Here is a 55,316-nt window from a genome sequence, read left to right on the forward strand (position 1 = left end):
CGCTCGGATGGGCGCACATCCTCCTCACCGGCGAATACCTCTGGCCGAAAGACGCCGACGCTTAGGGTGTCATTTCGCCCTCAGCCGGAACCGACCCCACTCAGTCGGTGAATCGAACGCTGTCAGGATTTGGCACGGCCCTGCCGATCCCGAGCCGCACTCGCTGGCAAGCCGACGCAGCGAAGCACGCGCCTGTTCAAGCTCGGCGATCTTCGCATCCAGCGCCGCCATCTGCTCATGGGCGAGCTGGCGCGCACGCGCGCGATCGTCGGTCGCATCCAGCGCCAGAAGCTCACCGATCTGCTCGAGCGTGAAACCGGCTGCCTGCGCCGAGCGGATGAAGCGAAGGCGGCGGGCGTCATCGGTGCCGTAGCGCCGGATGCCGCCTCCGGCGCCAGCCCCGGTCGGCCGGTCTGGCTCGTCCAGCAAACCGCGACGCTGATAGTAGCGCACCGTTTCGACGCCGACGCCGCCCTCGCGCGCGAGCGCCGCGATCGTCATGCCGGTCATGCCTTGACTCCGTACTATGGTACGGACCCTATATAGGCGGGGCGAGGATATTGGAGAAGCGGCATGGCGAGCGCCCCCGCCAAACAGGCGACGATCTACCGGATGGTGATGCCGGAACATACCTGCCCTTTCGGGCTGAAGGCGAAGGATCTTCTGCGCCGGGAAGGCTATGCGGTCGATGACCATTGGCTGATGACGCGGGAAGAAACCGACGCTTTCAAGGCGAAGCACGGCGTCAAGACGACCCCGCAGATCTTTATCGCCGGGGAGCGGGTCGGCGGCTATGACGATCTGCGCCGCTTCTTCGGCAAGATGGTCCGCGACCCCAAGGCCGTCACCTATCGCCCGGTGATTGCCGTGTTCGCGATGACGGCGCTGATGGCGCTCGCCGCCAGCTATGCGGTACTCGGCACGCCCTTCACGGTGCGGGCGGGTGAATGGTTCATCGCGTTCTCGATGTGCGCTCTGGCGATGCTCAAGCTCCAGAACGTCGAGAGCTTCTCGAGCATGTTCCTCAACTACGATCTGCTCGCGAAGCGCTGGGTGCCCTATTCCTATGTCTATCCCTACGCGGAAGGAGCGGCGGGCGTCCTGATGGCAGCCGGCGCGTTGACCTGGCTGTCGGTGCCCGTCGCGCTCGTTATCGGTACGATCGGCGCGGTGTCGGTGTTCAAGGCCGTCTACATCGACAAGCGTGAGCTGAAATGCGCGTGCGTGGGCGGGGACAGCAACGTGCCGCTCGGCTTCATCTCGCTCACCGAAAACCTGATGATGGTCGCGATGGCGCTGTGGATGATCGCTGCGCCGCCCGTGCTGGCGATGGCGCACTGACGCGAAGGTCGGCACGCGTCGTCAATGCGGGCTGATCGCCGTAACTTCTGCCGTCATACCCTTCGCCTTGGCGGTGAATGCGACCCGCTGCCCCGACCGCAGTCCCTTGAGCAGGGTCGGGGGGGATGCCCGGAAGGTCATCGTCATTGCGGGCCAGCCGATCGTCGGGATCGGGCCGTGCTTGATGGTTACGGTTCCACCTTTCGCGTCGACGGCAGTGATCGTCCCCGATCCGCTGCCGGATTTTACAGCCGATGCAGCCGGCCTGCTGCCTTGAGCAAGAGCGCTCGCTGCGATCGGCGTGACTAGTAGCATGAATGCGGCGCGCATGGAGAAAGTGGCTTTCATCAGATCTTCCTTTCGGGGCGGGTTGAAGCTCGCCGCCGCAAGAGCAAGTAGGCGGCTGGCAGGATGAACATGGAGAGGAAAGGGGCGGTCAGCATTCCACCGATCATCGGCGCGGCGATCCGGCTCATCACCTCCGATCCGGCGCCATGCCCGATCAGCACGGGGAACAGCCCGGCGACGATGACAGCGACGGTCATCGCCTTGGGACGTACCCGCAACAGCGCGCCCTCCCTGATCGCTTCCGATACTTGCTCGCCCGACGGTGACGGCCCGCGCTCGGCCAATGCGTGTTTCAGGTAGATCAGCATGACGACGCCGAACTCCGCCGACACGCCGGCGAGCGCGATGAACCCGACACCTGTGGCGACCGATTGCGCATAGCCGAGCAGCCATAATGTCCAGATGCCGCCGGTCAGCGCGAAGGGCAGTGTGCCCATGATAAGCGCCGCCTCGTCGAGGCGACCGAAGGTAAGGTAGAGGAGAAGGAAGATGATCGCGAGTGTCGCCGGCACGACGAGCATCAACCGAGCCTCGGCACGCTGCAGATACTCGAATTGTCCGGAATAGGCGATCGAGACGCCGGGGCTGAGCCGAACATCTTTGCCAACAGCACGGCGCAGATCGGCGACCGTGGAGGCCAGGTCGCGCCCGCGCACGTCGACATAGACCCATGTCGAGAGTCGACCATTTTCCGTCTTGAGCATCGGTGGACCTTCCGCGATCGACACGGATGCGACGGTGCCGAGTGTGATCTGCTGACCCGATGCGGTGACGATTGGGAGAGTTCGCAGTCCCTCCAGACTGTCACGCAGCTCGCGGGGGTAGCGGACGCTGATCGGGTAGCGGGCAAGGCCCTCCACCGTCTGGCCGATCGTCTCGCCGCCGATCGCGCCGGACACAATCTCCTGCACATCGGCGATGTTGAGACCGTAGCGCCCCGCGGTCACCCGATCGATATCGACATCGACATAGCGGCCTCCGGTCAACCGTTCTGCCAATGCCGAGCTGACGCCCGGCACGGTCCTGGCTACACGTTCGATGCTGCCGGCGATGCGGTCCAGCTCGGAGAGGTTGGACCCCGACACTTTCACCCCGATGGGACTCTTGATGCCGGTCGCGAGCATATCGATCCGATTGCGGATCGGAGGCACCCATACGTTCGTGAGGCCGGGCACGCGCACTGTGCGGTCCAGCTCCTCCACCAGCTTTGCCGGCGTCATCCCCGCGCGCCATTGATCGCGCGGCTTGAATTGGATGGTCGTCTCGAACATCTCGAGCGGTGCCGGGTCGGTCGCGGTCTCGGCGCGTCCGGCTTTGCCGAACACGGTTTTGACCTCGGGAACGGTTTTTATCAGCCGGTCTGTGCGCTGGAGCAGGGCCGAGGCGCTCGCGGCCGAAAGGCCGGGAAGCGCGGACGGCATGTAGAGCAGATCGCCCTCATCCATCGTCGGGATGAACTCGCCACCCAATCGGGTCAGCGGCCATGCCGTCGTCGCCAGTACCAGGGCGGCGATGCCGATCGCCGCCCAAGGCCGCGCCAACACGCGGTCGAGCGCCGGGCGATAGGCACGGGTGAGCACGCGGTTGATAATGTTGTCGTTCTCGGCCGGAATGCGTCCCCGGATCAGCCATCCCATCAGGACCGGCACGAGCGTTACCGACAGGATCGCCGCTGCCGCCATCGCATAGCTCTTGGTGAAGGCGAGCGGGGCGAACAGCCGTCCCTCCTGCGCTTCGAGCGTGAACACCGGCACGAACGACAGCGTGATGATGACGAGGCTGAAGAACAGCGCCGGCCCGACCTCGGCCGCGGCCTCGGTGATGACGCGCCAGCGTTCCTCGCCCGCCAGCGCCACGCCCGGATGGTCGTGTTCCCATCGCTCGATCCGCTTGTGCGCGTTCTCGATCATCACGATCGCGGCATCGACCATCGCGCCGATCGCGATGGCGATACCGCCCAAAGACATGATGTTGGCGTTCACCCCCTGCACACGCATGACGAGCAAGGCCGCGAGCACCCCCAGAGGCAAGGTGACGATCGCGACCAGCGCAGACCGGACATGCCACAGAAACAACCCGCAGATGATCGCGACGACGACGAACTCCTCGATCAGCTTGCCCGTCAAATTCTCCACCGCGCGGTCGATCAATTGCGAGCGGTCATAGGTGGTGACGATCTCGACGCCGGGGGGAAGGCTCGCTTTCAGTTCCGCGAGCTTGGCCTTGACGGCTTCGATCGTCTGCCGTGCATTCTTGCCCTGACGCAGGATGACGACTCCGCCCGCGACCTCGCCTTCGCCGTTCAGCTCGGCGATGCCGCGGCGCATCTCGGGGCCGATCTGGATCGACGCGACGTCGCCCAAGGTAACGGGGACGCCGGCACCGGCGACCTTGAGCGGGATCGCGCGGAAATCGTCGACGGTGCGCAAGTAACCTGACGCGCGCACCATATATTCGGCTTCGCCCAGCTCGAGGACGGACCCGCCGGCCTCCTGATTGGCGCGGCGAATGGCATCGACGGCCTGAGTGTGCGTGACACCGAATGCGGCGAGCCGCGTCGGGTCGAGCAGCACCTGATATTGCTTCACCATTCCGCCGATGCTCGCCACCTCCGCAACGCCGGGCAGCGTTTTCAGTTCATAACGTAGGAACCAGTCCTGCAAGGATCGGAGCTGCGACAGGTCACGGCGGCCGGTGCGGTCCAACAGCGTGTATTCATAGACCCAGCCGACCCCCGTCGCATCAGGACCCAGCGCGGCCTGCGCGCCTTGGGGAAGCCGTCCCTGCACCTGGCTCAGATACTCCAGCACGCGTGAGCGCGCCCAATAGAGGTCGGTCCCATCCTCGAAGAGGACATAGACGTAGCTGTCGCCGAAGAACGAATAGCCGCGCACGGTTTTCGCGCCAGGCACGGACAGCATCGTCGTGGTGAGCGGATACGTCACCTGGTTCTCGACGATCTGCGGGGCTTGGCCCGGCCAGCTCGTGCGGATGATGACCTGCGTGTCGGACAGGTCGGGGAGCGCATCGACGGGGGTGGCACGCATTGCGAACACCCCGGCCATGGCGAGCGCGATGGCCGCCAGGACGACGAGGAAGCGGTTCGCGACCGACCAGCGGATGATCGCGGCAATCATCGCCCAGCCTCGCGCGTCATGCGGCGCAGCGTTGGACCATCGGCGGGTTGATCAAAGCCGAACCGCACCCGCTCACCCTTGCGATACCCACGCACCAACGCGGGATCGGCGACGCGGAACGTCATTGTCATGGCCGGCCAGCCGATCGCCGGAACGGGCTGATGGGACAGGGTGACGGAACTGCGATCGATCGCCTCGATGCTGCCGACCGTCTCATAGATCGACGCGGTGGGTTTCACGGCCGGCTTTGTTGCGGGTGACGCTTCGACACCAATCGGACGCGCATCGAGGCCAGCGAGGCGCGCTTCGGAGTCGATCAGGAACTGGCCCGACGCGACAACCTTCTCACCCTCGGTCAGGCCGGCGACTATCTCGGTTTTGCCGCCGCCTTCTGCGCCAGTGCGAACCTCGGCGGGTCGAAAGCGTCCACCCGGCCCTGCCAACATGACGAGTGTGCGCCGGCCGGTCCGGATCACGGCCTCACTCGGAACAAGGAGTGCATCGCGGCTCCCCTGGTCGAGCGCCACGCTGGCGAACATACCGGGGCGCAACCGGCCGGCACGGTTGGGGAGCTCGACGCGGATTGTGAGCGTGCGGCTCGCTGCCTCGGCCTGGGGCAGGATCGCAGCGATGCGGCCCCTGAAGCTTTCGCCCGGGAAAGCCGCCAGCGTGGCGATGACGGGCGTGCCGATCCGCAGGTTTCCTGCGAGGGCCTCAGGGACAGCCGCGTTCAGCCACACGGTGGCGAGGCCGTTCACCTCCGCCAGTGTCTGTCCTTGCGCGACCGTCATCCCCTGTCGGACGCCGAGCGTCTTGATGACGCCCCCCACGGGCGTGCTGATCGTCGTCACACCTTGCGGTCGGCCGCGCCACTCCGCCGATGCAATCGATCCGGCGGGCATCCCGAGAAGCAACAGGCGCTCTCGTGCCGCCCGCGTGAGCCCGGCATCCCCGGTGCGGCGCACGGCGAGATACTCCGCCTGCGCGCCCGCCCATTCGGGCACAAGGATATCGGCGAGCGGGGCGCCTGCCGGCACGACATCGCCTGGCGCGCGCGCATAGACGCGCTGAACGAAGCCGCCGCTGCGTGCCTGCACGACCGCAACGTTGCGGTCATTGAACTCGATGCTGCCGGTTGCCGAGGCCGAGTTTGACAACGATCCGCGTTCGACCGTGACGATCCGCGCGCCGAGCCGCTGGAGGCTGGCCGGATCGATCGCTACGCCCGGTGCGGCGCTACCGCCTGCGCCCTCGTCGGCATAGCGGGGGATCAGTTTCATCCTCATCGACGAGAGACCCGGGCCGTCGTGCCGCTCCCCCGGGATCATCGGATCATACCAGTAGAGGATCTTCTTCTGCGGGGCTGGGGATGCCGTTTGATCGGCAGCCGAGGACGTGCCAAGTTTCGCGAGCCCGAAGCCCACGCCCCCTGCGACCAGCACCAGCGCGCTTACCGCGGTGACAAGGCGGGCGCGGGTAATGGTAGTGTCGCTCATCGATCGGCGCTCCCGAAGGTAATGGTGAGGCGGACAGAGTCTGCGGCGACGAGCGCCTCACGGTCGAGCACGGTCAGCTCGGCGTCGGCGAGCGCGGTCTTGGCTTCGATGGCATCCGCAAGACTCGCGCGACCGGCAGAGTAGCTCGCTATCTCCAGATCGGCTCGCTTCCGAGCGAGCGGAAGGAGCACGTCGCGCGCGCGCTGCCATTGGCTGTGATGCATTTGGTGGTCCGCCAGCGCGGCCTCCAGATCGGCTGCCAATGTGCGCCGGGTTTCTTCGCGCGCGGCCTCGGCCTGCGCCTGTGCGGATTTGCGGGCTTCGATGCGCGGGTTCTGACGCGATCGAGCGAACAGCGGCAGGCTCATCGAAACTCCCGCCGACACCATGTCGCCATACCGGGGGTCACGGCGTTGATAAGCTACCTCTACCCCCCAATCGGGTCGCTTCTCCGCTCGCGCCGCATCCACGTCGGCCTGGGCGCGCTGAATACCGGCCTCGGCGAGAACCATGTCGGAGTGAAGGCTGAGCGCGTCCCGCAGCCGCGCCGGAGCCAGATCGATCGCGGGCATATCGCCGGCAATCTCGGGCGCCGATACGCCGGTCCAGCGAGCCAGCATCGCGCGGGCGCGCGCAACGGCGGCCATCAACTCGTCGCGGCGGTCGTCGAGTGCCGCGATCTCCTGATCGGTCGTCAGTGTCTGACCAGGGCGGACCGAACCGGTCGTCACGGCGGCCCGCGCAGCGGAAGGGAGAGATCGAAGGAATAGCAGAACGGTGTCGAGGGCAGCTAGTCGACGCTCGGCATAAGCAAGGTCGATCCATGCCTGCCCCGCTCCCAATCGCACCTCCCGGAGCTTGGTCGCTTGCGATGCTTCTGCCGTTGCGATCACGGCGCGTGCCTGCGCTTGCGCGGCATGACGCTTGGCAAGGTTGGGTAGGTCCTGTTGGAAACCGACACGCCCCATCGTCATGTCGTCTCTGGATAGGGAGAAGGCGGGTGGCCCAGAGACAGGATAATTCTCGATTCCGATCGACACACGGGGGTCCGGAAGGCTTCCCGCCGCACGTGCATCGGCTTGGGCGGCGCTGACCCCCGCGCGACCGGCAACCGCTCCCGGGGCGTTGGCAACCGCATCGCGCAGCGCTTGGTCATAGGTAAGTGTCTGCGCGTGCGCGGCGCTCGTCGTGAGCGCGGCGACCGCGAGCATCATGGATGCGCGCATCCCTCTAGTCCCTTCATGTCATAATGATGGCCGGGCTCCAAATGGTTGATCGGAGCCCGGCACCTGTTCAGGCTCGCCAGCTTAAGTTGACTGGCCGCCCTTCATTGACATGCAGGCGTCGCGACCGCGTTCCATCATCGGGCACACGCAGGCGCTCGACTGGGGAACGTCCGTAACCCATACGCGACGTGGGGCTTGAAGCGGCGCCCGCGGGCCCGGCTGGTAATTGGAACGCCACTCCCAATGACCATTGCTTTTATTTTCAGATGTGGCCGCCGTCGCTGCCGACGCGGCGAGGCTAGCGGCAAATACCGCCAAGATGAACGTTTTCATGTCACTTTCCAATTTGATCGAGATTTAAAATCGGCAGAGCCGCAACCGGCGAACGGCTGCAGCCTGACACGGCTTGACTCGATCAAACGGTAGGCGGTTCGGGCTCGGGAGCGACGTTGAGGCCGGCAAGTGCCCGGCTGGCAGGCCAGATAACGATTTGAGATGCGATCGAGCGCTTCAGCACTCTTGCCGGCTCCTCAAACGTCATGGGAACAACGCATCCCATTTGGGCGATACACGCCAGCGTCAGTCCTTTGCATGGGTGTTCCGATGACGGATCCGGGGTCGCCATACCCGCGCAATCCATGCGGGATGGGGTGACATGGCTCATCGCCATCTTGGGTGAGAGCGATGGGCCGGCCGCATACGCAATTCCTTGGCCCAAAAGGCCAAGCAACGCTCCAACAAGAAGCAAGAGAGAAAGACGAGCTTTCAACACCCGGATACTATCCCAATTGTCAACGCCGAGGTCAATACGGGTGGTTTGCCGGGTGCCGTAGTGCCGGCATGAAGCGCCGGGGAAGATTTGCCGCTCACAAGACAACCTGTCGTTTAGGCGCCGTGGCTAGCAAAGACACGCCGGCCAGCGGCACCGAACGCAATGACGTCATAGGGCTGGGTTCTCATGCCGGGCACCTCCATGCCCGGTGAGCCCATCGGCATTCCGGCCACGGCCAAGCCGCGCACGCCTTTAGGATGCTGGGCCAGCGCGCGCTTCATGTCCGCGATCGGGACATGTCCCTCAAACGCCATGCCGTCGATGATCGCGGTATGGCAGGACGCGAGGTCAGCGGGCAGGCCGATCTTACGCTGCAGCACCTCACGGCGATCATCGTCGATGATCTGGACCTTGCGGCCGAACTGCTGACGCACCTGCGCCGCCCATTTCTCGCAACAGCCGCAACCCGGATCGCGGTGCATGGCGATGTCGGCCGCGGCCGATGCGACCGCTGGGATGGTCATTAGCAAGGCGGCGACGGCGCCACGAACACCATTCTTCATCATCAGCTCCTAAAAGGAAATCCCCGCCCTGCCGGGGGGTAGGGGGATCGACAGGGCGGGGCAGCGCTCCCTTATTGCGGGCGCTTGCCGTGCTTGCTGAGCCACGCCTGCAGCTCGGCAATATCCTTTTCCTGTTTCGTGATCGTCATCTGCGCCATGCGCTTGGTCTCGGCGTCGCGCGCGTCACGCACCGCAACGCGCGACATGGCGATGGCGCCTCGGTGATGCTCGATCATCTTGCGCGTCCACATTTCGGCCGCGTCGCCCTGCTTGGCCGCCATCATCTTCTGATGCATGTCCATCTCGGCCTGGCCGTAGGGATTGCCGGCCATCATGCCCGCCATGTCGTCGTGGTTCATGCCGGCCATCTGACCGTGGTTCATGCCCTGCATTCCGCCGCTCTGCTGCGCGAGGGCGGGCGTGGCGAGCAGCGCCAAAGCTGCGAATGTTGGTGCGAAGCGCATTATTGATCTCCCTGGGTTCTAAGACTTCTACGCGTGCGAGGCGGCTATCCCTCACCCGGGGTGCTAGAACGCGCGAGAAATTGTCAGGAAACAGGACTTTATTTCCGAGGGCTACGCTCCTGAGCCGCGTATATTATGCCTCGATCACGATGTTGCGACGCCGCGTTTTGGGCCATCGCATGTAGAGAAGCACTGCCCCCCCTAACCAAAGCGCAAGCCCACCGATCGCGAAGGCGAGCAGCCAGGGCGTGTTGAAGTTCTCGTGATTCGTCCAATCCATGATGTGAAGGCCCCAGAAGAAGTCGTAGAGCCGCCAAGTGCCGGTTCGGACAGCCGAGATCCGACCGGTGTCGGCCGCGACAAAGACGCGGGTGGAATCGAGGTCGGCGAACGCGACGCGCCAGGCGGGGAGCGTGCCGCGATATTCGGGGCTGGCGCGCTCGATCCGCTCTACCTTCGCCGCTGGTCGAGCACCGCCACGCCATGCCAAACGCGCGATCTCCTCGGCCTCACGAGCCGTTGGTGCTGGCAGCGCTTGGCCCGTCGCGGCGTCGAACAGGCGCGTTCCCTTGGCTGTCGCGACCTCGGCGACCGGGCGGCCAAGCCACATGCGATAGGTGATGGCCTCGATGGGCGCATCTGCTGCGCCTACGATCGCCGATGGTGGGGCGAACGTGCTGCCGCGGGGAAGGGGCGCCGCGGCTTTGCGGTCAACGAGGTGATCGCCATGCACCCGATCGATCGGCAGGAAGCTCATCAGGGCGCCGCTTGCGAACCATAGCAGGAGCTGCGCGCCGATGATGATCGCGAGCCATTTGTGCGTGCGGCTCGCGAGTAGATGCAGCCTCAGTTTCGCGCTTTTCAGAACCACTCCTCCCTCAACCTCGTCGCCGGGGTCACTTCATACCCGGCATGTCCTTCATCATCTCGTCGTGATCGGCCGGGGCGCTCGCGACCAGTGCCTTATACTGTTCGGGCGTCATGCCGGGGAGCTTGCGGACGAACGCGACCATATTCCAAATTAGGGGGTCGGGATGCGTCTTGCCCCATGCCGGCATGGCGCTGAGCTTCACCCCGTGCTTGATGATCCAGAATTGCTGGGCGGGGGTGAGATCTTGAGCGCGCGCGAGTTCCGGCGCCTGTGGATAGAGGCCCTGGCTCATCTCGGATTTCTCGACGCCGGGGCCGAGATGGCAACCGGAACACATTTCTCCGTAAAGGCCCGCGCCGACTGACACGCGCTGCGCCGATGCCAGATCGGCCGGGGGTGTTATGCCGCGCGCGCGTGCCTCAATCGACCGATCGCGCAGGCGTTCGAGCATTGAATAGACCGCCGGCGTGTGCGGTTCGTCGGCCGCGATGTTATACACGCCAAGGTAGATAAACGCGGCTGCGCCCAGCGCCAGGACGATCGCCAGGGCGCCTACGAACGGCAGGCTCGGGAAGTGCTGCCTTATCGAGCGCCTGCCGTCTTGAGCCATCTGTTCCTCCATCGATCAGAACCAGACACGAACGCCGGCGACGATGCTCTTGGACGTTGCGCGATCCCCATCGGCGCGCGCGTAGCGGGCGGTGTCGCCGAAGCGGCGATCCCATGACACGCCGACATAGGGGGCGAACTCGCGCCGGATCTCATAACGCAGCCGCAATCCAAGCTCGGCGTTGGATAGGCCCGATCCGATCCGGTTTTCCGGCACGTCCTGCGCAGCGAAATTGAGCTCGGCGCGCGGTTGCAGGATCAGCCGCTGGGTGATGCGCTGGTCGTAATAGCCCTCAAGCCGCCCTAGCAGGTCGCCCTTGTTGGACAGGAATACCGCGCCCTCTAGCTCGAAGAAGCCCGGTGCCAGCCCCTCCAGCCCGACGGTCGCATAGGTGCGTTTCGGGGACGGCCCCAAATCCTGGCGGACACCCGCTTGTAGATTGAAATAAGGGCCAATGGTCCGGCTATAGAGCGCCTGCACCTCGGCGCTCTCGATGCCCTCGCGGAAGGCTCCCTCGCCCTCAGACTTGATGAAGAGGCGGTTGATGTCACCCCCGAACCACGCCTCGCCATCCCAGCGATAGCCGTCACGACCGTTGCGGAATTGATACTCAGCGAGGTTCAATAGCACCTGGCTGAAGTTTTGACCGCCGTGATGCTGCTGAAGGTGATGGCGACCCATCGCCATCGCGTCCGCGCCGTAAACGCTGTCGGCCGCATGGTCGGTCGGCAGGGGCGGGGCGGGGGCGTTTCCTGCGGGAAGCGCGGTGCCAGTCTGCTGCACCCCATCGGCCGCCATGCCTGGCATTCCGGCCATTCCCGACATGCCCTGCATGTCGTGGCCGCTGTGCTGGTCGGCTGGCATGGTCATCCCCGGCATCGCCGAATGGTCCATGCCCTGCATCGGCTGCTGGGAGCCCTGAGGGACCGTTTGGCCGTTTCCGGGCATCTGCATCCCCGGCATGGCTTCCATGCCCTGCTGTGAGCCCTGCGGAGCCGCATGGTCCATGCCGGGCATAGACGAGTGATCCATGCCCGGCATGGTCCCGTGATCCATACCATTCATGCCGGCCGTTGGCGCGGCGCGGCGTTTCGTCGTCGAAGCTGATGGTCGCCTCGCAGGAGCTGACCTAGTCTTGGCCGGCTTGCCTTTGGCCGTGGGCTTCACCACCGGCTTCTTTTTCGCAGGCATCGGCATGGTCATGCCCGGCATTGCCGAATGATCCATGCCCTGCATCGACTGAGCGGCGACAGGACCGGCGATGCCGAGCATGGTGGCGGCGGCGAGCGCCGCGGTCAGCCGGTTCATGCCGCCTCTCCCGCGAACGGGCGAACGGTGACGACGCGCATCATGCCTGCGGTCATGTGGTAGAGATTGTGACAGTGGAACGCCCAATCGCCGGGTGCATCGGCGGTCAGATCAAAGGTCATCTTGCCTCCAGGCGGCACGTTGACGGTGTGCTTGCGCGGCGCATGATTGCCGTGCCCCGTCACCAGCTCGAAGAAATGGCCGTGGAGATGGATGGGGTGCGGCATCATCGTATCGTTGACCAACGTCACCCGCGCCCGCTCGCCTTTGCGGAACGGGATGGGGTCGGCGGGATCGCTCAGCTTCTGCCCGTCGAAGCCCCACATGTAGCGCTCCATGTTACCGGTCAGATGGATCTCGAACTGACGCGACGGCGCGCGCACGTCGGGGTTGGGCGCGAGCGAAACGAGGTCGCGATAGGTGAGGACGCGGTGATCCAGGCCCTCCAGACCCTGGGGCGGTTCACCGCTACGGTCCTTCGGCATCGGGGAGATGGTCTGCACGCCCGGCCCCATCTTCACGCCCGGCGCATTCTTCGGGTCGCGCATGTTCATGTTCATGCCGCCACCCGACCCGTGGTCCATCCCGGCCATGCCGCCAGCCTGGCCCGATCCGCCCGACATGGCACTATGGTCCATGCCGGCCATGCCAGCACCGCCCGCTGCCATTTGGCTATGGTCCATCCCGGGCATTACAGCGCCGCCCATCTGGCTGTGGTCCATGCCCGACATGCCGGACATGCCCGCCATCGCTGCGCCTGCCGCGACCGTCCCGTGATCGGTCGGCCCCTTCCAGCCCGTCAGCTTCCAAAGATTGCGCGAGGCGTTCTGCATCAAGGTGGGGTCCGGCCCGCGCGTGGCGACCGGGCTCTCGTCCTTCATGCCGGACATGCCCTGCATCCCGCCCATGCTCCCCATGTCCATGCCCATATCGGTCATGGTCAGCAGCGTGCGCGGACGAAGCGGCGGGACCGGGGCGACCATCCCCTCACGCGGGGCGAGCGTCGCCCGGCCCATGCCGGAGCGATCGATAGCCTCGGAGACGAAGCTGTAGGCCCGGTCCTCGGGCGTCACGATCACGTCGAACGTCTCGGCAACGCCGATCTGGAACTCGTCGATCTTCACCGGACGGACATTCTGCCCATCGGCCTGCACGACGGTCATCGGCAGGTCGGGGATGCGGACGTTGAAGTTGGTCTGCGCCGCGGCGTTGATGATCCGCAAGCGGACCCGCTCGCCCGGCTTGAACAGCCCCGTCCAGTTGTCATACGGCCCGTAGCCGTTGACCAGGAAGGTATAGGTCGAGCCGGTGACGTCGGCGATGTCGGCGGGGTCCATTCGCATCTTTCCCCACTCGATCCGGTCCTTGAGCGGCATTTCCCGACCCGCGAGCAAGCCCGCGAGGGTCGGCCGCTGATAGTTGAAATAGGCGCCGCCCATCTGCTTCAGCTTCCGGAAAATCTGCTCGCCGGTCATCTGGCTGTGGTCGGACAGCACGATCACATGCTCGCGGTCGAACGCGATCGGATCGGCACCGGCCGGGTCGATCACGATCGGCCCGTAAAGTCCGCCCTGCTCCTGCTCGCCGGAATGGCTGTGATACCAGTAGGTGCCCGACTGGATGATCGGGAACTCGTAGATGAAGGTCGAGCGCGCCTTGATGCCGGGGAAGCTGATGCCGGGCACGCCGTCCATCGCGAACGGCACGAGCAGCCCATGCCAGTGGATCGAACTGTCCTCGTCGAGATTGTTGGTGACGGAGAGGCGGACCTTTTGCCCCTCCTTCAAGCGAATGAGAGGGGCCGGCACCGTGCCGTTGACGCCGATTGCGGGCGTCGACTTGCCGTCGACGGGAAGTCTGAAACTGTCGATCGTCAGCGCGATGTCAGTGCCCGAGACGGTCGGCAGCGGTTTGACGATCCCGCCCGAGACAGGCTGCGCCCACGCGGGCATATAGGCGGTCAGCGCCATGCCACCGCCAGCAAGGGCGGCGCCGCGAAGCATCTGGCGGCGATCGATAGTGCGGCTCATACGGTCCTCAAGGCTCTCGAACGGGAGTGTCCCTCTAGCCTTGATACGCAGCTCAGGGCGCTATCCCTCAGCGCCCGCCCAATCGCTCCAGCAACTTCGATCGCGCGCGATAGAGGCGGGTTTCTACCGCCTTTTCGCTGATCGACAACACTGCCGCGGTTTCAGCCTGGCTCAACCCCTCGATCGTGCGCAGCACCAAGGATTCCTTCAATGCGGTCGGCAAGCCCGCAATGGCGCGCGTCACGCGGTCGAGTTCCTGTCGGTCGCCCGTCGCGTCGTCGATCGCCACCTGGTCGTCTGCAATGGCTTCGGCTTCCGGGCCGATCGGTGCGGCGAACGCCAGAAAGCGCCGCACGGTGCGCTTGCGCCCCCAATCGCGGCACTTGTTGATCGCGATCGTCGATAGCCACGCGCGCATCGATCGATCGCCGTCGTAGCGGGGCAGGGCCTGATGCGCCGCGACGAAGGTCTCCTGCAGAAGGTCCAGCGCCTCGTCGGCCTCGCCGACGCACGCGCGCACCATGCGGAAGATTGACTGCCGATGGCGGCGCATGATCTCGGCGAAGGCGGCTTCGCGCCCGGCGATGCTGAGGGTCGCCAGCTCGCCGTCCGTAAGCGTGGTCCAGTCGAGGCTCACGCGCCGAACCTCAACGTGCGTCGTCGGTGAGCGCCTTCACCACGGCCTGATCGAACTGGCCGGTCTGATTGGGCCGCAAGAGCTGGCGCATGGCGAAGATGTGCGCCAGCGTCGCTTTCTGGAGCTCGCCCATGACGGCGTGGCTCTGGTCGACCGCTGCGGCGACGCGCGGCCCGTTGCCATGCTCGGCCTCGATCGCTTCAGCGAGCCGGGCATTGTTCGCCCGCAATTCCAGCTCGAATGCGCGCCGCTGCACGGCGAAACGCTGCTCCAGCACTTCAAGTCGCGCTTCCTGGTTGGCGTCCAGCGCCAGCTTATGATGCAGCACGTCGTGCAGCTCCGAGCCGGGCTGGGCACGTGGCGGAAGTAGCGCCCGCCCCACGAACACACCGATGATCGCGGCGATGAAGCACGCGACAATGCCAAGCAGAAGGCGGATGCGGCCGCTCATTGCACGCCGACGAGCAGCGTGGAGGGCGCGAGCGGCGACACCGGCCCCAAGGGCGATAGCGAAGCCGCGCTGGCTTCCTTCGCGGGCACACCGGCACCGAAGATGCCCATGACGAGCGCCGCAGCGATCGTCATTGCCCCAACGCCTAAGCCGGCGCGCGCCGCTGGACGTGCGGCGACCCGCGCCAGCACGCGATCTTCCATGCCATCAAGGCTCGCGGGCACGGGTGCTTGCGCCAGCCTCATCAATACTGCGTCGAGGTCCATGTCGTTCACTCCACCCCTCTAGCATGGATTACGCAAGCGACGCGCCCATCCCTCAAATCCATCCGTGAGGGGTGGTCGATCGGGGCGCGTAATGAAGGACAGGAACCCTCCTGTCGAAAGGCCCCCTATGCGCCGCCTATCCGTTCTGACTGCTGCTGCCGCTCTCGTCATGTTCGCCGGAACGGCGAACGCCCATCCTAAGCTGGTGTCGGCATCGCCGGCCGCCAATGCGACGGTCGCGAAGCCCGCTCGTATCGAACTTCATTTCAGCGAGAAGCTGATGCCAGCCTTCTCCAAGGCCGATCTCACGATGGCAGCGATGCCCGGCATGGCAGCCATGAAGATGGCCAGCGCCTCCGCGCTCTCGTCCGATGGCCGGACCCTCGTCATCACCCCGAAATCGCCGCTCCCATCGGGTCGGTATAGCGTCGCGTGGAATGTCGTCTCGACCGACACCCACAAGGTCGCAGGAACCTACGTCTTCGCGGTGAAGTGAGGCGATGGGGGACTGGTCGCTTATCGGCGTCCGCTTCGCGCTCTACGTGACGCTGGCTGCGCTGTTCGGCCTTGCCGCATTCAGCCTTTATGGGCTGCGGGCGCGCGAGCGCGGCGACGCGCTCGCGCTGCGTCCCTGGTTCATCGCCAGCGCTGGCCTGAGCCTGTTGTTTTCAGGCGCCTGGGTCGTGCTGATGGCCTCCTCAATGGCCGGAACGCCGGCCTGGCCGATCGACCGTGAAGCAGTCGGCGCGCTGCTCACCGGCTCTGCGATCGGAGCAGCATGGAAGCTGCGCATGGTCATGGTGGCCCTCGCGGCGCTGGCAGCGCTGGTCGCGGGCGGGCGCGGCATCTGGCTGAGCATCGTCGCGCTCTGCTCGGCCGTGGCACTCGCAACGCTGGCGTGGACCGGACACGGCGCGATGGACGAAGCCGTGATGGGCTGGGTCCACCTCATCGTCGACATTCTCCATCTGATCGCCTCGGGCGCTTGGGTTGGCGCACTACTGGGGCTGCTCCTGCTCGTCTCCCGACCCGCGGCGCGCGTAGACGCGGCGCATCTGGGGCTGACGCACCGCGCGCTGCACGGGTTCGGCGCGATCGGGACGGTTGTGGTCGGCACGATCCTCGTCACCGGCCTGGTCAACGGCTGGATGCTGGTCGGGATCGGCAACCTCGCCACGCTTCCTGCGACGCTCTATGGTCAGCTCCTGATCGCAAAGCTGGCGCTGTTCGTCGCCATGCTAGGGCTCGCCTCGCTCAACCGCTTCCGGCTCACGCCGGCATTCGAGCGGTCGATCGCAGCGGACGATCACAAGGGCGCCCTCGGCGCGCTGCGGACAAGTCTGGCGATCGAAACCGCCTGTGTCATCGCGGTTCTCGGGCTGATCGCCTGGCTCGGGACGCTCGCGCCGCCTGCATCGGCGATGTGATGCGCGGCCGGGGAGCCCTCGCGGTCCCCGGCCGTTCACGAGGCCGCGCCTGATGGATCAGTCGATCCTGCTCGACGAGACGGGGAGGATGCTGGCCGTGGCCGGCCTGATCTGCGTGGTGCTGCTCGTGCCGATGATGATCGTCGGGCTGATAATCAGCATCATCCAGGCGGCGACGTCGATTAGCGAACAGACGCTGAGCTTCGTGCCTAAGCTGATCGCGCTAGGCGTATGTTTGGTGATTTTCGGGAGCGCAGCGACCGAGCTCCTGACCAAGTTCACGGCCGAGCTGTTCGCTGTGATCGCGAGCATGGGCCGTTGATATGCAGATAGCTGCGCGGGCGGGCGACCGCCCGCGCAAGCCCCGCTATGCCGCCATCCGATCGCAGGAATCGGCGCACTTCCGGCACGCTGCCACGCAATCCTCCATGCCGCCCAGGGCCTCGCAGCTCGCTGCGCAAGCCCGGCAGATCTCGGCACACTCGCGGCAGATATGCTGATGGTGGGCGGACTTGCGCGCCATGAAGTCGATCGCAACCGCGCAAATTTGCGCGCAGTCGGCCATGATCTTCATATGCTCGGGCGCGGCGTGCTGGCCGCCCATTTCGAGGCAATGGTTCATCGCCATGTGAAGACAGGTCACATGGCATTCGTGGCAGGCGTCCATGCACGCCTTCATGCCGGGGTCGATCTGGTGCATCGCATTATCTCCGTATGAGCCCCCGCCTGTTCCTAGATACGCGCGCCGCGCGATCACCCCTTGCCGCGATCTCCGTCGTTCGCGGCAAGTTACATGGCCCACCGACCGAACAGCGTCGCAACGATGATGCCCGCGCCAAGCATGATGAGCGTCAACACTGTCATCGCGGCGATCTGAGGTCCGGTCACGCGCGCGCCGGCCGCCATGCCGCTCATCCCTGCCATTGCGTCGTGTCCCATGTCCGGCATCGGCGTGGCCGATTGCCGGTCCGCGCCGACTTCGTGTCCGCCATGCCCCAGCGCGCGCACCGTGCCCATGCCGTGCTTCAAGCGCACGCCAACCAGCCAAAGGTTGATCGGATAGGCGACTGCGAACCCGACGAGTGTCGCCAGCGACATGACGCCCCAAAAGCGGAGCGAGCTGGCGTGCATCGCGGCCATGTCGCGGCTCATCAACACCACCATCGTCGGGATCATGCCGGCCATGACGGCATTCATCGACAGCCATTCGGGGATGAACGACATGCGAAGCGCGCCCCAATAGGAACCGCCCGCCATGTCGCGCATGAAAAGCGCCTGGAAAATCAGCAGTCCGAACGCGAAGCCGAACACATATTCCGCGATCACGTCCTGCCACATCGGCAGGCCGAGCGCCGTGGTGATCGCGGCTGCGGCGATGACGCCGGTTGCATCGCCCGCCATGCAATGGATGGCCGAGCCGAACGCCTGCTTCCAGAGCGGTCGAACGAAATCCTCGTGCCGCTCGTTCGCCGGCTCCTGGCAGGACAGGACATAGGCCGCGGCCATGATCGGGCCACCATAGAGCGTGACCAACAGCCACCCCCATTTCATCACGCGCAGCTCGGGGTTGCGGGTGAAGGCATCCCACGCGACGTAAGCGACCGAAAGGGCGGTCAGCACGAACCACCCGATCAGCACGGCGTCGAGCCAGGGGGCCGGGGATGGCATCGTCACGGCAGCACTCCTCTACATGCTAGAGGATACGCGGCTCTCCGGATCATCCCTTGCGCGGAGCGGGCTAGGCGAGCTTGCTGGAAACGGCCTTGATCGCTTTCAGTCCCGATCCGAACCGCGCGATGGCCTCCCGGTTCTTCTCCAGCTCGCCATAGGGCAGGTAGGATATGTCGAGGTCGGCTACGCGGCTGAACGCGGGCCGCTGCAACTGCGCGCGAACGTCCGTCTCGCGCGCGTCGGGCGCGACAAGGAACAGCCCCGCGGTCGCGTGAAGGTCGCCACCGCTCAAGGCCAGGTCGAGCATCCTGACGATGCCCGAATAGATCGAGGTCGAATGCTCCACCTCGAACGCCGCGGCGACATGATCGCCGGCCTTCTCAAGCCACAGCACGTCGATCAGCCGGATCGAGTCAGCGCCCTTCGACGTCGCGATCGTGTCGGGCAGGCGCTCAAGGCATCCTGCGCCCAAGGGTGATCCGTCGAAGGCGCGGCTGCGGTCGTTCGCGGCGATCCATACGTCATAGCCGAGCGCCAACCCTAGATCGCGAAGCCATGCCTGGATTTCGGTATGGGTGCGCTCGTTCTCGCCCTCGCGCTGAGCGGCCTTGCTGAGCGTGCGCGCTTCCTCGCGCGCCGCCTCAAGCCGCTGCCCCCAGCTCGCCAGCGTCGCGCCGCTCACGTCGAGGGGCGGAGCCGGATAGCGATCGGAGCCGATGTCGAACAACAGACCGCCGATCGCGCCTAAATCATTCGATAGCAGCTCGCGGAAGCGGTCGTTGAGATCGAGGATGCCGGTCCGCATCGCCAGAAAATGCTCCCAGCTCCCGAGCTTCACATTCGCCCCCGTCAGCGCGTTGTAGCCCTTAACGATTGCGGTGTTGAAGGGCGGCACCAGCGTCGGGTGAAGGAAGTAGAGGAGGTTGGCGACCGCCGGACCCAGCCCCTTGATCTTCAAACGGTCGATCGCGTGGATATGGCTGATGATCTCCTCGGCCGTGTCGCAACAGGAACAGGCGTCGAGCAAGCGGCCGAACGCGCGCTGATTGTCGGGGCTCTCGTAAATGTCGGGGATGCGGAGCTTCGGCTTCCAGAGGAACGCATGGTCCGCGCCCTTGAAGATTTGCCGCTGCTCGGCGACGGAATGGACGACGGTTTCGAGCGACGATCCGCGGTAGGCGACGCCGAACGTGCCGCGCTCGATCTCGCCGACAACCTGGGTGATGCCGCGCCGGATTGATCGGAAGTTCTTCAACCGCTCGTCCCAAAGAAACCAGCTCCGATAGGTCGCGCCCTGATCGTCACGCCAGCGGGCAATTAAGCGGCGCACCAGGCCGTCATGGTCGGTGCCAGTAGAAAGACTGTCGATCTGCGCTGCCATATGTCCCCGATTGCCCCCGGCCCGCGTTTGGCGAGCTAGTAATAGACCTAAGCTGCGGCCCTTATGGCGTCGAGGGTGTAGAGCTGGCCCCCGCAATATGAGGGCAACGCCGCTCCCGCGCGTAGATTCAACATACACGCCAGCGGTGCCGACAGGGCCTTGACCCTAACACGGTGTCATACCCTACATGCTCTCGGGTCGAAGGAGTCTTGCCATGAACGACCCTCATTACCATTCCCAAGCCGGGCGTTGCGGCTGTTCGAAGCCTGCGCCTGAATCGGTCTCCACGCCCTCATCCTGTTGCGGGGGCGGCTCGGCCGCTCCCGCAAAGATCGAGCACGAACATCATCACACCGAAGCGGGCGGCTGCTGCTCGGGCAGTAAGGACAACGATGCCGCAGCAGCAGTGATCGACGCGGTGTGCGGCATGACGGTCGATCCCGCAAAAACGACACACCATGCCGAGCACGCTGGTCATGCCTATCATTTCTGTAGCGCAGGGTGCCGGAGCAAGTTTGTCGCCAATCCTGACGCCTATCTGAGCGATAAGCCGAAACCGGAGCCGATGGCGACGCCGGGGGCGATGTGGACGTGCCCGATGCACCCGCAAATTCGCCAGGAAGGGCCGGGAACTTGCCCAATCTGCGGCATGGCGCTCGAACCCGAAGAACCGTCGCTCGACGATACTCCCAACCCTGAGCTGGTCGACTTCACGCGCCGACTGTGGGTGGCGGGCGCGCTCACGATCCCGCTGCTCGTCGTCTCGATGTTCGCGGAAATGTTAGGCCTGCATGTGGTTAGCCCTGCGGCCTCGCCTTGGGTCCAGCTCGCACTCACCGCGCCGATCGTGCTGTGGGCGGGCTGGCCGTTTTTCGAGCGGGGGTGGACATCGCTTCGTACCCGCCATCTCAATATGTTCACACTGATCGCGATCGGCGTAGGTGCCGCCTTCCTCTATAGCGTGGTCGCGACGCTCGCGCCGGGCATCTTCCCAGCGACCTTCCGCACGCATGGGAGCATGGTTCCCGTCTATTACGAGGCGGCCGGCGTCGTGGTGACACTGGTGCTGCTCGGGCAAGTGCTCGAACTGCGCGCTAGGGCGGCGACAGGGCGCGCGATCCGCGCTCTCATGGATCTCGCCCCCAAGACGGCGCGACGCTTGCAGCCTGACGGTTCTGAAGAAGAAGTCGGGCTTGCCGACGTGGCAACCGGTGACCGGCTGCGGGTCCGCCCCGGTGAAGCCATCCCGGTCGATGGCGTCGTGGTCGAGGGTCGTTCGTCGGTCGACGAAGCCATGCTCACCGGCGAACCCGCGCCGGTCCTCAAGGAAGTCGAGGCGATCGTTACCGGGGGCACCGTCAACGGGACGGGCAGCCTGGTGATGGAAGCCCGCGCGGTTGGTTCGGACACGATGCTCGCGCGTATCGTCCGCATGGTCGCGGAAGCGCAGCGAAGCCGCGCCCCGATACAGGCGGTCGCCGATCGGGTTTCAGGATGGTTCGTGCCGCTCGTCGTGCTGATCTCGATTGCGACCTTCATCACTTGGTCGCTGGTCGGCCCTGAGCCGCGCATGGGCCATGCCCTGCTTAACGCCATCGCAGTGCTGGTGATCGCCTGCCCGTGCGCGCTCGGGCTCGCCACGCCCATGTCGATCATGGTCGGCACGGGACGCGGCGCTCAGGCCGGCGTGCTGGTGAAGAACGCGGAAGCCTTACAGGGGCTGGAAAAGGTCGATACCCTTGTCATCGACAAGACGGGTACGCTCACGGAAGGCAAGCCCAAGCTGATCGCGGTCGAGACGGTCAGCGCGGTCGGAGAGAACGACATGCTCGCGCTTGCCGCGGCCGTCGAAGGCCAATCCGAACATCCGCTCGCGCACGCAATCGTCGTTGCCGCCAAAGAACGAGGATTGCAGCTCGGCACAGTCGCGGACTTTGCCTCGCAAACCGGGCTGGGTGTCAGCGCCACGGTGGGCGGCCGCTCGGTCGTGATTGGCAATGCGGTGCAAATGAGCCGGATCGGCGCTGATCTCAAGCCGGTCGACGCCGCGGCCGATCGTCACCGTGGCGAAGGCGCGGGCATCATCCTCGTCGCGATCGACGGGGCGCTCGCCGGTCTGCTCGCAGTCGCCGATCCGGTGCGCGCATCGGCGCGCGACGCTATTGCCGCGCTTCGCAAGGAGGGCCTGCGGGTCGTCATGCTCACCGGCGACAATCGTGGGACGGCCGATGCTGTCGCGCGCGCCGTGGGCGGTCTTGATGACGTGCGCGCCGATCTGCTGCCGGAAGACAAGGCGCGTATCATCGGCGAGCTGAAAGCGAGCGGCGCAAGGGTCGCAATGGCGGGCGATGGGATCAACGACGCTCCGGCGCTCGCCGCCGCGGATGTCGGCTTGGCGATGGGAACGGGAACAGACGTGGCGATCGAAAGCGCCGGCATGACGCTCACGCGCGGCGATCTCTCGGCGATCGTGCGCGCCCGCAAGCTCGCTCGCGCGACGATGCGAAATATCCGCCAAAACCTGTTCTTCTCGTTCTTGTTCAACGGAATCGGCGTGCCGGTTGCGGCCGGCGTGCTTTACCCGGTTGCCGGTATCCTGCTGTCGCCGATGCTGGCCGGTGCAGCGATGGCGCTCTCGTCCTTCACCGTGGTCCTGAACGCACTGCGGCTCAACGCGGTAAAGCTGTGAACATCGGAGCGGCGTCGGACGCCAGCGGCGTCTCCCAACGCATGATCCGCCACTATGAAAAGATTGGTTTGGTGCCCGCGCCGCCACGGCGCGGGAACTACCGGGACTACGCCGACGCTGACGTTCATCGGCTGCGATTTATCGCCAACGCGCGCGACCTGGGGTTCCCGATCGAGGAAATCCGCACGCTGCTGGGGCTGTGGTCGGATCGCGATCGGTCGAGCGCGGAAGTGAAGACGCTGGCGGAAGCCCGCGCTGCCGAACTGGGCCGCAAGGTCCGCGTCTTGGACGCCATGCGCCGCTCGCTTACCGGGCTCGCCCAAGCCTGTCATGGCGATGATCGGCCTGATTGTCCGATCATCGAACGCTTGGCTGAATAACTTGCGCGGCTAACTTTTACTCCACTTGAGCGTGATCGTGCGTCGCACCGTTTCACGCGTTTCGCGCTGCGGCTTTGCCGCACCCCTCGATCGCCGCGCGGTTGGCCGTCACGATCCTGTCGGCCCCGACGATGGCGCGGAACGCGGTGGGACTGGCGCTCTGGATCATACGCTGCCCGGCTTCCCAGCGGGGCAAGTCGAGCGTCCGCGCCGCCATGCGCTCGGGCCATTGCCAGCTCGCCGGTGCGATCTCGCGCGCGACCAGGCCCGGCACGATCGCCCATGCGAGGATGCCGGCCGCCACCCCACCCAGGGCAAACCATAGCTGCCGATTCTTCTGGTCGGCGCGTGTCCATGCGGACCCGGCGATGGCGCGAAGATCGGCCATGATGCGGGCCTTGTCCTCGCCCGCCTTGGCGAGCGCCGCCTGATCCTCGCGCCGGGCGGCGCTGCCCGCCGCGGCGATGCGCTGCGCCATCTGCTCCGGCGTCATCGCCAGCGCCGGGGCCGCTTTCAGGAATTGGCCGATGCGCGCGACGTTCTCGCCTGCCGTGTTCACGTTCTGCTGGAGCACGCCAAGCGTCTCGGTATGGTCGGGTATGTCGATCGCCGCGCTCGGCCGCCAAGCCCTCCACGGCGCAGCGCCAGCTCGCCGCGCATGGCCTCGAACGCCTCGGCCGCGCCTGCTCCGCCCTGATCGTCCTCGTTCGTCACCTGTCGTGAGCCTGCAACCCGTGATATTCCTCCGAGTTAATCAAAGGAGACCCAACAATCACCGGACCGGTCATGCCTAAGACACCACACACGAAAGGCCCGGACGAAACCCTTTCTCTCCTCGCCGATCCCTATCGGTTCATCTCCAGGCAGTGCCAGCGCCTAGGCGCAAACGCTTTTGAATCCCGTTTCCTGCTGAAAAAGACCAACTGCCTTAAGGGGGCCAAGGCCGCCGAAATCTTCTACGATACGACCCGCTTCGAGCGCGAAGGTGCCATGCCGGTCGCTATTCAGAAGACACTGCTGGGCCAAGGCGGCGTTCAGGGTCTGGACGGCGAGACCCATCGGCACCGCAAGCAGATGTTCATGGGCCTGATGACACCAGAGCGCGTGCGGGCGCTGGCGCAATTGTTCGAGGCCGAGTGGCGCAGGGCGGTGCCGGGCTGGACGCGCAAAGGAGAGATCGTCTTCTATGACGAGTTGCATGAGCCGCTGACGCGAGCGGTATGCGCTTGGGCGGGAGTTCCTCTTCCGGACGATGAAGCCGGCAACCGCGCGGGCGAGCTGCGGGCGCTGTTCGACGCCGCCGGCTCGGCGAGCCCAAGGCATCTTTGGTCACGGCTGGCCCGTCGTCGCGTCGACGCATGGGCGAAGCGGATCATTGAAGGCATTCGGGCCGGGAGCATCGGCTCGGGCTCGGGGACCGCGGCTTACGCGATAGCCTGGCATCGCGACCGGCACGACGATCTTCTTTCGCCGCACGTCGCAGCGGTCGAACTGGTAAATGTCCTTCGCCCGACCGTCGCGATCGCAGTGTACATCACCTTCGTCGCCCACGCGCTGCAAACCTGTTCAGGGATCAGGGCGGCCTTGGTTCAGCAGCCGGACTATGCCGAGCTCTTCGTCCAAGAGGTCCGCCGATTCTATCCCTTCTTTCCCGCTGTGGTGGCGCGCGCGAGCCAAGATTTCGAGTGGGAGGGGATGGCCTTTCCGGAAGGGCGTCAAGTGGTGCTAGACCTTTATGGGAGCAATCACGACGCAGCGACCTGGGCCGACCCCCAGGAGTTTCGCCCTGAGCGTTTCAGGGCTTGGGACGAAGACTCCTTCAACTTCATTCCGCAGGGCGGCGGCGATCACTATCTCGGCCATCGCTGTCCCGGCGAATGGATCGTCCTCGCGATCATGAAGGTGGCGGCACACCTCCTCGTCAACGCGATGCGCTATGACGTACCGGACCAAGACCTGAGCATCGATTTCGCCAGGCTGCCAGCGCTTCCGAAAAGCGGCTTCGTGATGCGCAACGTCCACATAGGTGGCTAGGGCCGCGTGCCGTGGTGATGGTGATCGGCTCCGTTATCGACCGTTTGCGCGAGTACGGGGTGCGATGCGACATCTACGCAGTCGAATGTTGGTTCAGCAAGTCGATCACGGCGCACCTCGCCGCCCCGTCGCCTTCGCAACGGTCGATGGTCGCAGCCAGCAGGCTTTCTAGTTGCGCCAGATCCTCCATCTTAGCGCGCACACGCTCTAGATGGTGAGCCGCGATCTCGCGGACCTCACTGCATGACGCCTGCGCAGAACCGCCAAGAGACAGGATCGCGCGCACCTCGGCCGGGGAGAAGCCGAGTTCGCGCGCGCGACGGACGAACCCAAGTGCGCGGACGTGACCGGTCCCATATACCCGCCGCCCGCCGCTTGTGCGGGGTGGCGTTGCGAGAACACCAACGCGCTCGAAGTACCGGATCGTCTCGATATTCACGCCAGTCCGGCGAGACAGCTCGCCGATCGTGATGCTTTCCTCAACGCGCATATATTGCTTGCTCCTGTAGTCACTACAGGATGCATAACGGGCTAACCCGCTAGAGGCGATAGATGAACCAAGAGACCATCCCGCGTGAACCCCTAGGCGCACCAACGTCACGACGTCGCGCCGACACGGGGCTATCCGCCCTCGGCGCGCTTGCGAGCTTAGCCGCTGTTCTAGCTGCGGCGTCATGCTGCGTCCTGCCCCTCGCACTCGCGGCGCTCGGCCTGGGGGCGGGCCTGTCCAGCAACTTCGCCGCGCTGATACCACTACGGTGGCCGCTAACGGCGACCTCCCTCATCGGCTTGGCTGCTGGGTGGTGGGCCTACGCGCAGCGGCGGAGGTCCTGTGCTGGGGACCGGTCCTGCACAATGCCGCTGCCCTCGCGCGCGACACCTATCCTGCTCGCGATTGGAACGGTTCTGACGCTTATCGCGTTCGCCTGGGACCTCCTAGAAGCGCCGCTGATGAACGCGCTTTCCTGATGCAGCTCACCTCAACCCTGACCTGTCCCAAATGCGGCGGGGTGGCCACCGAAAGGATGCCCACCAACGCCTGCCAATTCTTCTATGATTGCCGGCATTGCGCGGTGGTGCTGCGGCCCCTGGCTGGCGACTGCTGCGTGTTCTGCTCATTTGGCGATGTCCCATGCCCTCCGATCCAGGAAGCGAAAGCAAACGGGACTGTGGCGGGCTGCTGCGGGTGAGGCGATAGCTTCACGTTTCTTCGTGAACTGGGGTCCTGCTCGCCAAGGTCGCGCAAGCGAAATTGCCTACTTCGGTCTTATTCGACCGGTTCCTGACCTGCCTCAACTGCTCATTTTCGAGAGGGCATTTGAACAGGATAGCATTTCGGGCGCTTCAAAAACCCTTGCTCCTCCAGTTGCTAGAGCATGTAACCGCAATTTGCTCTCCTGCGGACGGGGGGCTGGAGGTGGCTTTTTGACGGCCCGTGTTGAAGCAATCGGTATGTCTCGACGCTCATTAGTGGCGCGGTTGGTGGCCTGTGGAACCGGCTTGGTGCTCGGTTCTCCAACGCTCGCGCGACAGACTTCCCGGTCTGCGGCCTCGTGGAACTTCGGCGCGGCTCACCTCGAATGGGAGCCGCTGGAAGTCGGCACGGGTGATACCCTCCTTGTTTCGGCACAAGTGCGCGGAGTGCCGGCGCGGGCGGTGCTCGACAGTGGCAGCGGCGCGTCGATCCTGAGCACGGCGCTCGCGGCGAAGCTCGGCTTGAACAATGGTGAGCGGCGCATGATTAGCGGGCTGAGCGCCAAGGCCCCGGTGCTGCTGGTCCGCGACATCGACGTACAGCTCGCCCGCGAAACCCGTCGCTTACCCTTTGCCGTTGTTGGTGATCTGAGTTCAGTGTCGGCGGCCTTCGGACGACCGATCGACGTTCTCCTCGGTGCCGATATGTTCACGGGCAGCTGCATCGCGCTCGATTTCGCGAACAGGCGTATGGCGGTCGTCAAGTCAGGCACGTTTCTCGCCGGCCCCGACTGGCGCGCTGTCGCGCTCGGACGCGGTGCCAAGCAGGAGCTGTTCATCCGGGCCTCCGTCGAGGGCCTGTCTCCCGTGCCCTTGATGATCGATCTTGGCAGCTCGGCCGCGCTGATGCTCTCGTCGGCCTATGCCCGCGATCAAGGGCTGTTGAACGGGAAGCTCGTCTCGACCGCGGCGATCGGCGGCGTCGATGGTGTGCGTATCAACGATGCTTTCACGATCCAGAACATCAACATCGAAGGGCTTGGCGTCTCGAACGTCCCCACACTCGGGATGAGAGCTTGGCTCTCCACCAGCACGGTTGGCAATGTCGGCCTACCGCTGATCGCTCAATTCGACGTGGTGTTCGACGTGACCGCCGGATTCGTGTGGCTCCGGCCACTCGGTCCTCGTCGTCGCCTGCCGATGCTGAAGGACCTTAGCGGCCTTGGCCTCGCAGCCTCACCAACGGCGCTCACCGTTGTTCATGTGGCGGCGAACAGTCCCGCGGAAAAGGCTGGCTGGGCGGTCGGCGACCGGATCGTGGCGGTGAACGGCCATTCGATCGATGCGAACTATACGCGTGGGGAGCTCTGGCAAGTGCGCTCCCGGCCTGCTGGCACCCTCGTAAAGCTGACGATGGCCTCGGGTGATGTGCGCGAGCTCAGGCTGGCCGATTATTATTGATCGGCTTGAGGGTGGCCTTTGCCGATCGCCTTCATGATCCGACAATCGGCCATGCGCGCCTTGGTGCAGCTCTGGCTGAGCATTGCCAACTCATCCCGCAACACCGCGAGTTGCGCCAGTCTCTCCTCCACATCCTTGAGGTGCTGAGCAGCGATAGCTGAGGCGGCACCACAATCCTGGTCCGGGTTCTGCGCCAGCCCCATCAACGAACGGATCTCGTCGACGGAGAAGCCAAGCCGGCGACCGTTGCGGATGAAGTGCAAACGCTCAATGTCACTGGCATCGTAGGTTCTGCGACCCGACGCCGTGCGAGGGGCGGATCGGAGCAACCCGATCGACTCATAAAAGCGGATCGTCGTCACCTTCGTCGAGGTCTCGCTGGCGAGCTGCCCAATCATCACCGGCTTCATCATGCCATCCTTGCTTATGCGAACGTGTCGCACATTTCGCTTGCTTCTACAGCGACTGGAGGTGGTAAGGAAGGCCGCATGAATGCTTCTACCGAAAGCTGCGGGTGCCACGGGGAGCCCGCGCGCGCGCAAACCGATCCGGCCTATCGCCGTGCGCTGCTGACCGTCGTGGTGCTCAACCTCGGCTTCGGAGTCGCCGAGCTGTTCGGCGGGTTCATCGCCGATAGCCAAGCGCTGAAAGCGGATTCCCTCGATTTTCTCGGGGACGGGTCGATCAGCCTTATCGGTCTTCTCGCGCTTGCCTGGTCCGCACGGGCGAGGGCAAAGGTCGCGCTGACGCAGGGGTTGTTTCTCGGTGCGCTTGGCGTGGGCGTAATCGGTTTCGCGATTTGGCGCGCCCTGAACGCAACCGCGCCGGATGCCGAACTGATGGGCACAATCGGCGTTGTCGCGCTCGCGATCAATGTCGTGTCCGCCTTGGTGCTTGCGCGTTTCCGGGAAGGGGACGCCAATGTTCGCGCGATCTGGCTGTTCAGCCGCAACGACGCGCTCGCCAATGTCGCGGTGATCGCCGCGGCCGGTCTGGTGGCGTGGACAGGAAGCGCCTGGCCGGACCTCGCCGTCGCCGGCCTCATCGCCCTCCTGTTCCTCCACTCCGCTTATGAAATCGTCACTGGCGCTCGGCGCGAACTGGGAGAGCGGTAGTGCGTCTGCTCACCTTGATCCGGGCAATGCTCTCGCTGCGGCTGCTCGCCGCGCTCGCTGCGCTGCTGATCCCTGCTGCGGCATTCGCCGAACCCGGCGACGTGCAAACCGCATGGCGGCTGCTCGACTATATGGCCGTCGATTATGGAGGCGCGGTCGCGAACGGTCGGATCAAGAGCGCGTCGGAATACGCCGAAATGAATGAGTTTGCCGCGTCGGTCTCGACACGGCTTCAAGGCCTGCCGGCGAAGCCGGAGCGCCAAGCCCTCATTCAGCGGGCCGCCAACCTCCAAGCGGTAATCGCGGAAAAGGGATCGACTGAACAGGTGGCAACACTGGCGCACGGGCTCGCGGCCGATCTGCTGCGCGCCTACCCGGTGCCGCTCGCGCCCGATAAGGCTCCGAACCTCGTCTCCAGCGATGCACTGTTCCGACAATCCTGCGCGTCCTGCCACGGGATGACGGGCAACGGCCGTGGCCCTGACGCCGCCAAGCTCGCTACGCCCCCGATTGCTTTCACCGATGCCGAGCGCGCGCGCCAGCGCAGCGTGTTCGCGCTCTATCAGGTGGTGACGCAAGGCATCGACGGGACCGCGATGCAGAGCTTCGCCGATCTGCCCAACGATCAGCGCTGGGCGTTAGCATTCCGAGCCGGGAGCTTCGCCTTCACGGATGCGCAGGCGCGCGAAGGCGAGCGGCTTTGGAAATCCGACCCGACCCTTCGCCGGCGCATTCCGGACCTGAAAACCCTGGTCGCGCTCACCCCGGCCGCGCTCGGCGCGGCGATCGGCGACGCCAAGGCTGACGCCGTGCTCGCGTTCCTGCGTCGTCATCCCGAACAGGTGATACAACAGGCTCCCGGCTCGCTCGCGGTCGCCCGCGCCAAACTCGCCGAAAGCGTGGCGGCTGCGCGGCGCGGCGATGCGCGCATGGCGAAAGAGCTGGCGCTGTCGGCCTATCTCGATGGGTTCGAGCCGATCGAGCCAACACTCACCGCGCGCGACGCGACGCTGATGGGTCGAATCGAGGGCGCGATGGGGGAGTTCCGCGCCTCGATCGACCGGGGCGCGTCGCCCGATGATCTCGCGGAGAAGGTCGCAGTACTGGGCGGCCTTTTCGACGATGCGGAAGCGGCGCTCGCGCCTGATGCCGCCACCGAAGCGTCCACGTTCCTGGGCGCGTTCACGATCCTGCTGCGTGAAGGGCTCGAAGCCCTGCTCATCGTTGTCGCCATGATCGCGTTCCTGCGTAAAGCCGAGCGCGGCGAGGCGCTGCGGTACGTGCATGGCGGCTGGGTCAGCGCGATCATCGCGGGCGGGATCACCTGGGCGGTCGCCACCTATGCGATCGGGATCAGCGGTGCGAGCCGGGAGCTGACGGAAGGGTTTGGCTCGCTGTTCGCCGCGGTCGTGCTGCTCTCGGTCGGGATTTGGATGCACGGCAAGGCGCAGGCCGATCAGTGGCAGCGCTATATTCGCGAGAAGATGTCGCGGGCGCTCTCGGGCGGGTCGGGCTGGTTCCTGTTCGGGCTGGCGTTCGTCGTAGTTTATCGCGAGGTCTTCGAGACGATCCTGTTCTATGCCGCGCTTTCGGCGCAAGGTGACAACGGGATGCTTCTCGCGGGGGCCGGGTCGGCGATTGGACTGCTCAGCCTGATCGCTTGGGCCATGCTTCGCTACAGTCGCAAGCTGCCGATCGCGCAGTTCTTCCGCTATAGCTCCTGGCTCATGGCGGTCCTGACCGTCGTGCTGGCGGGTAAAGGCGTCGCCGCGCTCCAGGAAGCCGGCCTTATCAACATCGCACCGCTCGCGGACGTGCCACGGCTGTCGATGCTCGGCGTGTTTCCCACTTGGCAATCGGTGCTGGCGCAACTCCTGATGGCGGTCGCCATTGCGGTCGGGTTCGCCTGGAACGGGCGCGACCGATCCCGCTCGGGTTCCGGCTCAGTGACCCTTGGTTCGAATTAGTGCAATGACATGAAAACCCTTCCGTGATAGAGGCAAGCTAGTGCGAGCCTTTTTGCCTTTCCTGACATGCCTGATGCTGGTCCTGACCAGCTTCTCCGGCATGGCCCATGCCGCCGATCTGGCGGGGGGAAGCATCGCGGGCGTTGAGTTCACGGTCCATACCGCCGGTGACATCGATCAGGTGCCATCGGACTCGGACAAGAATGTCCCGCATCATCACAATTATTGTCACGGACACGACGTCGGCGCGCCTGCGCGCACGACGATGGAATATACCCCCGTCCTCACAGTGCCCAAGCCGACAATCTCCGCCTCTGCGTCGCTCGACGGCCGCACCGGCATGGTCCATTTGAGGCCCCCCCAAGCCTGACGTCCGATTTGGGCGTGCGTTGGCGCGCCCCTGTCGATCATCGTCAGGAGTCCTATTTTCATGAATCGTATCCTCGCGGCCATGCTGGCCGCAGCGTCTTGCGCCACGATGGCGCAGGCGCAGGTCGGACCGTCCGCGCCTGTTGCGCAGGATGCGCCGGTCTACACGCTTGACCAAGCGGTCAGTGCAGCGGGCGGTTCGGCCCCTGCTGCGGAAGCGGCGACAGCTGGAATCGACGCGGCCCGTGCAGGTCGCACAGTCGCCGGCTTGCGGCCCAATCCGGTGGTTCAAGGCCAAGTCGAGAATGTCATCGGCTCCGGGCCGTATCGGGGGGTCCGCAGCGCGGAAACCACGGTCGGCTTTGCGATCCCGATCGAGCTAGGCGGCAAGCGCGGCGCCCGCGTCGCGGTCGCCAATGCGCAATTGTCCCGGGCCGAGATCCAGGCCGCGATCATCGCGGCGGATGTCCGGCTTCAGGTAACGCAGCTCTATGTCGAAGCGGTCGCGGCCGATCGCCGGGTAATGACAGCCCGCGATCAGGCCCGGATCGCCAGCGATGCGCTGCGGGCCGCGAGCGTTCGCGTGCAGGCAGGGCGGGCATCGCCACTCGAGCAACAGCGCGCGGATGTCGCGCGTATCAATGCCGACGCCAATGTGGAGCGGCAGCTTCGCTTGGCCGAGGCGGCCCGCGCCAATCTGGCGCGTCGGATCGGACGGCCGATCGACGGCCTGCTCGATGACACGCTGCTCGATCGCCTTCCCGATGTGAACGTCTATGGGCCGTTGGCACCGGTCAACACGACCGGCACACTCGCGCTGGCGGCAGCCAACGCGGATTTCTCCATTGCCGAAGCCGGCGTGCGGCTCGCGCGCGCCAATCGCGTGCCTGACCTGAACGTCGGGCCGTCGATCCGCCGCCTGGAAGCGACCAACGACATGGCGGCGGTGTTCAGCGTGTCGATCCCGATCCCGGTGTTCAACAATGGTCGCGCCGCGATTGCGCAGGCGACCGCGCAGCGGACCCAGGCGGATGCGCAGCGCCGCGTGACCGCGCTCGACATCGAACAGGCGATCACGGACGCGCAGGCGCAGGCGGCCAATGCCGCAACGACGGCTCGTGCGGCGTCGGGGCCGGCGCTGGCGGCTGCACAGGAGGCCGCCCGCATCGCGCGGATCGGCTATCGCGAGGGCAAGTTCGGCCAGCTCGAATTGCTCGATGCTGAACGCACGCTCGCCGAAACGCGGGTCGCCGCGATCGACGCGCTTGCCAATTACCAGAATGCCCGCGCGCAAGTGGAGCGACTGACCGCTCGTGCGCCCAATGGGGGGAATCAGTGATGAAGAGCTTTTATCTCGCGGGCGCGGCGTCGCTCGCCCTGCTCTTGGCTGCCTGCGGCGGCAAGGATGGCGGAAACGAGGCAACTGCCGAAGGCGCAGCTGCCAATGAGACGGCAGCGGGCACGGAAAAGGGCGGTGCTGAAGGCGGTCATGCCGGTGAAGGCGTCGTCACATTGGGTGCCGACCAGATCGCCACAGCGGGCGTCCAGGTCGGACGGCCGATCATCGGCGGGGCCGGGACGATCGAGCTGCCCGCGATCATCGAGGGCGACCCACAGGGAACGCAGGTCGTCTCGGCCGCAATTGCGGGACGCGTGGTCGCGCTCACCCGTAACCTCGGCCAATCGGTCGGACGCGGCCAGACCATTGCGGTCATCGAAAGCCGCGAGGCGGCGCAGATCAAGGGCGAGGTCGAGGCGGCGCGGGCGCGGCTTCAGCTCGCTAATTCGAACCTCGCGCGCGAACAGCGGCTGTTCGCGCAGAGAGTCTCCCCTGAACAGGATCTGATCGCCGCCCGCACAGCGGCGACGGAGGCGCGGATCGCCCTGACGCAGGCGCAGAGCATGGTTTCGGCGGCGGGTGTCGGCGGCGGCGGGCTCAACCGGCTCGGCATTGCCGCGCCGATCTCGGGCCAGATCATTGCGCGCCCCGTGACGCTGGGACAAACGGTCGCGGCGGATGCCGAACTCTATCGCATCGCCAACCTGAGCCAGGTGTCGATCGCGCTTAATCTCAAGCCCGAGGATGCGGGCCGGGTGCGTCCCGGCAATACGGTGCTGGTGAAGGCGGCAGGCCGTCAGGCGACCGCCCGCGTGACCTTCGTGTCGCCGGCGCTTGATCCGCAGACGCGGCTCGTGCCTGCGCTCGCCACCCTCGACAATCGCGGTGGCGAATGGCGGGTCGGCGAGCCTGTGACGGCAGCCGTGCAGCTCACGGGCAGCGGCGGGAGCGGGGCGGTCCGCGTGCCGACGACGGCGGTCCAGAGTTTCGAGGGCAAGTCGGTCGTGTTCGTGCGCACGCCCACCGGCTTCAAGGCGACCCCGGTCCAGCTCGGCGATGCGTCGGGCGACACGGTGATCGTCCGGTCGGGCCTGACCGGCAACGAACAGATCGCCACCACCGGAAGTTTCACGCTCAAGGCCGAGATCGGCAAGGGCGAAGCGAGCCACGAGGATTAAGCCATGATCGCCCGTATCGTAACCTGGGCGGTCGAGAAGCGCTGGCTAGTCCTGCTCCTCACCGTCATCGTCGCCGCCATCGGCGCGTTTTCCCTCTACCGGCTACCGATCGACGCGGTGCCGGACATCACCAACAATCAGGTCCAGATCAACGTCCGCGCGCCTGCCCTCTCGCCCGAGCTGGTCGAGAAGCAGGTGTCGTTTCCAATCGAAACCGCGCTCGCCGGCACCCCCGGCCTGGAATATACGCGCTCGTTGAGCCGCAACGGCTTCGCGCAGATCACGGCGGTCTTTTCGGACGCGACGGACATCTATTTCGCCCGCCAGCAGGTGGGCGAGCGTCTGCGGGGCGTGCAAGAGAATCTGCCCGACGGCGTGAACCCTGAAATGGGTCCGATCGCGACAGGCCTGGGCGAGGTGTACATGTACACCGTTCGTCTCGATCATCGCGAGGACGACAAGCACAAGCCCGGTGAACCGGGCCAACAGCCCGATGGCAGCTACATCACGCCAGAGGGCGAGCGACTGACGACCGAAGAGGACAAGGCGACCTACCTGCGCACCGCGCAGGACTGGATCGTGACGCCGCTTCTGAAGACCACACCGGGCCTCGCCGGTGTCGACTCGATTGGCGGTTACGCCAAGCAGTTCCTCGTCGTGCCCGACGTGCAGAAGCTGGCCTCGCTCGGCATCACGCTGACGGACCTGGGAAATGCGCTGGAGCGCAATAACACCAGCGTCGGCGGTGGCTTCGTCAATCGCAATGGCGAAGGTCTGGCTGTTCGCTCGGATGCGCTCGTTCGCAATGCCAGCGAGTTGGCCAGGACCGTGATCGCGACACGTAACGGCGTGCCGATCACGGTCGAACAAGTTGCGACTGTGAAGACGGGTCAGGCGATCCGCATGGGTTCGGCATCGGAGAACGGTACCGAAGTCGTCGTCGGCACGGCGATCATGCGGATCGGCGAGAACAGCCGCATCGTGTCGACCGCGGTCGCTGAGAAACTGAAGACGATCAACGCTTCGCTGCCTCCTGACGTCGTAATTCAGCCGGTGCTGAACCGCACCGAGCTGGTCAATTCGACGATCAAGACGGTCGCGAAAAACCTGTCCGAAGGCGCGGTGCTGGTCATCGTCGTGCTCTTCCTGCTGCTCGGCAACTTCCGTGCGGCCCTGATCGCGGCGTTGGTCATCCCGATCACCATGATGCTGACAGGCTTTGGTATGCTGCGCGCTGGGGTCTCGGCCAATCTGATGAGCCTTGGGGCTTTGGACTTCGGTCTGATCGTCGACGGCGCCGTCATCATCGTTGAAAACGCGCTGAGGCGGCTTGCCGAACAACAGCATCATGAAGGTCGCTTGCTGACCGTCAAGGAACGGCTTGCGACCGTGGCAGCCGCCGCTCGCGAGATGATCCGCCCCTCGGTTTACGGGCAGGCAATCATCATCCTCGTCTACGTACCGCTGCTCACGCTGACCGGCGTGGAGGGTAAAACGTTCGGACCGATGGCGCTGACCGTCATCATCGCGCTCGCCTTCGCCTTCATCCTCTCTCTCACCTTCGTGCCGGCGATGATTGCGATCTGGCTGTCGAAGAAGGTCGAGGAGAAGGACGGCCGCATCATCACGTGGCTGAAGAAGCGCTACGAACCCGGTCTCGACCGGGCCATGAAGCGCCCGACGCTGACGATCGGTGCGGGTGTGGGAAGCCTTGTGGTGGCGGCGCTTGCTTTCACTACGCTCGGCTCGGTGTTCCTGCCGCAGCTCGACGAAGGCGATTTGCTGATCCAGTCGCTCCGCATTCCGGCAACGTCGGTCCAGCAGAGCCAGGCGATGCAGGTGCCGATCGAGCGGATGATGTCGAAGCAGCCGGAGGTGCAATTCGTCTATTCCAAGACGGGCACCGCCGAGCTGGCGGCCGACCCGATGCCGCCGAACGCGACCGACATGTTCGTCATCCTGAAGCCGCGCAAGGATTGGCCGGATCCTGAGCTTCCCAAGGAGGAGCTGGTCAGCCGGATCGAGGGTAATCTCGCGAAGATTCCGGGAAATGCCTACGAGATCACCCAGCCCATCCAGATGCGCTTCAACGAGCTGATCGCCGGCGTGCGCGGCGACATCGCGGTGAAGGTGTTCGGGGACGACTTCAACCAGATGAACCGGACGGCCGAGCAAATCGCGGCGGTGCTGCGCAGAACGCAAGGCGCAGCGGACGTGAAGGTGGAGCAGACGACCGGTCTTCCCATGCTCGACATTCGCGTCAACCGCGACGCGATGGCGCGGTTGGGCGTTACGGCTCAGGATGTGCAGGACACCGTGACTGCGACGATCGGCGGGCGAACATCGGGCCAGATCTTCGAGGGCGACCGTCGCTTCCCGGTGGTGATCCGCCTGTCGGAGGCGCAGCGCGCCGACATCGGCCTGCTCCAGCAGGTGCAGGTGCCGGTGGCAGGCGGCGGCTATGTGCCGCTGTCCAGTGTCGCTGACATCAAGGTCGTCGACGGTCCCAATCAGATCAGCCGCGAAAACGGGAAGCGGCGCGTGGTGGTGCAAGCCAACGTGCGTGGTCGCGATGTCGGTAGCGTCGTTGCAGACGCGCAGGCGGCGATCGGCAGCCAGGTCCGGCTGCCTGCCGGTGCCTATCTCGAATGGGGCGGTCAGTTCGAGAACCTGCAATCGGCGAGCGAGCGGCTGAAGCTGGTCATTCCGGCCTGCTTCATCCTGATCCTGTTGCTGCTTTATGGCGCATTGGGATCGGTCCGCGATGCCGCGATCGTCTTCACCGGCGTGCCATTCGCGCTGGTGGGCGGCGTTCTGCTGCTCTTCCTGCGCGGCATGGACTTTTCGATCTCGGCGGCGGTGGGCTTCATCGCCCTGTCGGGCATCGCGGTCCTCAACGGCCTCGTCATGGTCAGCTCAATCCAGGATCTGATCCGGTCGGGGCTATCGCGCGAGGAGGCGGCCCATGTCGGCGCAATGCAGCGTCTGCGGCCAGTCGTCATGACCGCGCTCGTCGCAAGCCTCGGCTTCGTGCCGATGGCGCTTGGCGAGGGGGCGGGCGCGGAGGTGCAGAAGCCATTGGCGACCGTCGTCATCGGCGGCCTGATCTCGGCGACGCTGCTGACGCTGTTCGTGCTGCCGACGCTCTACGCCCGGTTCGGGCAGAAAGTGATCGAGAAGCCCGAGCACTACAATGAGGAGCATGAAGGGGACGACCACGGTCAGACCTTCGTGAACAACTTGGCCTGATGGGTGCGCGGGGCGATCCGCGATCGCCCCGCTCATCTCTGGGAGATGGGGATATGCCTCGCACCATAACCAGCTCAATGCTTCACGGCGGGCCACTGCGGATCTGGTCGGCGATCACCGATCCGGATCATCGTCGGGCTTGGAGTCCGCTCGTATTCCTCGACAACCCGTGCCAGCTTGGCGAAACGGAATGTACCTTCGCGATCCAGGGCATCACCCGGCCAATTCGGACGCCGGCCCGGGTCGATCAATTCGATAAGCCGCGCGCCTTCGCTTGGTCCTGCGGCATCCCTTATCTGTTCACGCTCGAAGAACGGTACGAGCTGGCAGGGGACGATGGTGGCACTAGGCTAACACATAGCTGCACGCTGGGCGGGGCGCTGTCTCTGCCGTTCGCGGCGATGATGTTGCGTCGTCTGCGGTCCCTGATGATCGAGGCTGATGATCGCCTCGCAACCTATCTGCGCTGGCGGGTGGGTCAGCCTGCCCGTGGGATCAATCGTCAGCGCGTCCCCTCCCGCTACAGGAGGAAGGCGCGATGATGCCGTTGAAGCGGGTACTGCCCGCCCTCATCCTCGTTGTCGGCCTGGCGGCTTGCACGGAAAGCAAGCCGCCAGCCCCGCCAACGGAGCAGCAAATCCATTCGTCCGACAGCGCCGTGGCGACCGGGGAAATGGGGCGCCATCCCTATCGCTGTTCCGACGGGGAACCGCTGTTCGTCGACTACAAGGACAACGGCCTGCAGATCGATTTGCGGCGCTCCAGCAGCGCCGTGCCCATGACGCTGACCGCGCCAGCGCAGGGCCTCCAATATGTCGGCGAGACAGCCACCGCGACCTTCAAGGGGTCGCAGCTCACCGTCGTGGATGGCGAGGGCCGCACCCGAATCTGCGAACGGGAGGGCACCCGATGAACCGTCCTGTCTTCCGACACGTCGCACTGGAACGGGAGAGAAACGATGTCTGACACGTCGATCTCGAATGTGATGGCCATTCGGGCCGAAGTGATCGCGCGAAGCCGCGCTTTGCGTGCGGCGCAGCCGACGGCACCGCCCGGCGTGACGCCGACCGCTCCGGCGTCGAACTTTGCCGACACCCTCAATGCCGTGGTCGCGAAGGTCAACGAGACCCAGGAGCAGGAGGATGTCGTCACCGAAGCATATGAGCGTGGCGAAACCACCGACATTGCAACCGTCGCGCTCATCCAGAGCCGCGCATCCATTACTTTCGAGGCGACCCTGCAAGTCCGGAACAAGCTGCTGTCCGCTTATCGGGACATCATGAACATGCCGATCGGATGACGATTGCTAAGAGATTTAGGGCGTAATTGATATGATAGTCGGCGCGAGGCCACGTTTTAGGCAGATCATTATCGAGGTTTGGAAGCCTCTCACGATCCTGTTCGTGTGGGACGTGGCGGTGACGGCATTCCACATGATGACCCCGATCAAGGAACCGCCTTTGCCGACGGCGCTGTTCGGCACTGCCATCGCGCTCTTCATGGGGTTTCGGACCAACGCAGCTTATGCGCGCTGGTGGGAAGCGCGAACCCTTTGGGGCGCGCTCATCAATGCGTCGCGCAGCCTGGCCAGGATCACACGCAGCCTGACCAAGGGGGAACCCGAGGGCAGTGAGACGCGGCACAACATCATCCTGCGGCAGATCGCCTTCGCGCACTCGATGCGCTGCCAGCTTCGCCGACAGTCGCCCTATGAAGACATTGCCCGGATCGCCGGAACGGACGTCGCCGATATGGCGGTCGCTCGCCTGAACCCTGCCAACGCGCTCTTGGAGGACATATCGGGCAATTACGCCGACGCGCTCGCGGAAGGTCGGATCACCGAGATCCAGCAGGCAACTGTAGAGCGCGTCCTGATCGACATCGCCAATGCGCAGGGTGGCATGGAGCGGATCAAGAACACGCCGCTGCCCAATGGCTTTCGGTTTTTCCCGAACCTCTTCACGCGCGTGTTCTGCGTGCTGCTTCCGATCGCGCTGGTCGAATCCCTGGGCCTTGCCACGCCGATCGGATCGACGCTGATCGGACTCGTCTTCCTCGCGGTGCTGAGCATCGGCGAGGATCTGACCGATCCGTTCGCCAATAGCGTCCACGATGTCCCGCTCACGGCCATGTGCCGCACGATCGAGATCGACCTTCTTCAGACGGCGGGACTACCGGCCCCTGAGCCGCTGACGCCCGATCACGGCGTGCTGTGGTGAGGGCGGTGCGCGCCTTGCGGCACCTGCCTGGCCTGACAGCCGCGCGCATCGGCGCCGTTCTGTTCGCGGGTATGGTCGTAGGGGCGTGCAACCCCGCTCCAAGCCAACCGGCCGAGCCGGCGCATGAAAAGCATCTGACGCCTCGATTGATCGCGCAGCGCATCATGTATTGCGACGATGGATCGCGCGCCGATGTCGACTTCATCGACGACGGCCTGAAGATGGGTGTCACCTGGCTGCCCAAGGGCAGAACCGAGATCCTGCACGCGCAACGGACCGGCGAAGAATTTCGCGGCGACCAGTCGCGGGCAGTCGTGGCGGGCGGGTCGATCGCCTTCACGCAGCGCGGGAAGATCCGCGTCTGTCATCGAACACCGGAGGAATCATAGGATATGCAGGCATTGCTCTACACGCTTGCGCCTGTGTTGGCGGTCGTGCTCGGCGCGATCATCGCGAGCCGCACAAAGTTAAATCCTGGCCTCGTGGCGGGGCTACAGCATCTTGCTGCCGGCGTCGTGTTCGCGGCGGCAGCGACTGAAATCCTGCCGCAGGTCAAGCATGAGGCTTCGCCCAGCGCGACGTTGATCGGCGGGGCGGCGGGCGTCGTAACGATGCTGGGTCTCAAGGCTTTCGAGGCCCGCTTCAAGGGGCCGATGGCGCTGCTCGCCGCGATCGGCATCGACATCCTGGTCGATGGCCTGGTGCTCGGCCTTGCGTTCGTCGCGGGCGAGAAGGCGGGATTTCTGCTGACGATCGCGCTGACACTCGAAGTGCTCTTCCTGGGTCTGACACTGACCAACGAGCTGGCGGAAACCTATCGCTCGCGCCTGCGCATCATCGTGATCGTCTCGGCCTTGGCGCTGCTGCTGCCGATCGGCGCGCTCGCTGCCGTTCCTGTCGCCACGCTCTCGCCGGTAATGGTCGCTGGCTTCCTGAGCTTTGGGCTGATGGCGCTGCTCTACCTCGTCACGGAAGAGCTGCTGGTTGAGGCGCACGAGAAGCCTGACACCCCGCTCATCAGCTCGATGTTCTTCGTAGGGTTCCTCGCCCTCCTGACGCTCGAGGAGATCATGGGATGAATGCGAGCAACGACAACGCGGGCACGCAGGAGCGTCGCACGCTCTGGATCGTGCTGCTGCTGAACGCAGCAATCGCAGCGGGCTTTTTCGTATCCGGCGCGTTCGCCGATTCAAGTGCGCTCATCGCCAACGGCGTCGACAATCTGTCCGACACCGCCGTTTACGCTCTCAGCCTCGTCGCGCTGACCCACGGTAAGACGTGGAAGACGCGCGCCGCGATCGCATCGGGGGTAATGCTGCTGATCTTTGCGGGCGGCATCCTGATCGATGTCGGGCGACGCTATGTGCAGGGGAGCGAGCCGATCGGACCGACCATGATGGTCATGTCGGCGATCGCCGGCGTCGTAAACTACCTCTGCCTGCGGCTGCTCCAGCGGCTCAAGGATCCGGACGTTAACCTACGGGCCGCCACCACCTTCAGCTTCAATGACTTCATTTCCAATGGCGGCATCCTGATCGCGGGCGTGCTGGTGCTGTGGCTGGGCACCAACTGGCCGGACCTTCTGGTCGGCTTCGCTACCGCCATCATCGCCATCAAGGGCGGTGTCGAAATCCTGCGCGACGCGCGCGCCGAAACCAAGAAAAGCGAAAGGAGGTCGTCATGAACGACAAGCTCGAACTCGATATTCCAGTATTGTTGCCGGACCTTCCTGACGCGGCCGACGCTTGCCTGGACCGTCTCGTATCAACCCTGTCAAAGCGCGAAGGCGTCGAGCGGGCGCATGTGATCTGCCTCGATGGCGACACGCCGGCGGCCCTGTGCATCCATTTCGACGCCGCCAAGCTACCGCTGCCGCGATTGCGTGAAATGGTGCGGGCCGCAGGTGCCGAAATCACTGAACGCTACGGTCATGCGATCTGGCAGGTGACGGGGATCAGTCACGAACGGCGGGCGCGCACGGTCAGCGATGCGCTATGCGCGTTGCCCGGGGTGGTACAGGCAAGCGCCAGCACCAGCGGGTCGGTCCGGGTCGAATATGATCGCCGAGAGACCACAGAAGAGGAAGTGCGCGCTGCTCTTCGCAAGCTGAAGGTGAGGGTTGGCAAGCGGGTCGCCGCCGATGACCATGCCGGCCACGACCACGGCCCCGGGGGCCACGACGCGGGCGAAGAGAAGCACGGCCCCGGCGATGGTCACGACCATAGCCACGCCGAATTTCTCGGCCCCAATACCGAGCTGATCTTCGCGCTTGCCTGCGGCGCGCTGCTGGGGATCGGCTATGCGATCGAAAGGCTGGTTGCCGGCGCACCGGAGTGGCTGCCCACGGCCTGCTATGTCGCAGCCTATTTCTTCGGCGGGTTCTTCACGCTGCGCGAGGCGATCGACAACCTTCGGATGAAGAAGTTCGAGATCGACACGCTGATGTTGGTTGCTGCCGCCGGCGCCGCTGCGCTGGGCGCATGGGCCGAAGGCGCGCTGCTGCTGTTCCTGTTCAGCCTTGGCCATGCGCTTGAGCATTACGCGATGGGACGCGCCAAGAAGGCGATCGAGGCGCTGGCGAAGCTCGCGCCCGAAACCGCGACCGTGCGACGCGACGGCCAGACCAGCGAAATCCCGGTCGAGCAAATGGTCGTTGGGGATGTCGCCATCGTCCGCCCGAACGAGCGCCTGCCTGCTGACGGCTTCGTCATCACGGGCACCAGCGCGATCAACCAAGCCCCGGTGACCGGCGAGAGCATCCCGGTCGACAAGGTGCCGGTCGCGGACGCGGCAGCCGCCCGCGCCAAGCCCGATGCGGTCGAGGCGGAGAGCCGCGTCTTTGCCGGCACGATCAATGGCGGCGGCGCGATCGAGATCGAGGTGACGCGCCGATCCAACGAGTCCGCGCTCGCCAAGGTGGTGAAGATGGTGAGCGAGGCGGAGACGCAGAAGTCGCCGACGCAGCGCTTCACCGATCGGTTCGAGCGCATCTTCGTGCCCGCCGTCCTGATCCTGTCGGTGCTGCTGCTGTTCGCCTGGGTGGTCATCGACGAGCCGTTCCGCGACAGCTTCTATCGCGCGATGGCGGTACTGGTCGCAGCGAGCCCTTGCGCGCTCGCGATCGCGACGCCGAGCGCGGTCCTGTCCGGCGTCGCGCGCGCGGCACGTGGCGGTGTGCTGGTGAAGGGCGGTGCGCCGCTCGAAAACCTCGGATCGCTCAAGGCGATCGCCTTCGACAAGACCGGCACGCTGACCGAAGGGCGCCCGCGCATCACCGATGTCGTGCCCGTCGACGGCACCGACGAAGGCGAGCTGCTGTCGCTGGCCGTCGCTGTCGAGGCGCTGAGCGATCACCCGCTGGCCCAAGCGATCGTCAACGACGGCCGCGAACGCCTGAATGGGCGCCCGTTGCCCACCGCTGGCGACCTCAAGAGCCTGACCGGTCGTGGCGTCACCGCGAGCGTGGATGGCGAGACGGTGTGGATCGGCAAGGCCGAGATGTTTGGGGGCGAGGGCATACCGGCGCTGGGGCAGGGGGCGCAGGACGCGATCGCGAAGCTGCGCGAGAACGGCCGCACGACGATGGTCGTCCGCAAGGGAGACCGCGACCTAGGCGCGATCGGCCTGATGGACACGCCCCGCGAAGCGGCCAAGACCGCGCTGCGCCGGCTGCACGAGATGGGTGTGTCGCGGATGATAATGATCTCCGGCGATCACCAGAAGGTCGCCGAAGCGATCGCCAACGATGTCGGAATCGATGAGGCGTGGGGCGACCTCATGCCCGAAGACAAGGTGGCCGCAATCAAGAAGCTTGCCGGCGAGGACAAGGTCGCGATGGTCGGCGACGGCGTGAACGACGCGCCCGCGATGGCGAGCGCCACGGTCGGCATCGCAATGGGCGCGGCGGGGTCGGACGTAGCGCTCGAGACGGCCGACGTAGCGCTGATGGCCGACGACCTGGCGCACTTGCCGTTCGCGGTCGGCCTGAGCCGTCATACGCGCGGCATCATCCGTCAGAACGTGTTCGTCAGCCTGGGCGTCGTCGCCTTCCTCGTGCCTGCCACCATCCTCGGCCTCGGCATCGGGCCAGCGGTGGCGGTCCATGAGGGATCGACACTGCTCGTCGTCATCAACGCGCTCCGGCTGCTCGCCTACCGCGACCCGGCGGGGAACGCGGCATGAAGTGGCTGGTCGCTTTCGACCTCGACGGCACGCTCGCGGAGAGCAAACGCCCGTTATCGGAGGATATGGCCGCGATCATCGCCCGGTTGCTCGCCGTTACCGATGTGGCGGTGATCTCGGGCGGGGACTGGCCACAATTCGAAAAGCAGGTCGCGTCGCGCTTGCCTGCGGACGCAGCGCTCGACCGCCTCTGGTTGATGCCGACCACCGGCACCAAGCTCTATCGCTTCATCGATGGGGCTTGGTGCGTGGTCTATGCCGAGCTGTTCGACGATGCGGAGAAGGCGAAGATCCGCGCGGCCTTCGACCGGGCGCTGGCCGATGCCGGCCTCGCCGATGAACGCATATGGGGCGAGCGGATCGAGGATCGCGGCAGCCAGATTACCTTTTCGGGGCTGGGGCAGGCGGCGCCGCTGAAGGAAAAGGAGGGATGGGACCGGGATCGGAAAAAACGCACTGCATTGCAGGCGACCTTGCGCGCAGTGCTGCCGGGCCTCTCGATCAATCTTGGCGGTACGACATCGATCGACGTGACGAGGGCAGGGGTCGACAAAGGCTACGGCCTGAAGCGCCTGAGCGCCGAAAGCGGCGTGCCGCTCGACGGCATGTTGTTCATCGGCGATGCGATCTTCCCCGGTGGAAATGACTATCCCGCCGTCGAGATCGGCCTCGACACGGTCAGGGTGCGCGACGTTGCGGAAACCGCCGCCGTCGTGGCCGCCATCATCGCATGTCTGCACCGGTAGGTTCGCAGATGTTCACGATCCTCGCCTTAATCACGAGCGCCTTCAAGGCGCTCGGCCCAACATTCGTTTTTAACCTCCGATTTGGAGCGATCGCGTAGAACAGGCAGGCCGGCATGTTTCAAAGCTCATGGTGGGAGATAACCACCCATATCATCAGTCTCGCCGTCGCCTACGCGCTTGCCCTTCCGGTTGGCTGGGATCGCGAGAAGGACGCCCGTAGCGCAGGCATCCGCACATTCCCGTTGGTTGCCATCGCCAGTTGCGGCTTCGTGCTGGTAGGCATCGCGATCCTCGGCCGCACGTCCCCGGCGCAGGCCAGGTTGCTCGAAGGTCTGATTACAGGCGTCGGTTTCATTGGGGGCGGCGCGATCCTGAAGAAGGGTAGCAAAGCCTCGGGTACGGCAACAGCGGCCAGCCTGTGGGCGACTGGCGCGCTCGGGGCGGCCGTCGGCTACGGCCTATACGATATCGCCTTCATCCTGAGCTGCACCACCTTCCTGACCCTGCGCTGTTCTCGTCCGCTCAAGCGCGCTACCAATGGCGACGCCTGTACTCCGGCAAGTCCATGACGACCTCTCAGGCGAGCCGATGGACACATCCAGTGCAAGCCCTCACCCGACGTTGGGCGCCGGCGCGGACTATCCCGGCGCGGGACCGCCAACACCGCTTGCTGCGCTGGGCGACGCTGTTGGAGCGCAATCCTCACCAGATCATCGGCCTGCTGCCTCCCTCTTGGGCAGGCGGTGACGCGCGCGGCCCGATGATCGATCGGCCGAGCGCGATCGATGTCGCATGGGACGATGTGGTGCTGCGTGTGATGGGGCTGGCGGGTCGATCGCGCCGTGAAGCCAAAGCATTCTTCGGGCTGTCGGACGCGGAATTGGATCGAATTGTCGCTGGGTCGTGGCGGTGTCCGATCCGCCCCGCTTGGCAGGTCGCCGCGCGGATCAGGAACGTCGAGTGCCCGCGACTGGAAAACGCGATCGTAGGATCGGTCCTCGCCCTCATCCTCGTGTTCTGCGCCATCTTCTATTGGATCATCTGACGAGGCTGTCTTGTGTTCGACATCATAACATCGATCCTATCGGCACTCGGCGGCTTTGGCGTCTTCCTGCTGATGCTGGCCGAGAACGTCTTTCCGCCGATTCCATCGGAAGTGATCCTGCCCCTTGCGGGCTACACGGCCGCGCAGGGGCGCGGCTCGCTGTGGGTGGTCGTTATCGCTGGCACCCTCGGATCGGCCGCAGGAGCGATCCTATGGTACTATGTCGGGCGCTGGATCGGCATCGATCGGTTGAAGCGCTTTGCTTCTCGCCACGGTCGATGGCTGACGTTGACGGCGGACGAGATCGATCATGTCGATCGCTGGTTCGACCGCTATGGCCGTTGGGCGGTTCTGTTCGGACGAATGGTCCCGGGAGTCCGGACGTTGATTTCGGTGCCAGCAGGGGTCAGCGGAATGCCCCTCGGTCCGTTCCTGCTTTCCACGCTTGCCGGCTCGGCAATATGGACCGTGATCCTCGTGCTAGCCGGCTACGAGCTGGGCGAACGCTATAATCAGGTGGCGAGCGTCATCGAACCGGTCAGCAACGCCGTGCTCTTGCTGGCCGTCATTTGGTATCTCTGGCGGGTCGCGACCTTCGGGCGATCCGGGGATCGCCATTGATGAATGTCAATGGCTCGTCTCCCGTTTTTCCCGCCGGACTTTGGCTTACGGCAGCTTCGATGCTGGTCTTCGTCACGCGCTACGCCAGTGCCCTTGGCCTGGTCCCGCGAGGAACCACGTTCATTCTCATCAAGTGGATCGGGAGGCTTTACCGCATCGGGTTTCGCGCATGGCGTCGCAACGGGGGGAAGTGGCGCTGGGCCGCATCATCAAGATCCACCGCCACAAGGTAAGCGAAGCATCCTATGTACTATCTTGCAGTCAAGGCCATCGTCTCGGGCATACTAATCGCGGCAGCGTCGGAAGTGGCGAAGCGCTATCCCGGGTTCGGAGCGCTGATTGCGTCGCTACCGGTCGTCTCGGTCCTTGGCATGATATGGCTGTGGCACGACCGGCCTGATGCGATGAACATGGCGGCCCATGCGCAGGCGACCTTCTGGTTCGTACTCCCCTCGCTGCCGCTATTCCTACTGATACCAGTCCTTTTGCGTCACGGAATTGGCTTTTGGCCAGCCTTGGCCGCCGGATGCTGCCTGACCGTCCTGCTCTATATCGCGATGGTTCTCGCACTCCGGCGCTTTGGCATCGCTTTGTGATTTCCATGAACAACGAGCGGGTGAACAGAATGACAAACCTCAAGGAACGCGCGCTCATTGCCGCTGTCGCGACCATCGCTCTGACTGGATGCGGACTGATTAAACCACGGGATGCTGGCTATTTCCGTTTCCACGCGGAAGAGGCGAGGCTGGTTGTCACCCGCTGCGAGCGGGGCCAGGAAACCGGCAGCGACTGCGAGGCCGCGGCCCAGGCCGTGGCCGAGCTCGATGCGGCTGCGCGCCGGCAACCTCCGGCCAGAGCCGGACGCCAGCGCGGACATGATGCTACACTGGAGAAGGAACGTGATGATCGGAATTAACGGCACGCTCGCGCTGATGGTCGCAACGGCCGCTGGACTGACGCCACCTGCTGCGAGCGCACAGCACGCTCAACACGGTACGAGCGTGACCCGGGGAGCTGATGCGGGAAAGCGGGCCGACACGCCCGCAACCAGAGCCTACCGGGCCGCGAACGCCAAGATGCATGGCGCTATGGACGTGGCCTTCACTGGTGATGCCGACGCCGACTTCATGCGCGCGATGATCCCCCATCATGAAGGCGCGATCGCGATGGCCGAGATAGAATTGAGGTACGGGCGCGATCCCGCTGTTCGCCGGCTTGCAGCCGAAGTAGTGGCGACGCAGCGGCGCGAGATCGCCGAGATGCGGGCGTGGCTTGCCCGGCGCGAAACCCGCAAGTAGCGGCCCGAAGCCTTACCGCCGTCAATGATGGCGGCGGTAATGCCTCGGACGGGAATGACGATCATAGTGCCGATCGCGCACGTAGTGGCGAGACTGGTATCGCGGAGAGTCGGCATAATAGCCGCCACCATAATAGGGCTGCGCATAGCCATAGCCGTGATTTGACACGACCACACGTCCATGTCCGCCGTAGCTACCATGACCTGTGGAATGACGGCCACCATGGTGCTGCGCCATCGCAGTACCAGGGACCAACGAAGCCAGCAGCCCCGCTGCAATCCAAAATGTCTTACGCATGTCTACTCTCCTACCATCGGACGATAGGATCGAACGACGGCGTATTTGATATTAGGGCTTCTACTTGAACCGACACTGAACTTGATGCCGGTCAACGATACCAGAACGTGCGCATGTAGACTCAAATCTGGGCCTTTGTGGTGCCGACAGTCGAACCTTGTGCCTTTGAGCCTCTCAATCGCATGGACAACGCTGTGATGGCTGGCAGGACAAGAAGGGTCAGGATTGTCGATGTTATAAGCCCCCCGATGACGACCGTTGCGAGTGGGCGTTGCACTTCTGCTCCTGTGCCGGTCGCAAGCGCCATCGGCACGAAGCCAAGAGACGCGACCAGCGCGGTCATCAGCACCGGACGGACGCGCTCCATTGCGCCGCCCACGATCGCATCGTCGTCGGCCGCACCGTCTTCGCGATACTTTCCGATCGCACTCATCATCACGAGGCCGTTGAGGACGGCAACGCCCGATAGGGCTATGAACCCGACCGCTGCGGTGATCGAGAAGGGGATACCGCGCAGCAGCAGCGCAAACACGCCCCCTGCGAGCGCCATCGGCACCGCCGAGAACACGATCGCCGCCGACACGAAGCTGCCGAGCGCCATGTAGAGCAGGGCATAGATCGCGATAAAGCAGATCGGCACGACGATCAGCAGGCGCAACCGAGCCGATTGCAGGCTCTCGAAGGTGCCGCCCCACTCAGTATACATGCCGGCGGGAAGCTGCATCTGGCCGATCCTCGCCTGTGCTTCGTCGACGAACCCGCCAAGATCGCGCCCGCGGACGTTGATCTGCACGACCACCATCCGCTTGCCATTCTCGCGACTAACCTGGTTCAACCCCTGCGTGTAGTTGAACCGGGCGACCTGGCTGAGCGGGATCGAGCGCGCCACCTGACCCTCGGCAGTGGGCAGCATCACCGGGATCGACCCCAGTGTCTCAAGGTCATCCCGTTGCGCATCGGGGAGGCGGACCACGACGTCGAACCGCCGGTCTCCCTCGAACAACAACCCGGCCTCGCGCCCGCCAAGCGCAGCCGAGACCGTGTTCGCCACCTCCTCAACCGACAGGCCATAACGGCCCGCCGCTTGCCGATCGATCTGCACGTCGAAGGTCGGCGCGCCGGACGTCTGTTCGGCACTCACGTCACCAGCGCCCGGGATGGTGCGCATGACGGAAGCGATGCGCCGCGCCTGTTCGCTCATCGCGTCGAGGTCATCGCCGTAGAGTTTGATCGCGACGTCGGCGCGAACGCCGGCGATCAGCTCGTTGAAGCGCATCTGGATCGGTTGCTGAATCTCTGTTCGGTTGCCGATCAGCGGTTTCATCCGCTCCTCGATGCGGCGAAGGATGTCCTCCTTGCTCTTAACCTCCGCCGGCCACTCGTCCTCTGGCTTTGGAATCACATAGGTATCCGACGCATTGGGCGGCATCGGATCGGTGCCGAGATCGGCGTTGCCGTTCTTAGAGAAGACCAGCGCCACCTCCGGCAGCGTCTTCAATGCATTCTCGATCTGAAGCTGCATCTGTGTCGACTGATCGATCGACGCCGATGGCACGCGGAAGTTGGTGACGGTTATGTCCTTCTCGTCGAGCTGCGGCATGAACTCCTCGCCGAGCAAGCCAAAGCTCAGCACTGCCGCGACGAACACGCCGACACCGCCCAGAATGAAGGGCATCGGCCGAGCTACGCCCCTGCCCAGCACGGGGGCGTAGCGTTCCTTGAACCAGCGGATCGGCTTCACTTCCGTCTCGCTGACCCGGCCCTTGACGACGATCGCGATCATCGCGGGAACGAAGGTCAGCGACAGGACGAAAGCGGAGGCGAGCGCCACCATCAACGTGATCGCCATCGGCGCGAACGTCTTGCCCTCAACGCCCTGGAAGGTGAGCAGCGGCACGAAGACGAGGAAGATGATGAGCTGACCATAAACGGTCGGCCGCACCATCTCCTTGGCCGCGAGTGTCGTTTCCTCCATCCGCTCGTCGCGGGTGAGAAGCCGGCCTTCATGCTCCTGGCGCTCGGCGAGGCGGCGAAGCGCATTCTCGACGATGATGACGGCGCCGTCGACGATCAGCCCGAAGTCGAGCGCTCCAAGGCTCATCAGGTTGCCCGATACGCCCAGCCCGTTCATGCCGGCGGCCGTCATCAGCATAGTGATCGGGATGACCGCAGCGGTGATGAGCGCGGCGCGGATGTTGCCGAGCAGCAGGAACAGCACGACGATGACGAGCAGCGCGCCTTCTGTGAGGTTCTTTTCGACCGTCGCGATCGTCGCGTTGACCAGCTTGGACCGGTTGTAGACCGGCTCGGCGAACACGTCGGGCGGCAGCGCCTTGTTGATCTGCGTCAGCTTCTCGGCGGCATCGGTCGCGACGATGCGGCTGTTGTCGCCCACCAGCATCAGCACGGTCGAGATGACCGCTTCCGATCCCATGCGACTGCCGGATCCGGTGCGGACCGCACCGCCGATCACGACCTGGCCCACGTCCTTGACGCGGATGGGAACGCCGTTCCGGGTTGCCACGACGGCTTCCTGAATGTCATCGATCGATTTGAGGCGAGCATCGGCGCGGACAAGGAAGCTCTCGCCGGCACGGCGGACGTAATTGGAGCCGGCAGAGAGATTGGCCCGCTCCATCGCGTCCGCCAACTCCGTCACCGACAGCCCATAGCTAACGAGCGCGTTCAGGTTTGGCTCGATCAGATATTGCTTCACATAGCTGTAGCGGCCTGCAATGATGGTCGGCCCGGCGCGAGATTATAGGTCTATTCTGGCGCACGCTCCGTGAGACCGAAGCCGTGCTCTAGCGCACTATAGTTGAGAACGGGCGCACCTCGGGTGAAACGGACGCGAGACGCAGGCCACGCGACGCACGCTACGTGAGACGTTCATATTGGCAGTCCCGCGATGCGCATCTCGTCCGTTAGTTCGGTCGCCCGTGTACCCTCCAGCTCGCCGCGCATGAGCTTCCTGATCTCGGCGGGCTTGGCGTCGAACTGGTCGCACAGCGCCTTCACGTCGTAGCCGTGCCGGTTCAGCTCTGGCTCTATGTCGTCGAGGCGGCGCGACAGCACGCCGTCAACGATGGTGCCGTCGATCGGCTTGGCGCCGATCCCGAACCCCGCCTCGAACGCGCGGACGAGGTAGCGGCTGAGCTGGAGCGGCGTCTTCAGCCGCGCGGCGAGCAGCGTCGCCGCGTCGTCGGTGATGACCTCCTCGGGCTCGACGCCCTCTTCCAGCGAAGCCCGGAGCACCCAGTCGATGAAGTCGCGCTGCCGGTCGCGCAGCCCTCCGAACTCGAACAGCGTCGTGCGGTCACCCACCTCCTCCATGGTGGGGCGACGCAGGTCGTTCTTCAGACGCGGGTAGCCCAGCATGACGACCGAGAGTTGCCCGCCACCCTCCTGAACCAGCTCGACCAGACGCTTGAGCGCCTTCAGTGTGTTGGCGTGGAGGTCGTGCGCGTCGTCGACGAAGAGCGCGACCGGCTTCTTAGCCTTGCGGAACAGCTCCTGGAGGTCGCGCTCGCGGCGCTCGGCTTGGCGCGAGATGGTGGGTAGCTTGTCCGGGCTGAGGTCGTAGAACAGCGCCGACACGAGCAGCGGCACCGTGATCTTGGCCTTCTCCAGGCTGAGCGCGCGCGACACGATAACGCGGTTCTCGCGCTCCAGCGCCTCGCGCAACCTGCGCACCAGCAGCGACTTGCCCGACCCGATCACGGCCGTGAGCGCGATCAGCCGGCCCGCCATGATCGTCGTACGCAGGTCGTGAACGATTTGCTTGTGGTGCTCAGTCTCGTAGAACCCAACATCGACTGGCGGTCGGGCAAGCCGGTAGTGGTGCATGACTTCGGTCAGCATGGGGCAGGCTCCTCATCCCGCATGGGCGCGGCCGGGCGGGAACCGTTCGCGGATGGCGACCATCACCTCCGCGCGGACCAGCGTGCGGGCGAGCAGGTCGGCGATGAATTGGAGGTCGTCCGCGCTGAGCTTGCCGAGCGGCACGCGCAGCTCTTCCGCGATCGCCGCGCGCGCCTTCAGCGGCGTGGCGAACGCCAACTCCTCGAACCGGTCGGGACCGTCGAATGGGCGGGTGGCGAGCATGGCGCGGTGCGGCTCGCGCGCGATCAGGTCGGGCTCACCCGACAGCGCGGAGCGCGGGATGGAAATGCGGGTCGCGAGTTCGGCGACGCGGTCCTGGCGGACATCGCGCCTGCTCTTGCGGTGCTTGCGGTAGCGATGGAGCGGTACGGGGCCGCCCACGGGATCGAACGGACCGTAGCGCTCGTCGCCATGCTCGGCGAACAGCTCGGCGTCGAACAACCCCCACCACAGCACGACCGCCTCGCCGGCAAGCTCGGGGTCGAGCTCGTAGGTGACCCCCGCGACCGACACCCGCGCGTCCAGCCCGACCATGCGCCGCTCGGGCTCGCGCGCGAACGAGCAGAACCGCTCCCACGCGCACATCGCGCGGACCCCGCCCTCGGGCTGGCGCTCAAGCCAGTCATCGACGCGCGAGTGAGCCTCGTGCCGGTGATCGCGCGCATTTTCGCGATCGACGAACCGGGTCAGCCAAGCGTTCGCCTCGGCTTCGGTGTCGGGCTGGTGATGATGGTAGAGTGTCTCGTGCGCCTCCTTCACCGTCCGGAACGGCCGCTCGACCTTGCCCTTGGCGCGTGCGGTCGTGCGCGCACCGTCCGATCCGGCCGGCATGTGCGGAGTGACGATCACGTCCAGGCTCTCCATTACCCGCTTGAACACGGCTGACTTCGCGACGGGGCCGTTGTCGAGGTGGAGTTGCTTGGGGATACCCTGGAGCGGGTTGGTCGTGCCGTCCGGCTTGGCCGACATGGCGCGGAACAGGAAACCGAGCGCCGCCTCGACATCCTCACCATATACGCAGTGGTATTCGAGGTAGGCGAGCCCCGACCGGTCATCGACGACCGAGAACAGCATCAGCGTGGGCGCGCCGCCCCGTTCCAGGTCGACCCAGGGCGGGGGAACCGCGAGTTGCTTCAGGTCGGACGGGCTCAGGTCGAAGTGCCACAGGTCGTTGGCGTGCTCCGCCTGGAAACGGACGGCCGCGGGCTCTCGTGTCAGGCGCGCGTGGTCATACCCGAGCCGGCGCATATGTCGGTTGAGGGTCGAGATGGTGAGCAACCCGGGCGCGAGCTTGCGATGGCCATCGGGCGTGTGGACCCCATGCTCCTCGACCAGCCTGAGCGCCCGCGCGGTCGAGAGGTGGCGGCCCTTCCTGTTGGTGGTGCTCTTCTTCACCGCAGCGACGATCTCGCACCAGTGTTCGATCTCGCCGTCGCCCATGACGCGCGCGTGCCCGCGATCGGAGCGGTGCGCGTCGCGGGGACGGTGCTCGCCGCGTAGCGCACGGTACAGGGTGGCGCGCGACACGGCGTAGAGCCGGCAGGTCGACGCCATCATCTCCTTGCGGTCGGGGTGCCGGGGCGGCAGCGCCGCGAGGCGTCGTTTCAGGGTCGCGAGCGCCTCGGCTGGAACGGGCGCTCGCCAGACGGTCACGCCGCTTGTCGCTCTTCGCGAGCCCGGGTGGGAGGTTTGGGCATCGCCTTCCCGTCGAGGAGCGCCTGGCCGGGGGCCTTGGGCGTGCCGTCGCCGTTGATGTAGTGGTAGAGCGTCGTGGTCGTGATGCCGAGCCGCTTGGCCACCTCAGCCGCGACCGCCTTCCGGTCGCTCATCGCCGCCATTGCCATTTGCAGCGTCGAGCGGTCCATCTTGCGCGGGCGCCCGCCCAACCGGCCCCTGGCGCGCGCTGCAGCGAGCCCGGCGCGCGTACGCTCGGTGATCAGCTCGCGCTCGAACTCGGCAAATGCGGCGAAGATGCCGAACGCGAGCCGGCCATTGGCGGTCGTCGTGTCGATCTGCGCGCCGGCACCCGTCAGCACCTTCAGCCCGATCCCGCGCGAGCGCAGATCCTCTGCGGTGATGACGAGGTGACGGAGATCACGGCCGAGCCGGTCGAGCTTCCAGATCACCAACGTGTTGCCGGGCTGGAGCGCCTTCAGGCACGCGGTCAGGCCAGGCCGAGCATCGTGCCGACCCGATGCGAGGTCCTCGTAGATGCGGCTCGGGTCGACGCCGCCCGCGAGCAGCGCGTCGCGCTGCGGCTCCAGCGTCTGGCTGCCGTCGGCTTTCGAGACGCGGACGTATCCGATCAGCATGAGAAGGCCGGTTCACCCGCAAGGAAAGACAGCTACCACCCTGCATTCTGACGCTGGTTTCCGCAACGGCTTTTCTCGTTCTGAACGGCCGCGATCGGGTGGCCGATTGCGACCACAAGGAAACCGGACGTATTTCTTGCGAGCCGCGCGCGCTGTTGGGAGAAGCGGTAATGCACTGCCGTCTTAGGCAGGAGACAGGGCTTCAAGGATGCCGCACTCGGCAACGGTGCCGTGTCCGCATCGGTCGATGATACGCGCCAGCTCGCCATCCAGGGCTGCCAAGTCGGCGATCTTGCGCTCGATCGCCGCCCTGTGCTCGCGCGCGATCGTCTCGACCGCGGCACAGGACCAATCGCTATGGTCGGCCAAGCCCAGCAGCTCTCGCACTTGGTCGAGACTGAAACCAAGGCCGCGCGAGCGGCGAATGAATGACAGCCGGCGAAGGGTCGCCGAAGCATAGGTCCGGTAGTTGCCTTCGGTGCGCGCCGGCGCGGGCAGCAAGCCGATCTCCTCATAATAGCGGATCGTCTGCACCTTTGTGCCGGTCGCCTTGGCGAGGTCGCCGATTTTCAGAGCCACGGCCCTTGACCCTACAGTTGCTGGAGGGTGCATATAAGGTTTCGACTATGATCCTGTCGAGGAGCCAAGGCGAGCGCGGTGAGTCGCTGCGGCGGAGCGGGTGAAAGGAACGGCTGTGCCTACTGAGGACTCCCTAACGCGAACGGCCGATAAAACGGGTGTGATCGGCGCGATCATCGCCTCGTTCGGCTGTGCGGCGTGCTTTCCCGCCCTTGGCAGTCTCGGTGCCGGGATCGGCCTGAGTTTTCTGAGCCAGTATGAAGGCCCCTTTATCCGATACGTTCTGCCGCTCTCCGCGCTCATCGTATTGGCGGCGAACCTCCGCACCGGCCTTCGTCACAAGACCTGGCTGCGCCTAGCGTTAGGCGTCACTGGACCTGTGCTTGTTCTCATCGCCGCCCTGCTGATGTCGCTTCGCGGCGTTCGGGCGGAATGGGTGCTGTATGCGGGGCTGGTGTTGATGATCGGGGTGTCGATTCTCGATCTTGTTTCGCCTCCGGGGCGGCGGTTCAGCAATCCGATCCCATCGAGGAACAGATAATGACGGATACCGTCGCAAGGCAACCCTCAACACCGGGTGGGCCGCCCGTCCGGGGTGTCGCATCAATAGCGGCTGCGTTGGGCCTGGGCGCGGTCACGGCCGCCGCGGCCTGCTGCGTTCTGCCACTCGCGCTCGCCTCGCTCGGCGTGGGTGCTGGGCTCGCCGGCAGCTTCGTAGGGCTGGCGAGCATTCGCGCGCCGCTTCTGGTGCTGAGCGCGGTCGCGCTCGTGGTCGCTTGGGCCATGTGGTGGCGCAAGCGCGAGACGGCCTGTGCGCCGGGGGACGCCTGTGCGGTTGATGTCAGGTCGCGCCGGATCGTCGGCCTCCTGATTGCGGCAACTGTGCTGGTCGGCCTGGCCGCTATCTGGGGCTCGATCGAGCCTATCCTCATGAATTGGGTGTTGTAATGCTGCTCACCTCCACGTTGACCTGCCCCAAGTGCGGCCACCAATCGACCGACACCATGCCGACCGATGCGTGCCAGTTCTTCTACGACTGCAAAGGCTGCGCCGCGGTGCTTCGCCCCAACGCCGGGGACTGTTGCGTTTATTGCTCCTTCGGTGACGTGCCCTGTCCCCCGATACAGGAAGCGCGCGCGTCGGGATCAACGGCGAGCTGCT

At 65.2% G+C, this 55,316-nt stretch carries 58 protein-coding genes and 1 pseudogene (1 of these 59 running past the window's edge); 34 read left to right on the top strand and 25 right to left on the bottom strand.

The annotated features are described in order from the left end of the window. Positions 1-69: 69 nt before the first annotated feature. Positions 70-510, bottom strand: coding sequence for a MerR family DNA-binding protein (locus ACGVWT_RS14150; RefSeq protein ID WP_394426892.1), 441 nt, complete (start codon positions 508-510; stop codon positions 70-72). A 63-nt stretch (positions 511-573) separates the two neighbouring features. Between ACGVWT_RS14150 and ACGVWT_RS14155 the strand changes: the two genes are divergently transcribed. Next, on the top strand, positions 574-1,341 hold the full coding sequence (locus ACGVWT_RS14155) for a glutaredoxin family protein (protein ID WP_017980773.1): 768 nt from the start codon (positions 574-576) through the stop codon (positions 1,339-1,341). 21 nt (positions 1,342-1,362) lie between these two features. On the opposite strand, the gene ACGVWT_RS14160 is transcribed toward ACGVWT_RS14155, so the two are convergent. From ACGVWT_RS14160 to ACGVWT_RS14220, 13 genes are all read right to left on the bottom strand, one after another. Further along, a complete protein-coding gene (locus ACGVWT_RS14160) occupies positions 1,363-1,689 on the bottom strand; it encodes a copper-binding protein (RefSeq protein ID WP_017980774.1) in 327 nt (108 codons plus the stop codon). Further along, entirely contained in the window at positions 1,689-4,826 is a 3,138-nt protein-coding gene (locus ACGVWT_RS14165; RefSeq protein ID WP_018251208.1) for an efflux RND transporter permease subunit, read from the bottom strand. Before ACGVWT_RS14165 ends, ACGVWT_RS14160 begins: the two co-directional genes overlap by 1 nt. After that, entirely contained in the window at positions 4,823-6,322 is a 1,500-nt protein-coding gene (locus ACGVWT_RS14170) for an efflux RND transporter periplasmic adaptor subunit (RefSeq protein WP_056432830.1), read from the bottom strand. Before ACGVWT_RS14170 ends, ACGVWT_RS14165 begins: the two co-directional genes overlap by 4 nt. Beyond that, on the bottom strand, positions 6,319-7,536 hold the full coding sequence (locus ACGVWT_RS14175) for a TolC family protein (protein WP_018251210.1): 1,218 nt from the start codon (positions 7,534-7,536) through the stop codon (positions 6,319-6,321). Before ACGVWT_RS14175 ends, ACGVWT_RS14170 begins: the two co-directional genes overlap by 4 nt. A gap of 897 nt (positions 7,537-8,433) precedes the next feature. Next, positions 8,434-8,886 (bottom strand): DUF411 domain-containing protein, encoded by a 453-nt coding sequence (locus tag ACGVWT_RS14180; RefSeq protein ID WP_017980778.1) that lies wholly within the window; start codon positions 8,884-8,886, stop codon positions 8,434-8,436. A 68-nt stretch (positions 8,887-8,954) separates the two neighbouring features. Further along, entirely contained in the window at positions 8,955-9,320 is a 366-nt protein-coding gene (locus ACGVWT_RS14185; protein WP_018251211.1) for a DUF305 domain-containing protein, read from the bottom strand. A 160-nt stretch (positions 9,321-9,480) separates the two neighbouring features. Beyond that, entirely contained in the window at positions 9,481-10,218 is a 738-nt protein-coding gene (locus ACGVWT_RS14190; RefSeq protein ID WP_017980780.1) for a PepSY domain-containing protein, read from the bottom strand. Between the two features lie 25 nt (positions 10,219-10,243). Next, positions 10,244-10,840: a cytochrome c gene (locus ACGVWT_RS14195; RefSeq protein ID WP_017980781.1), complete on the bottom strand. Its 597-nt coding sequence runs from the start codon at positions 10,838-10,840 to the stop codon at positions 10,244-10,246. Between the two features lie 3 nt (positions 10,841-10,843). Then, a complete protein-coding gene (locus tag ACGVWT_RS14200) occupies positions 10,844-12,136 on the bottom strand; it encodes a copper resistance protein B (protein WP_043060765.1) in 1,293 nt (430 codons plus the stop codon). Next, positions 12,133-14,166, bottom strand: coding sequence for a copper resistance system multicopper oxidase (locus ACGVWT_RS14205; RefSeq protein ID WP_018251213.1), 2,034 nt, complete (start codon positions 14,164-14,166; stop codon positions 12,133-12,135). The genes ACGVWT_RS14200 and ACGVWT_RS14205 overlap by 4 nt, the downstream gene beginning before the upstream one ends. 67 nt (positions 14,167-14,233) lie before the next feature. After that, positions 14,234-14,803 (bottom strand): RNA polymerase sigma factor, encoded by a 570-nt coding sequence (locus ACGVWT_RS14210; RefSeq protein ID WP_018251214.1) that lies wholly within the window; start codon positions 14,801-14,803, stop codon positions 14,234-14,236. 10 nt (positions 14,804-14,813) lie between these two features. Then, positions 14,814-15,254: a periplasmic heavy metal sensor gene (locus ACGVWT_RS14215; protein WP_017980786.1), complete on the bottom strand. Its 441-nt coding sequence runs from the start codon at positions 15,252-15,254 to the stop codon at positions 14,814-14,816. Continuing rightward, positions 15,251-15,520, bottom strand: a complete 270-nt coding sequence (locus tag ACGVWT_RS14220) for a hypothetical protein (protein ID WP_020486670.1) — start codon at positions 15,518-15,520, stop codon at positions 15,251-15,253. The genes ACGVWT_RS14215 and ACGVWT_RS14220 overlap by 4 nt, the downstream gene beginning before the upstream one ends. Positions 15,521-15,647: 127 nt before the next feature. Between ACGVWT_RS14220 and copC the strand changes: the two genes are divergently transcribed. Genes copC through ACGVWT_RS14235 form a run of 3 tightly spaced genes read left to right on the top strand, consistent with a single transcriptional unit; the run spans position 15,648 to position 17,269 of the window. Continuing rightward, positions 15,648-16,016: a copper homeostasis periplasmic binding protein CopC gene (gene copC / locus ACGVWT_RS14225; RefSeq protein ID WP_020486671.1), complete on the top strand. Its 369-nt coding sequence runs from the start codon at positions 15,648-15,650 to the stop codon at positions 16,014-16,016. 4 nt (positions 16,017-16,020) lie between these two features. Next, positions 16,021-16,947: a copper homeostasis membrane protein CopD gene (copD, locus tag ACGVWT_RS14230; RefSeq protein WP_017980789.1), complete on the top strand. Its 927-nt coding sequence runs from the start codon at positions 16,021-16,023 to the stop codon at positions 16,945-16,947. Positions 16,948-16,999: 52 nt separating this feature from the next. Then, complete coding sequence (locus ACGVWT_RS14235; protein WP_017980790.1) at positions 17,000-17,269, top strand: flagellar biosynthetic protein FliQ; 270 nt, start codon at positions 17,000-17,002, stop codon at positions 17,267-17,269. A gap of 45 nt (positions 17,270-17,314) precedes the next feature. On the opposite strand, the gene ACGVWT_RS14240 is transcribed toward ACGVWT_RS14235, so the two are convergent. The 3 genes from ACGVWT_RS14240 to ACGVWT_RS14250 all read right to left on the bottom strand — a co-directional run bounded on the left by ACGVWT_RS14240 (position 17,315) and on the right by ACGVWT_RS14250 (position 19,999). Further along, complete coding sequence (locus ACGVWT_RS14240; protein ID WP_017980791.1) at positions 17,315-17,647, bottom strand: four-helix bundle copper-binding protein; 333 nt, start codon at positions 17,645-17,647, stop codon at positions 17,315-17,317. Between the two features lie 89 nt (positions 17,648-17,736). Beyond that, complete coding sequence (locus ACGVWT_RS14245) at positions 17,737-18,615, bottom strand: DUF4396 domain-containing protein (RefSeq protein WP_017980792.1); 879 nt, start codon at positions 18,613-18,615, stop codon at positions 17,737-17,739. 70 nt (positions 18,616-18,685) lie between these two features. Beyond that, complete coding sequence (locus ACGVWT_RS14250; protein WP_017980793.1) at positions 18,686-19,999, bottom strand: hypothetical protein; 1,314 nt, start codon at positions 19,997-19,999, stop codon at positions 18,686-18,688. A 331-nt stretch (positions 20,000-20,330) separates the two neighbouring features. On the opposite strand from ACGVWT_RS14250, the gene ACGVWT_RS14255 reads away from it, so the two are divergent. Next, positions 20,331-22,688, top strand: coding sequence for a heavy metal translocating P-type ATPase (locus ACGVWT_RS14255; RefSeq protein ID WP_371262954.1), 2,358 nt, complete (start codon positions 20,331-20,333; stop codon positions 22,686-22,688). Beyond that, on the top strand, positions 22,685-23,068 hold the full coding sequence (cueR, locus tag ACGVWT_RS14260; protein WP_017980795.1) for a Cu(I)-responsive transcriptional regulator: 384 nt from the start codon (positions 22,685-22,687) through the stop codon (positions 23,066-23,068). Before ACGVWT_RS14255 ends, cueR begins: the two co-directional genes overlap by 4 nt. 52 nt (positions 23,069-23,120) lie before the next feature. Here the strand turns inward: cueR and ACGVWT_RS14265 are convergent, their stop codons facing one another. Beyond that, positions 23,121-23,642 carry a DUF6118 family protein gene (locus ACGVWT_RS14265; protein WP_017980796.1) on the bottom strand — a complete coding sequence of 174 codons (522 nt, stop codon included), beginning with the start codon at positions 23,640-23,642 and terminating at the stop codon, positions 23,121-23,123. 212 nt (positions 23,643-23,854) lie between these two features. On the opposite strand from ACGVWT_RS14265, the gene ACGVWT_RS14270 reads away from it, so the two are divergent. Further along, entirely contained in the window at positions 23,855-25,102 is a 1,248-nt protein-coding gene (locus ACGVWT_RS14270) for a cytochrome P450 (protein WP_017980797.1), read from the top strand. A gap of 73 nt (positions 25,103-25,175) precedes the next feature. On the opposite strand, the gene ACGVWT_RS14275 is transcribed toward ACGVWT_RS14270, so the two are convergent. Then, entirely contained in the window at positions 25,176-25,592 is a 417-nt protein-coding gene (locus ACGVWT_RS14275) for a helix-turn-helix domain-containing protein (protein WP_017980798.1), read from the bottom strand. Positions 25,593-25,654: 62 nt separating this feature from the next. On the opposite strand from ACGVWT_RS14275, the gene ACGVWT_RS14280 reads away from it, so the two are divergent. From ACGVWT_RS14280 to ACGVWT_RS14290, 3 genes are all read left to right on the top strand, one after another. Further along, positions 25,655-26,071, top strand: coding sequence for a mercuric transporter MerT family protein (locus ACGVWT_RS14280; RefSeq protein ID WP_017980799.1), 417 nt, complete (start codon positions 25,655-25,657; stop codon positions 26,069-26,071). Next, positions 26,071-26,292 carry a GDCCVxC domain-containing (seleno)protein gene (locus ACGVWT_RS14285; protein WP_081609171.1) on the top strand — a complete coding sequence of 74 codons (222 nt, stop codon included), beginning with the start codon at positions 26,071-26,073 and terminating at the stop codon, positions 26,290-26,292. The genes ACGVWT_RS14280 and ACGVWT_RS14285 overlap by 1 nt, the downstream gene beginning before the upstream one ends. Before the next feature lie 262 nt (positions 26,293-26,554). Next, positions 26,555-27,757 carry an aspartyl protease family protein gene (locus ACGVWT_RS14290; RefSeq protein WP_394426981.1) on the top strand — a complete coding sequence of 401 codons (1,203 nt, stop codon included), beginning with the start codon at positions 26,555-26,557 and terminating at the stop codon, positions 27,755-27,757. Here the strand turns inward: ACGVWT_RS14290 and ACGVWT_RS14295 are convergent. Beyond that, positions 27,751-28,170: a helix-turn-helix domain-containing protein gene (locus ACGVWT_RS14295; protein ID WP_007406847.1), complete on the bottom strand. Its 420-nt coding sequence runs from the start codon at positions 28,168-28,170 to the stop codon at positions 27,751-27,753. The two genes, ACGVWT_RS14290 and ACGVWT_RS14295, sit on opposite strands and share 7 nt — an antisense overlap. Positions 28,171-28,245: 75 nt before the next feature. Between ACGVWT_RS14295 and ACGVWT_RS14300 the strand changes: the two genes are divergently transcribed. The 21 genes from ACGVWT_RS14300 to ACGVWT_RS14400 all read left to right on the top strand — a co-directional run bounded on the left by ACGVWT_RS14300 (position 28,246) and on the right by ACGVWT_RS14400 (position 47,085). Continuing rightward, complete coding sequence (locus ACGVWT_RS14300; protein WP_004212870.1) at positions 28,246-28,872, top strand: cation transporter; 627 nt, start codon at positions 28,246-28,248, stop codon at positions 28,870-28,872. After that, positions 28,872-30,839: a cytochrome c/FTR1 family iron permease gene (locus ACGVWT_RS14305; RefSeq protein WP_018251218.1), complete on the top strand. Its 1,968-nt coding sequence runs from the start codon at positions 28,872-28,874 to the stop codon at positions 30,837-30,839. The genes ACGVWT_RS14300 and ACGVWT_RS14305 overlap by 1 nt, the downstream gene beginning before the upstream one ends. Before the next feature lie 73 nt (positions 30,840-30,912). Then, positions 30,913-31,209, top strand: coding sequence for a hypothetical protein (locus ACGVWT_RS14310; RefSeq protein ID WP_007406840.1), 297 nt, complete (start codon positions 30,913-30,915; stop codon positions 31,207-31,209). A 60-nt stretch (positions 31,210-31,269) separates the two neighbouring features. After that, positions 31,270-32,547: a TolC family protein gene (locus ACGVWT_RS14315; protein ID WP_013039111.1), complete on the top strand. Its 1,278-nt coding sequence runs from the start codon at positions 31,270-31,272 to the stop codon at positions 32,545-32,547. Continuing rightward, positions 32,547-33,725: an efflux RND transporter periplasmic adaptor subunit gene (locus ACGVWT_RS14320; protein WP_004212877.1), complete on the top strand. Its 1,179-nt coding sequence runs from the start codon at positions 32,547-32,549 to the stop codon at positions 33,723-33,725. The genes ACGVWT_RS14315 and ACGVWT_RS14320 overlap by 1 nt, the downstream gene beginning before the upstream one ends. A 3-nt stretch (positions 33,726-33,728) precedes the next feature. Continuing rightward, entirely contained in the window at positions 33,729-36,974 is a 3,246-nt protein-coding gene (locus ACGVWT_RS14325; protein ID WP_018251219.1) for an efflux RND transporter permease subunit, read from the top strand. Positions 36,975-37,027: 53 nt separating this feature from the next. Further along, positions 37,028-37,516, top strand: a complete 489-nt coding sequence (locus ACGVWT_RS14330) for an SRPBCC family protein (RefSeq protein ID WP_026189137.1) — start codon at positions 37,028-37,030, stop codon at positions 37,514-37,516. After that, a complete protein-coding gene (locus tag ACGVWT_RS14335; RefSeq protein ID WP_026189138.1) occupies positions 37,513-37,887 on the top strand; it encodes a hypothetical protein in 375 nt (124 codons plus the stop codon). Before ACGVWT_RS14330 ends, ACGVWT_RS14335 begins: the two co-directional genes overlap by 4 nt. Positions 37,888-37,932: 45 nt before the next feature. Continuing rightward, on the top strand, positions 37,933-38,274 hold the full coding sequence (fliE, locus tag ACGVWT_RS14340; RefSeq protein ID WP_026189139.1) for a flagellar hook-basal body complex protein FliE: 342 nt from the start codon (positions 37,933-37,935) through the stop codon (positions 38,272-38,274). A 31-nt stretch (positions 38,275-38,305) separates the two neighbouring features. Next, complete coding sequence (locus tag ACGVWT_RS14345; RefSeq protein ID WP_019368194.1) at positions 38,306-39,193, top strand: bestrophin family protein; 888 nt, start codon at positions 38,306-38,308, stop codon at positions 39,191-39,193. 5 nt (positions 39,194-39,198) lie between these two features. After that, positions 39,199-39,582, top strand: a complete 384-nt coding sequence (locus tag ACGVWT_RS14350; RefSeq protein ID WP_018251224.1) for a hypothetical protein — start codon at positions 39,199-39,201, stop codon at positions 39,580-39,582. Positions 39,583-39,585: 3 nt separating this feature from the next. Continuing rightward, on the top strand, positions 39,586-40,272 hold the full coding sequence (locus ACGVWT_RS14355; RefSeq protein ID WP_018251225.1) for a ZIP family metal transporter: 687 nt from the start codon (positions 39,586-39,588) through the stop codon (positions 40,270-40,272). Continuing rightward, the gene (locus tag ACGVWT_RS14360) at positions 40,269-40,877 is read left to right on the top strand and encodes a cation transporter (protein ID WP_007406859.1); all 609 of its coding nucleotides are present in this window, start codon (positions 40,269-40,271) and stop codon (positions 40,875-40,877) included. Before ACGVWT_RS14355 ends, ACGVWT_RS14360 begins: the two co-directional genes overlap by 4 nt. Continuing rightward, on the top strand, positions 40,874-43,375 hold the full coding sequence (locus ACGVWT_RS14365) for a heavy metal translocating P-type ATPase (RefSeq protein ID WP_018251226.1): 2,502 nt from the start codon (positions 40,874-40,876) through the stop codon (positions 43,373-43,375). The genes ACGVWT_RS14360 and ACGVWT_RS14365 overlap by 4 nt, the downstream gene beginning before the upstream one ends. After that, complete coding sequence (locus ACGVWT_RS14370; RefSeq protein ID WP_007406852.1) at positions 43,372-44,121, top strand: HAD-IIB family hydrolase; 750 nt, start codon at positions 43,372-43,374, stop codon at positions 44,119-44,121. Before ACGVWT_RS14365 ends, ACGVWT_RS14370 begins: the two co-directional genes overlap by 4 nt. Positions 44,122-44,234: 113 nt before the next feature. Continuing rightward, complete coding sequence (locus ACGVWT_RS14375) at positions 44,235-44,690, top strand: MgtC/SapB family protein (RefSeq protein ID WP_018251228.1); 456 nt, start codon at positions 44,235-44,237, stop codon at positions 44,688-44,690. 119 nt (positions 44,691-44,809) lie between these two features. Then, entirely contained in the window at positions 44,810-45,166 is a 357-nt protein-coding gene (locus ACGVWT_RS14380) for a hypothetical protein (RefSeq protein WP_231731359.1), read from the top strand. A 12-nt stretch (positions 45,167-45,178) separates the two neighbouring features. Further along, on the top strand, positions 45,179-45,787 hold the full coding sequence (locus tag ACGVWT_RS14385) for a DedA family protein (RefSeq protein WP_007406854.1): 609 nt from the start codon (positions 45,179-45,181) through the stop codon (positions 45,785-45,787). Positions 45,788-46,032: 245 nt separating this feature from the next. After that, complete coding sequence (locus ACGVWT_RS14390) at positions 46,033-46,383, top strand: DUF3147 family protein (RefSeq protein WP_018251229.1); 351 nt, start codon at positions 46,033-46,035, stop codon at positions 46,381-46,383. 5 nt (positions 46,384-46,388) lie between these two features. Next, positions 46,389-46,703 carry a hypothetical protein gene (locus ACGVWT_RS14395; protein ID WP_206379108.1) on the top strand — a complete coding sequence of 105 codons (315 nt, stop codon included), beginning with the start codon at positions 46,389-46,391 and terminating at the stop codon, positions 46,701-46,703. Beyond that, positions 46,690-47,085, top strand: a complete 396-nt coding sequence (locus ACGVWT_RS14400) for a DUF305 domain-containing protein (RefSeq protein ID WP_050794225.1) — start codon at positions 46,690-46,692, stop codon at positions 47,083-47,085. Before ACGVWT_RS14395 ends, ACGVWT_RS14400 begins: the two co-directional genes overlap by 14 nt. Positions 47,086-47,503: 418 nt before the next feature. Here ACGVWT_RS14400 and ACGVWT_RS14405 read toward each other — a convergent pair. The 5 genes and pseudogenes from ACGVWT_RS14405 to ACGVWT_RS14425 all read right to left on the bottom strand — a co-directional run. Further along, positions 47,504-50,101, bottom strand: a pseudogene (locus ACGVWT_RS14405) (efflux RND transporter permease subunit); the annotation flags it as partial. 170 nt (positions 50,102-50,271) lie between these two features. Next, complete coding sequence (locus tag ACGVWT_RS14410) at positions 50,272-51,243, bottom strand: ExeA family protein (protein ID WP_007406337.1); 972 nt, start codon at positions 51,241-51,243, stop codon at positions 50,272-50,274. A 12-nt stretch (positions 51,244-51,255) separates the two neighbouring features. Continuing rightward, a complete protein-coding gene (locus ACGVWT_RS14415) occupies positions 51,256-52,917 on the bottom strand; it encodes an IS481 family transposase (RefSeq protein WP_007406365.1) in 1,662 nt (553 codons plus the stop codon). After that, the gene (locus ACGVWT_RS14420) at positions 52,914-53,576 is read right to left on the bottom strand and encodes a recombinase family protein (protein WP_007406363.1); all 663 of its coding nucleotides are present in this window, start codon (positions 53,574-53,576) and stop codon (positions 52,914-52,916) included. Before ACGVWT_RS14420 ends, ACGVWT_RS14415 begins: the two co-directional genes overlap by 4 nt. Positions 53,577-53,759: 183 nt before the next feature. Then, positions 53,760-54,155, bottom strand: coding sequence for a helix-turn-helix domain-containing protein (locus tag ACGVWT_RS14425; RefSeq protein WP_007406344.1), 396 nt, complete (start codon positions 54,153-54,155; stop codon positions 53,760-53,762). Between the two features lie 115 nt (positions 54,156-54,270). Here ACGVWT_RS14425 and merC point away from each other — a divergent pair, with 115 nt between their 5' ends. The 3 genes in view from merC to ACGVWT_RS14440 are tightly spaced (each overlapping or abutting the next) and all read left to right on the top strand, a layout consistent with a single transcriptional unit that may run on beyond the window. Next, complete coding sequence (merC, locus tag ACGVWT_RS14430; protein WP_133177339.1) at positions 54,271-54,696, top strand: organomercurial transporter MerC; 426 nt, start codon at positions 54,271-54,273, stop codon at positions 54,694-54,696. Beyond that, positions 54,696-55,103, top strand: a complete 408-nt coding sequence (locus ACGVWT_RS14435) for a mercuric transporter MerT family protein (protein ID WP_158005333.1) — start codon at positions 54,696-54,698, stop codon at positions 55,101-55,103. Before merC ends, ACGVWT_RS14435 begins: the two co-directional genes overlap by 1 nt. Next, positions 55,103-55,316, top strand: partial view of a GDCCVxC domain-containing (seleno)protein gene (locus tag ACGVWT_RS14440; RefSeq protein ID WP_082450164.1) — the 5' portion only. The gene runs 8 nt beyond the window's last position; 214 of the gene's 222 nt are visible here — the first part of the coding sequence; it begins with the start codon at positions 55,103-55,105; its stop codon lies beyond the right edge, outside the window. Before ACGVWT_RS14435 ends, ACGVWT_RS14440 begins: the two co-directional genes overlap by 1 nt.

Origin of the sequence: Sphingomonas sp. S6, from assembly GCF_043498045.1 — a bacterium.
Taxonomy (GTDB): Bacteria; Pseudomonadota; Alphaproteobacteria; order Sphingomonadales; family Sphingomonadaceae; genus Sphingomonas.

Bases quoted from the DNA above. Each gene is read 5' to 3' on its own strand.
- ACGVWT_RS14150 (WP_394426892.1), bottom strand. From the start codon at position 510: ATGACCGGCATGACGATCGCGGCGCTCGCGCGCGAGGGCGGCGTCGGC.
- ACGVWT_RS14155 (WP_017980773.1), top strand. From the start codon at position 574: ATGGCGAGCGCCCCCGCCAAACAGGCGACGATCTACCGGATGGTGATG.
- ACGVWT_RS14160 (WP_017980774.1), bottom strand. From the start codon at position 1,689: ATGAAAGCCACTTTCTCCATGCGCGCCGCATTCATGCTACTAGTCACG.
- ACGVWT_RS14165 (WP_018251208.1), bottom strand. From the start codon at position 4,826: ATGATTGCCGCGATCATCCGCTGGTCGGTCGCGAACCGCTTCCTCGTC.
- ACGVWT_RS14170 (WP_056432830.1), bottom strand. From the start codon at position 6,322: ATGAGCGACACTACCATTACCCGCGCCCGCCTTGTCACCGCGGTAAGC.
- ACGVWT_RS14175 (WP_018251210.1), bottom strand. From the start codon at position 7,536: ATGATGCTCGCGGTCGCCGCGCTCACGACGAGCGCCGCGCACGCGCAG.
- ACGVWT_RS14180 (WP_017980778.1), bottom strand. From the start codon at position 8,886: ATGATGAAGAATGGTGTTCGTGGCGCCGTCGCCGCCTTGCTAATGACC.
- ACGVWT_RS14195 (WP_017980781.1), bottom strand. From the start codon at position 10,840: ATGGAGGAACAGATGGCTCAAGACGGCAGGCGCTCGATAAGGCAGCAC.
- ACGVWT_RS14200 (WP_043060765.1), bottom strand. From the start codon at position 12,136: ATGAACCGGCTGACCGCGGCGCTCGCCGCCGCCACCATGCTCGGCATC.
- ACGVWT_RS14205 (WP_018251213.1), bottom strand. From the start codon at position 14,166: ATGAGCCGCACTATCGATCGCCGCCAGATGCTTCGCGGCGCCGCCCTT.
- ACGVWT_RS14215 (WP_017980786.1), bottom strand. From the start codon at position 15,254: ATGAGCGGCCGCATCCGCCTTCTGCTTGGCATTGTCGCGTGCTTCATC.
- ACGVWT_RS14220 (WP_020486670.1), bottom strand. From the start codon at position 15,520: ATGGACCTCGACGCAGTATTGATGAGGCTGGCGCAAGCACCCGTGCCC.
- copC (WP_020486671.1), top strand. From the start codon at position 15,648: ATGCGCCGCCTATCCGTTCTGACTGCTGCTGCCGCTCTCGTCATGTTC.
- copD (WP_017980789.1), top strand. From the start codon at position 16,021: ATGGGGGACTGGTCGCTTATCGGCGTCCGCTTCGCGCTCTACGTGACG.
- ACGVWT_RS14235 (WP_017980790.1), top strand. From the start codon at position 17,000: ATGGATCAGTCGATCCTGCTCGACGAGACGGGGAGGATGCTGGCCGTG.
- ACGVWT_RS14240 (WP_017980791.1), bottom strand. From the start codon at position 17,647: ATGCACCAGATCGACCCCGGCATGAAGGCGTGCATGGACGCCTGCCAC.
- ACGVWT_RS14245 (WP_017980792.1), bottom strand. From the start codon at position 18,615: ATGCCATCCCCGGCCCCCTGGCTCGACGCCGTGCTGATCGGGTGGTTC.
- ACGVWT_RS14250 (WP_017980793.1), bottom strand. From the start codon at position 19,999: ATGGCAGCGCAGATCGACAGTCTTTCTACTGGCACCGACCATGACGGC.
- ACGVWT_RS14270 (WP_017980797.1), top strand. From the start codon at position 23,855: ATGCCTAAGACACCACACACGAAAGGCCCGGACGAAACCCTTTCTCTC.
- ACGVWT_RS14275 (WP_017980798.1), bottom strand. From the start codon at position 25,592: ATGCGCGTTGAGGAAAGCATCACGATCGGCGAGCTGTCTCGCCGGACT.
- ACGVWT_RS14280 (WP_017980799.1), top strand. From the start codon at position 25,655: ATGAACCAAGAGACCATCCCGCGTGAACCCCTAGGCGCACCAACGTCA.
- ACGVWT_RS14285 (WP_081609171.1), top strand. From the start codon at position 26,071: ATGCAGCTCACCTCAACCCTGACCTGTCCCAAATGCGGCGGGGTGGCC.
- ACGVWT_RS14290 (WP_394426981.1), top strand. From the start codon at position 26,555: ATGTCTCGACGCTCATTAGTGGCGCGGTTGGTGGCCTGTGGAACCGGC.
- ACGVWT_RS14295 (WP_007406847.1), bottom strand. From the start codon at position 28,170: ATGATGAAGCCGGTGATGATTGGGCAGCTCGCCAGCGAGACCTCGACG.
- ACGVWT_RS14300 (WP_004212870.1), top strand. From the start codon at position 28,246: ATGAATGCTTCTACCGAAAGCTGCGGGTGCCACGGGGAGCCCGCGCGC.
- ACGVWT_RS14310 (WP_007406840.1), top strand. From the start codon at position 30,913: ATGCTGGTCCTGACCAGCTTCTCCGGCATGGCCCATGCCGCCGATCTG.
- ACGVWT_RS14315 (WP_013039111.1), top strand. From the start codon at position 31,270: ATGAATCGTATCCTCGCGGCCATGCTGGCCGCAGCGTCTTGCGCCACG.
- ACGVWT_RS14320 (WP_004212877.1), top strand. From the start codon at position 32,547: ATGAAGAGCTTTTATCTCGCGGGCGCGGCGTCGCTCGCCCTGCTCTTG.
- ACGVWT_RS14325 (WP_018251219.1), top strand. From the start codon at position 33,729: ATGATCGCCCGTATCGTAACCTGGGCGGTCGAGAAGCGCTGGCTAGTC.
- ACGVWT_RS14330 (WP_026189137.1), top strand. From the start codon at position 37,028: ATGCCTCGCACCATAACCAGCTCAATGCTTCACGGCGGGCCACTGCGG.
- ACGVWT_RS14335 (WP_026189138.1), top strand. From the start codon at position 37,513: ATGATGCCGTTGAAGCGGGTACTGCCCGCCCTCATCCTCGTTGTCGGC.
- fliE (WP_026189139.1), top strand. From the start codon at position 37,933: ATGTCTGACACGTCGATCTCGAATGTGATGGCCATTCGGGCCGAAGTG.
- ACGVWT_RS14345 (WP_019368194.1), top strand. From the start codon at position 38,306: ATGATAGTCGGCGCGAGGCCACGTTTTAGGCAGATCATTATCGAGGTT.
- ACGVWT_RS14355 (WP_018251225.1), top strand. From the start codon at position 39,586: ATGCAGGCATTGCTCTACACGCTTGCGCCTGTGTTGGCGGTCGTGCTC.
- ACGVWT_RS14360 (WP_007406859.1), top strand. From the start codon at position 40,269: ATGAATGCGAGCAACGACAACGCGGGCACGCAGGAGCGTCGCACGCTC.
- ACGVWT_RS14365 (WP_018251226.1), top strand. From the start codon at position 40,874: ATGAACGACAAGCTCGAACTCGATATTCCAGTATTGTTGCCGGACCTT.
- ACGVWT_RS14370 (WP_007406852.1), top strand. From the start codon at position 43,372: ATGAAGTGGCTGGTCGCTTTCGACCTCGACGGCACGCTCGCGGAGAGC.
- ACGVWT_RS14375 (WP_018251228.1), top strand. From the start codon at position 44,235: ATGTTTCAAAGCTCATGGTGGGAGATAACCACCCATATCATCAGTCTC.
- ACGVWT_RS14390 (WP_018251229.1), top strand. From the start codon at position 46,033: ATGTACTATCTTGCAGTCAAGGCCATCGTCTCGGGCATACTAATCGCG.
- ACGVWT_RS14395 (WP_206379108.1), top strand. From the start codon at position 46,389: ATGAACAACGAGCGGGTGAACAGAATGACAAACCTCAAGGAACGCGCG.
- ACGVWT_RS14400 (WP_050794225.1), top strand. From the start codon at position 46,690: ATGATCGGAATTAACGGCACGCTCGCGCTGATGGTCGCAACGGCCGCT.
- ACGVWT_RS14410 (WP_007406337.1), bottom strand. From the start codon at position 51,243: ATGCTGACCGAAGTCATGCACCACTACCGGCTTGCCCGACCGCCAGTC.
- ACGVWT_RS14420 (WP_007406363.1), bottom strand. From the start codon at position 53,576: ATGCTGATCGGATACGTCCGCGTCTCGAAAGCCGACGGCAGCCAGACG.
- ACGVWT_RS14435 (WP_158005333.1), top strand. From the start codon at position 54,696: ATGACGGATACCGTCGCAAGGCAACCCTCAACACCGGGTGGGCCGCCC.